The 55622-nt window shown below is 73.4% G+C and carries 58 protein-coding genes and 1 pseudogene (1 of these 59 running past the window's edge); 36 read left to right on the top strand and 23 right to left on the bottom strand.

Features of this window, described 5'->3' with window-relative positions:
* Together H1D33_RS24620 and H1D33_RS24615 are read left to right on the top strand one after the other, a co-directional pair.
* Positions 1-1263 carry the 3' portion of an ABC transporter permease gene (locus tag H1D33_RS24620; RefSeq protein ID WP_181570905.1) on the top strand. 432 nt of this gene lie to the left of the window's left edge, so only the last 1263 of its 1695 coding nucleotides appear in the window; its start codon lies beyond the left edge, outside the window; its stop codon occupies positions 1261-1263.
* Entirely contained in the window at positions 1263-1751 is a 489-nt protein-coding gene (locus tag H1D33_RS24615; protein ID WP_181570906.1) for an SRPBCC family protein, read from the top strand. The genes H1D33_RS24620 and H1D33_RS24615 overlap by 1 nt, the downstream gene beginning before the upstream one ends.
* Here the strand turns inward: H1D33_RS24615 and H1D33_RS24610 are convergent.
* The 5 genes from H1D33_RS24610 to H1D33_RS24590 all read right to left on the bottom strand — a co-directional run bounded on the left by H1D33_RS24610 (position 1748) and on the right by H1D33_RS24590 (position 4123).
* Positions 1748-2230, bottom strand: a complete 483-nt coding sequence (locus H1D33_RS24610) for a GNAT family N-acetyltransferase (RefSeq protein WP_181570907.1) — start codon at positions 2228-2230, stop codon at positions 1748-1750. The two genes, H1D33_RS24615 and H1D33_RS24610, sit on opposite strands and share 4 nt — an antisense overlap.
* Positions 2231-2318: 88 nt before the next feature.
* Positions 2319-2813: a GNAT family N-acetyltransferase gene (locus H1D33_RS24605; RefSeq protein WP_181570908.1), complete on the bottom strand. Its 495-nt coding sequence runs from the start codon at positions 2811-2813 to the stop codon at positions 2319-2321.
* Between the two features lie 63 nt (positions 2814-2876).
* Positions 2877-3134 (bottom strand): hypothetical protein, encoded by a 258-nt coding sequence (locus tag H1D33_RS24600; RefSeq protein ID WP_181570909.1) that lies wholly within the window; start codon positions 3132-3134, stop codon positions 2877-2879.
* 18 nt (positions 3135-3152) lie between these two features.
* A complete protein-coding gene (locus H1D33_RS24595; protein ID WP_181570910.1) occupies positions 3153-3341 on the bottom strand; it encodes a DUF397 domain-containing protein in 189 nt (62 codons plus the stop codon).
* On the bottom strand, positions 3338-4123 hold the full coding sequence (locus H1D33_RS24590) for a helix-turn-helix domain-containing protein (RefSeq protein WP_181570911.1): 786 nt from the start codon (positions 4121-4123) through the stop codon (positions 3338-3340). The genes H1D33_RS24595 and H1D33_RS24590 overlap by 4 nt, the downstream gene beginning before the upstream one ends.
* A gap of 279 nt (positions 4124-4402) precedes the next feature.
* Between H1D33_RS24590 and H1D33_RS24585 the strand changes: the two genes are divergently transcribed.
* From H1D33_RS24585 to H1D33_RS24530, 12 genes are all read left to right on the top strand, one after another.
* Positions 4403-5146: a flavin reductase family protein gene (locus H1D33_RS24585; protein WP_181570912.1), complete on the top strand. Its 744-nt coding sequence runs from the start codon at positions 4403-4405 to the stop codon at positions 5144-5146.
* Positions 5147-5290: 144 nt separating this feature from the next.
* Positions 5291-5659, top strand: coding sequence for a DUF485 domain-containing protein (locus tag H1D33_RS24580; RefSeq protein WP_181570913.1), 369 nt, complete (start codon positions 5291-5293; stop codon positions 5657-5659).
* Complete coding sequence (locus H1D33_RS24575; protein ID WP_181570914.1) at positions 5637-7310, top strand: solute symporter family protein; 1674 nt, start codon at positions 5637-5639, stop codon at positions 7308-7310. Before H1D33_RS24580 ends, H1D33_RS24575 begins: the two co-directional genes overlap by 23 nt.
* Before the next feature lie 81 nt (positions 7311-7391).
* Positions 7392-8372 (top strand): NAD-dependent epimerase/dehydratase family protein, encoded by a 981-nt coding sequence (locus tag H1D33_RS24570; protein WP_181570915.1) that lies wholly within the window; start codon positions 7392-7394, stop codon positions 8370-8372.
* A 74-nt stretch (positions 8373-8446) separates the two neighbouring features.
* Positions 8447-9688, top strand: coding sequence for an LCP family protein (locus H1D33_RS24565; protein ID WP_181570916.1), 1242 nt, complete (start codon positions 8447-8449; stop codon positions 9686-9688).
* A gap of 163 nt (positions 9689-9851) precedes the next feature.
* Positions 9852-11069, top strand: coding sequence for an LCP family protein (locus tag H1D33_RS24560; protein WP_181570917.1), 1218 nt, complete (start codon positions 9852-9854; stop codon positions 11067-11069).
* 163 nt (positions 11070-11232) lie between these two features.
* Positions 11233-12171, top strand: coding sequence for an LCP family protein (locus H1D33_RS24555; protein WP_181570918.1), 939 nt, complete (start codon positions 11233-11235; stop codon positions 12169-12171).
* A gap of 26 nt (positions 12172-12197) precedes the next feature.
* Positions 12198-12533: a rhodanese-like domain-containing protein gene (locus H1D33_RS24550; RefSeq protein WP_181570919.1), complete on the top strand. Its 336-nt coding sequence runs from the start codon at positions 12198-12200 to the stop codon at positions 12531-12533.
* A 14-nt stretch (positions 12534-12547) separates the two neighbouring features.
* Positions 12548-13327 carry a glycerophosphodiester phosphodiesterase gene (locus tag H1D33_RS24545; protein ID WP_181570920.1) on the top strand — a complete coding sequence of 260 codons (780 nt, stop codon included), beginning with the start codon at positions 12548-12550 and terminating at the stop codon, positions 13325-13327.
* A gap of 76 nt (positions 13328-13403) precedes the next feature.
* Positions 13404-14858: a sensor histidine kinase gene (locus tag H1D33_RS24540; protein ID WP_181570921.1), complete on the top strand. Its 1455-nt coding sequence runs from the start codon at positions 13404-13406 to the stop codon at positions 14856-14858.
* A 63-nt stretch (positions 14859-14921) separates the two neighbouring features.
* Positions 14922-15338: an ATP-binding protein gene (locus H1D33_RS24535; RefSeq protein ID WP_181572603.1), complete on the top strand. Its 417-nt coding sequence runs from the start codon at positions 14922-14924 to the stop codon at positions 15336-15338.
* Between the two features lie 61 nt (positions 15339-15399).
* Positions 15400-16281, top strand: a complete 882-nt coding sequence (locus H1D33_RS24530) for a DUF5926 family protein (protein ID WP_181570922.1) — start codon at positions 15400-15402, stop codon at positions 16279-16281.
* Positions 16282-16354: 73 nt separating this feature from the next.
* Here H1D33_RS24530 and H1D33_RS24525 read toward each other — a convergent pair whose 3' ends face one another.
* Entirely contained in the window at positions 16355-17569 is a 1215-nt protein-coding gene (locus H1D33_RS24525; RefSeq protein WP_181570923.1) for an arginine deiminase, read from the bottom strand.
* 162 nt (positions 17570-17731) lie between these two features.
* Between H1D33_RS24525 and H1D33_RS24520 the strand changes: the two genes are divergently transcribed.
* From H1D33_RS24520 to pheA, 4 genes are all read left to right on the top strand, one after another.
* Positions 17732-18466 carry a hypothetical protein gene (locus H1D33_RS24520; RefSeq protein ID WP_181570924.1) on the top strand — a complete coding sequence of 245 codons (735 nt, stop codon included), beginning with the start codon at positions 17732-17734 and terminating at the stop codon, positions 18464-18466.
* Positions 18467-18698: 232 nt separating this feature from the next.
* Positions 18699-19154 (top strand): hypothetical protein, encoded by a 456-nt coding sequence (locus H1D33_RS24515; protein ID WP_181570925.1) that lies wholly within the window; start codon positions 18699-18701, stop codon positions 19152-19154.
* A gap of 110 nt (positions 19155-19264) precedes the next feature.
* Positions 19265-19774 carry a hypothetical protein gene (locus H1D33_RS24510; RefSeq protein ID WP_246412144.1) on the top strand — a complete coding sequence of 170 codons (510 nt, stop codon included), beginning with the start codon at positions 19265-19267 and terminating at the stop codon, positions 19772-19774.
* Between the two features lie 10 nt (positions 19775-19784).
* Entirely contained in the window at positions 19785-20741 is a 957-nt protein-coding gene (gene pheA / locus H1D33_RS24505; protein WP_181570926.1) for a prephenate dehydratase, read from the top strand.
* Between the two features lie 43 nt (positions 20742-20784).
* Here pheA and H1D33_RS24500 read toward each other — a convergent pair whose 3' ends face one another.
* The 3 genes from H1D33_RS24500 to H1D33_RS24490 all read right to left on the bottom strand — a co-directional run bounded on the left by H1D33_RS24500 (position 20785) and on the right by H1D33_RS24490 (position 22464).
* Positions 20785-21507, bottom strand: coding sequence for an AIM24 family protein (locus H1D33_RS24500; protein WP_181570927.1), 723 nt, complete (start codon positions 21505-21507; stop codon positions 20785-20787).
* Positions 21508-21602: 95 nt separating this feature from the next.
* Positions 21603-21947, bottom strand: a complete 345-nt coding sequence (locus H1D33_RS24495; protein ID WP_175441320.1) for a metallopeptidase family protein — start codon at positions 21945-21947, stop codon at positions 21603-21605.
* A gap of 88 nt (positions 21948-22035) precedes the next feature.
* Positions 22036-22464: an OsmC family protein gene (locus H1D33_RS24490; RefSeq protein ID WP_181570928.1), complete on the bottom strand. Its 429-nt coding sequence runs from the start codon at positions 22462-22464 to the stop codon at positions 22036-22038.
* A gap of 120 nt (positions 22465-22584) precedes the next feature.
* On the opposite strand from H1D33_RS24490, the gene H1D33_RS24485 reads away from it, so the two are divergent.
* The 3 genes from H1D33_RS24485 to H1D33_RS24475 all read left to right on the top strand — a co-directional run bounded on the left by H1D33_RS24485 (position 22585) and on the right by H1D33_RS24475 (position 25145).
* The gene (locus H1D33_RS24485) at positions 22585-23331 is read left to right on the top strand and encodes a hypothetical protein (protein WP_181570929.1); all 747 of its coding nucleotides are present in this window, start codon (positions 22585-22587) and stop codon (positions 23329-23331) included.
* Between the two features lie 180 nt (positions 23332-23511).
* Positions 23512-24333, top strand: coding sequence for an HAD family hydrolase (locus tag H1D33_RS24480; protein WP_181570930.1), 822 nt, complete (start codon positions 23512-23514; stop codon positions 24331-24333).
* Positions 24333-25145 carry an HAD family hydrolase gene (locus H1D33_RS24475; protein ID WP_181570931.1) on the top strand — a complete coding sequence of 271 codons (813 nt, stop codon included), beginning with the start codon at positions 24333-24335 and terminating at the stop codon, positions 25143-25145. Before H1D33_RS24480 ends, H1D33_RS24475 begins: the two co-directional genes overlap by 1 nt.
* 34 nt (positions 25146-25179) lie before the next feature.
* On the opposite strand, the gene H1D33_RS24470 is transcribed toward H1D33_RS24475, so the two are convergent.
* Positions 25180-25770, bottom strand: coding sequence for a bacterial proteasome activator family protein (locus tag H1D33_RS24470; protein WP_246411900.1), 591 nt, complete (start codon positions 25768-25770; stop codon positions 25180-25182).
* A gap of 57 nt (positions 25771-25827) precedes the next feature.
* Here H1D33_RS24470 and H1D33_RS24465 point away from each other — a divergent pair, with 57 nt between their 5' ends.
* The gene (locus H1D33_RS24465; RefSeq protein ID WP_181570932.1) at positions 25828-26640 is read left to right on the top strand and encodes an alpha/beta hydrolase family protein; all 813 of its coding nucleotides are present in this window, start codon (positions 25828-25830) and stop codon (positions 26638-26640) included.
* A gap of 49 nt (positions 26641-26689) precedes the next feature.
* Positions 26690-27907, top strand: a complete 1218-nt coding sequence (locus H1D33_RS24460; RefSeq protein WP_181570933.1) for an ABC transporter substrate-binding protein — start codon at positions 26690-26692, stop codon at positions 27905-27907.
* 54 nt (positions 27908-27961) lie between these two features.
* Here the strand turns inward: H1D33_RS24460 and ddaH are convergent, their stop codons facing one another.
* Positions 27962-28795 (bottom strand): dimethylargininase, encoded by an 834-nt coding sequence (gene ddaH / locus H1D33_RS24455; RefSeq protein WP_349255147.1) that lies wholly within the window; start codon positions 28793-28795, stop codon positions 27962-27964.
* Positions 28796-28854: 59 nt separating this feature from the next.
* Here ddaH and H1D33_RS24450 point away from each other — a divergent pair, with 59 nt between their 5' ends.
* The 3 genes and pseudogenes from H1D33_RS24450 (at position 28855) to H1D33_RS24440 (ending at position 31223) form a co-directional block, all read left to right on the top strand.
* Positions 28855-29316, top strand: a complete 462-nt coding sequence (locus H1D33_RS24450; protein ID WP_181570935.1) for an Lrp/AsnC family transcriptional regulator — start codon at positions 28855-28857, stop codon at positions 29314-29316.
* Between the two features lie 58 nt (positions 29317-29374).
* Entirely contained in the window at positions 29375-30331 is a 957-nt protein-coding gene (locus tag H1D33_RS24445) for a zinc-binding dehydrogenase (protein ID WP_181570936.1), read from the top strand.
* 41 nt (positions 30332-30372) lie between these two features.
* Positions 30373-31223: pseudogene (locus tag H1D33_RS24440) on the top strand (IS5 family transposase).
* Between the two features lie 17 nt (positions 31224-31240).
* On the opposite strand, the gene H1D33_RS24435 reads toward H1D33_RS24440, so the two are convergent.
* The 3 genes from H1D33_RS24435 to mobA all read right to left on the bottom strand — a co-directional run bounded on the left by H1D33_RS24435 (position 31241) and on the right by mobA (position 33261).
* On the bottom strand, positions 31241-32341 hold the full coding sequence (locus tag H1D33_RS24435; protein WP_181570937.1) for a T3SS (YopN, CesT) and YbjN peptide-binding chaperone 1: 1101 nt from the start codon (positions 32339-32341) through the stop codon (positions 31241-31243).
* A gap of 69 nt (positions 32342-32410) precedes the next feature.
* Positions 32411-32665, bottom strand: coding sequence for a DUF6457 domain-containing protein (locus H1D33_RS24430; protein ID WP_181570938.1), 255 nt, complete (start codon positions 32663-32665; stop codon positions 32411-32413).
* The gene (mobA, locus tag H1D33_RS24425; RefSeq protein WP_181570939.1) at positions 32662-33261 is read right to left on the bottom strand and encodes a molybdenum cofactor guanylyltransferase; all 600 of its coding nucleotides are present in this window, start codon (positions 33259-33261) and stop codon (positions 32662-32664) included. The genes H1D33_RS24430 and mobA overlap by 4 nt, the downstream gene beginning before the upstream one ends.
* Before the next feature lie 108 nt (positions 33262-33369).
* Between mobA and fdhD the strand changes: the two genes are divergently transcribed.
* On the top strand, positions 33370-34224 hold the full coding sequence (fdhD, locus tag H1D33_RS24420; RefSeq protein ID WP_181570940.1) for a formate dehydrogenase accessory sulfurtransferase FdhD: 855 nt from the start codon (positions 33370-33372) through the stop codon (positions 34222-34224).
* Positions 34225-34297: 73 nt separating this feature from the next.
* On the opposite strand, the gene H1D33_RS24415 is transcribed toward fdhD, so the two are convergent.
* A complete protein-coding gene (locus tag H1D33_RS24415) occupies positions 34298-35353 on the bottom strand; it encodes a DUF4192 domain-containing protein (protein ID WP_181570941.1) in 1056 nt (351 codons plus the stop codon).
* Positions 35354-35514: 161 nt separating this feature from the next.
* On the opposite strand from H1D33_RS24415, the gene H1D33_RS24410 reads away from it, so the two are divergent.
* The 5 genes from H1D33_RS24410 (at position 35515) to H1D33_RS24390 (ending at position 42322) form a co-directional block, all read left to right on the top strand.
* A complete protein-coding gene (locus H1D33_RS24410) occupies positions 35515-36429 on the top strand; it encodes a fructosamine kinase family protein (protein WP_181570942.1) in 915 nt (304 codons plus the stop codon).
* Positions 36426-37442 (top strand): GTP 3',8-cyclase MoaA, encoded by a 1017-nt coding sequence (gene moaA / locus H1D33_RS24405; protein ID WP_181570943.1) that lies wholly within the window; start codon positions 36426-36428, stop codon positions 37440-37442. Before H1D33_RS24410 ends, moaA begins: the two co-directional genes overlap by 4 nt.
* On the top strand, positions 37439-37690 hold the full coding sequence (locus tag H1D33_RS24400; protein WP_181570944.1) for a MoaD/ThiS family protein: 252 nt from the start codon (positions 37439-37441) through the stop codon (positions 37688-37690). Before moaA ends, H1D33_RS24400 begins: the two co-directional genes overlap by 4 nt.
* 11 nt (positions 37691-37701) lie before the next feature.
* Entirely contained in the window at positions 37702-39048 is a 1347-nt protein-coding gene (locus H1D33_RS24395) for a metallophosphoesterase (RefSeq protein WP_181570945.1), read from the top strand.
* Positions 39049-39142: 94 nt separating this feature from the next.
* Complete coding sequence (locus tag H1D33_RS24390; RefSeq protein ID WP_181570946.1) at positions 39143-42322, top strand: UvrD-helicase domain-containing protein; 3180 nt, start codon at positions 39143-39145, stop codon at positions 42320-42322.
* A gap of 59 nt (positions 42323-42381) precedes the next feature.
* Here H1D33_RS24390 and H1D33_RS24385 read toward each other — a convergent pair whose 3' ends face one another.
* Together H1D33_RS24385 and H1D33_RS24380 are read right to left on the bottom strand one after the other, a co-directional pair.
* Positions 42382-43017, bottom strand: coding sequence for a prepilin peptidase (locus H1D33_RS24385; RefSeq protein ID WP_181570947.1), 636 nt, complete (start codon positions 43015-43017; stop codon positions 42382-42384).
* 11 nt (positions 43018-43028) lie between these two features.
* Positions 43029-44039: an EamA family transporter gene (locus tag H1D33_RS24380; RefSeq protein ID WP_181570948.1), complete on the bottom strand. Its 1011-nt coding sequence runs from the start codon at positions 44037-44039 to the stop codon at positions 43029-43031.
* Positions 44040-44124: 85 nt separating this feature from the next.
* Here H1D33_RS24380 and H1D33_RS24375 point away from each other — a divergent pair, with 85 nt between their 5' ends.
* Both H1D33_RS24375 and H1D33_RS24370 read left to right on the top strand, forming a co-directional pair.
* Positions 44125-44955, top strand: a complete 831-nt coding sequence (locus tag H1D33_RS24375; protein WP_181570949.1) for an LppU/SCO3897 family protein — start codon at positions 44125-44127, stop codon at positions 44953-44955.
* A 134-nt stretch (positions 44956-45089) separates the two neighbouring features.
* Entirely contained in the window at positions 45090-46325 is a 1236-nt protein-coding gene (locus H1D33_RS24370; RefSeq protein WP_181570950.1) for an ATP-binding protein, read from the top strand.
* 31 nt (positions 46326-46356) lie between these two features.
* On the opposite strand, the gene H1D33_RS24365 is transcribed toward H1D33_RS24370, so the two are convergent.
* A complete protein-coding gene (locus H1D33_RS24365) occupies positions 46357-46902 on the bottom strand; it encodes a GNAT family N-acetyltransferase (protein ID WP_181570951.1) in 546 nt (181 codons plus the stop codon).
* A 126-nt stretch (positions 46903-47028) separates the two neighbouring features.
* Between H1D33_RS24365 and H1D33_RS24360 the strand changes: the two genes are divergently transcribed.
* Together H1D33_RS24360 and H1D33_RS24355 are read left to right on the top strand one after the other, a co-directional pair.
* Complete coding sequence (locus H1D33_RS24360) at positions 47029-47574, top strand: DoxX family protein (protein WP_181570952.1); 546 nt, start codon at positions 47029-47031, stop codon at positions 47572-47574.
* A 204-nt stretch (positions 47575-47778) separates the two neighbouring features.
* Positions 47779-49215: a glycosyltransferase 87 family protein gene (locus H1D33_RS24355; protein WP_181570953.1), complete on the top strand. Its 1437-nt coding sequence runs from the start codon at positions 47779-47781 to the stop codon at positions 49213-49215.
* A 13-nt stretch (positions 49216-49228) separates the two neighbouring features.
* On the opposite strand, the gene H1D33_RS24350 is transcribed toward H1D33_RS24355, so the two are convergent.
* From H1D33_RS24350 to H1D33_RS24330, 5 genes are all read right to left on the bottom strand, one after another.
* The gene (locus tag H1D33_RS24350; protein WP_181570954.1) at positions 49229-49660 is read right to left on the bottom strand and encodes a molybdenum cofactor biosynthesis protein MoaE; all 432 of its coding nucleotides are present in this window, start codon (positions 49658-49660) and stop codon (positions 49229-49231) included.
* The gene (locus H1D33_RS24345) at positions 49657-50913 is read right to left on the bottom strand and encodes a molybdopterin molybdotransferase MoeA (RefSeq protein ID WP_181570955.1); all 1257 of its coding nucleotides are present in this window, start codon (positions 50911-50913) and stop codon (positions 49657-49659) included. Before H1D33_RS24345 ends, H1D33_RS24350 begins: the two co-directional genes overlap by 4 nt.
* A gap of 37 nt (positions 50914-50950) precedes the next feature.
* Complete coding sequence (locus tag H1D33_RS24340; RefSeq protein WP_181570956.1) at positions 50951-51421, bottom strand: MogA/MoaB family molybdenum cofactor biosynthesis protein; 471 nt, start codon at positions 51419-51421, stop codon at positions 50951-50953.
* Positions 51418-51909, bottom strand: a complete 492-nt coding sequence (moaC, locus tag H1D33_RS24335; protein WP_181570957.1) for a cyclic pyranopterin monophosphate synthase MoaC — start codon at positions 51907-51909, stop codon at positions 51418-51420. Before moaC ends, H1D33_RS24340 begins: the two co-directional genes overlap by 4 nt.
* A gap of 239 nt (positions 51910-52148) precedes the next feature.
* On the bottom strand, positions 52149-55172 hold the full coding sequence (locus tag H1D33_RS24330) for an AfsR/SARP family transcriptional regulator (RefSeq protein ID WP_246411901.1): 3024 nt from the start codon (positions 55170-55172) through the stop codon (positions 52149-52151).
* Positions 55173-55622 lie beyond the last annotated feature (450 nt).

The following is a 55622-nucleotide window of genomic DNA, read 5'->3' as shown; positions in this document are numbered from 1 at the left end:
GCCGCGTTGGGCGGGTGGGTGGCCGCGCTGCTCGGCACGCTCGGGGTGGTCGTCGGGGTGCTGGTCTGCGTGGCCGGGGCCCGCGCGGTGACCAGCGCGTTCGCCACCATGCTGCGGTCCCGACGGGTACGCGACCTGGCCGCCGTCCTGCTCGCGGTGCTGGCCGCCCTGCTCGGGCCGCTGCAACTGCTCGTGCTGGCCGCCGTGCGGAACGCCGACTGGGACCGGCTGGCCGGGGTGGCCCGGGTGGTCGGCTGGACGCCGTTCGGCGCGCCCTGGACGGTCGGCGTGGACGTGGCCGAGGGCCGGGCCGGCGCGGCGGTGGTGAAGCTGCTGATCGGTGTCGCCACGCTCGGCGTACTCCTGCTGTGGTGGTCTCGGTCGCTGGAGTCGGCGATGGTCGGCGCGGTGAGCGCCGGGCCGGCGAAGGCCCCGCGCGGCGCGGTCGGCGGCGCGGTCGCGCAGCTCTTCCCCCGCGCGGTCGGCTGGGCGCGGCGGGACCGGTTCGGCGCGCTGGTGGCCCGGGAGTGCCGCTACTGGTGGCGGGACGCCCGGCGACGGGCCAACCTGATCACCGTCGCGGTGGTCGGGGTGTTCGTGCCGGTGATGGTCAACCTCGGTGGCGCCTCGTTCAGCACCGAAGCCGGGACGTCGTTCGGTGATTCCGCAGCCGATCCGTCCCCGGTGCTGGTCAGCATCTCGATGGTCTTCGTCGGGGTGCTCGCCTCGGTGACGCTGGCCAACCAGTTCGGTTTCGACGGCAGCGCGTACGCCGCGAACGTGGTCGCCGGCGTGCCCGGGCGGGTGGAGCTGCGCGCCCGGATGGCGGCGTTCTCGCTCTACGTGGTGCCGATCCTGCTGGTGGTCGTGGTGGTGCTCGGCACCGTGCTGGGCCGCCCCGAATGGCTCGGCGTGATGGCCGGGGGGCTGTTCGCCGCGTACGGCTGCGGGCTGGCGATCAACAGCTTCATCTCGGTGCTGGGCGCCTATTCGCTGCCCGAGACGAGCAACCCGTTCGCCATGAACACCGGCGCGGGGATCGCGAAGAGCATGTTCACGCTGCTGTCCATGCTGTCCTCGGCGGTGGCGGCGGTGCCGTTCGTGGTGGCCGCCGGCCTGCTCGGCGACGTCTGGCTGTGGCTGGCGCTGCCGGTCGGCCTGGCGTACGGGGCGGGCGCGGCACTGCTCGGCGCGTACCTGGCCGGGGACGCGCTGGACCGCCGGCAGCCGGAGCTGCTGGCCGCGGTCACCCCGAGACGCTGATGCCGGTCGTCGAGGCGGTCGTCACCGTGCCGGTCCCGCCGGAGGTGGCGTTCGCCGTCTCCCAGACCGTCGCGCCGGTGCGCTACCGGTGGGACCCGTTCGTCCGGGAGCAGCACTTCACCGACGGCGCGACCCGGCCGGGCCGGGGCGTGCGCACCTTCACCCGCTCCCGGCACGGCCTGACCATGGTCAGCGAGTACGTCTCCTGGGCGCCCCCGACGAACGTGGGCATGAAGATGGTCCGCGGGCCGTGGTTCTTCGAGCGGTTCGGCGGCGGGTGGCGCTTCGCGCCCGGCCCGGAGCCGGACACCACGGTCGCGACCTGGCGCTACAACTTCCGGTGCCGCCCGGCCTTCCTGCGGCCGGTGGCCGAGCGGGTCGGCGTCTGGCTGCTGGGGCGGGACATCCGCCGCCGCATCGCCGGGTACGCGGCCGGCTGCGCCGACCCGGAGGTGCTGGCCGCCGCCCGCCGCGCACTGTCCGGCTAGGCCGTGTCTCGTGGGTCTCGGGGCAGTGGATCAAGGGTGAGGTTGAGTAGATCCAGGCCTGCGACGGGCGTGAAGCCGATGGCGGTGTAGAGCTTCAGGGCCGGACTGTTGTCCGTCTCGGTCTGAAGTGACACGCGGCGAGCGCCGGCGACACGCGCACCGAGAATGGCGTGGTGCAGGAGGGCGCGCGCGACGCCGGTGCGGCGATGGTCCGCGGCCACGTAGAGGTCGCGGATCGACCATGCGGTGCCCAGCCTGAGCGATGCCGGCATGGTCGCCACGGTGATGAAGCCGCAGACCTGGTCACCTCGGATGGCTGCGGCGGCAGCGAGCCGGTGCTGTGCGAGCTGGTCGCGTAGCCAGGAGGCGGTGCGCGCCGGGGACGACGGCTGACCGTAGTGCACCCGATAGGCGTCGAACAGGCCAGCCACCTGGTCGAACGCCGGGTGGTCCGGAACTACGGGCACGACGGTCGTCACGCCGCCAGTGTGGCCGATGGTCGGGCCGGCCGGTGCCCCTGGGCGAGGTCCCCCTGGGACGCTGGCGCCGATGACGGCGCTGCGGCCGCTAACCCACGCTCTTCCCGAGGGACCGACCGGCGTCGGTGTAGCCGTGCCGGCTGTAGAAGCGGACCGCGTCGACATTGCGGTGGTGGATGCCAGCCGACAGGTACGTGATCCCCCGGTCGCCTGCCCACTGTTCGGCCGCCGTCAGCAACGCGGATCCCACCCCGAGCCCTCTGGCATCGAGCAGTACAACCGTGTGGACCTGGGCCGACGGTTCAGGACGCAGAATCTGATGGTCCGGCGGATCGGAGTGCCGCAGCACTTCGACCATTCCGACCACCTGGCCGTCACGCCCCTCGGCGACGAGGACGCCATCCCGCCCGGCCTCGTCGGCCACCATGGCCGCGAAATGGCGCGTCACGGCGTCACGCGTGGGAACGCGGTAGGTGGCAGCGTCGAGGGCAATGTGGGCCGCAGCGTTGGCTAGGCGCAACTCCACCAGTGAAGCGACATCCGCCAAGCTCGCTGGCCGAACCGTCAGCCGTTTCTCCTGCATCATCCCGATCCTAGGGTCGAGGCAGCTACTCGGGCAGCCCGATCATGATCACCAGGACAGGGCCTAAGCGGTGCGGCGCATCGCGGCGTAGACGTGGTGACCCTCGCCCACGCTCAGCACGTTCACCAGTTCCCAGCCGTAGTTCGACAGGTGCTCGACGGCCTCCATGAGCGGCGGGAAGCCACTGCTGCCCCACTTGTGGCGCGCGATGATCATGAGGTGCCGGTGTGGGTAGGCACGCAGGTCGACCTGGCCGCCGAGGATCGCGTCGGCGGTGATGACGCGCTCCTGGGCGAGCTTCTGCGGGGGTACGAGAGCCATGCCCGCAGGGTAGGCGCGTCAGTCGAGCGGCGCCCGGTGGAGGTGCGCGACCAGGGAGCGCCAGGCGTCGGGGGTGAAGGCGAGGGCCGGGCCGGACGGGTCCTTGCTGTCCCGGACCAGCACCACCCCGGGCAGGTTTCCCGCCACCTCGACACAGTTGCCGGCATTGTCCGACCGCGTCGACTTACGCCACTCGGGCTGGTTCATGACGTCACCTTCATCTTGCGGATGAGATCGATCGAGGCACGCTCCGGCAACGACTCCCCGAGCAGGATCTCCCACTTACGCAACATCACGCGGATCCACTCCGGGTGGTCGGCGATCTGGCCCCGGGCCGGATTATCCAGGCAGAGCATGTGCTCCCCGTTCGGCAATTCGGCGATGGCGAACCCGCCGCCCAGCGACAGGTGCGCGCCCACGTCGAGCGGCAGGACGTGCAGCCGCACCCGCGTTTGTGCTGCTACGTCGAGCAGCCGGTCGAACTGACCGTTCATCACCGCCGGCCCACCGATGGACCGCTGCAACGCGCTCTCATCGACGATGAAGACGCACTCCGGCGGATCAGCCTTGACCAGCACCTGCTGACGTTCCATGCGCAGCGCCAGCAACTCCTCCACCCGCTCCTGCTGGTACAGGCGACCAGCCTCGAAGATGGCTCGGGCGTACTCCTCGGTCTGGAGCAGACCGGGTATCGCACAGGGCTCGACGTTGCGAAGCAGCACCGCCTGCTCCTCGTAGCCCTGCCAGGGCCGGAACCACGACGGCGAGCGGTCGCCGTCGTGCTCGCTGAGCAGGCTTGCCAGGAGGCCGCCGGTGCCGAGGGCCTGGTCGGCGGCGATGGCGAACTCCATGGTGGGCCGGCGGCGGCCGGTCTCGATGGCGGCGACCGTCGACGGACTCCACCGGATCGTGGCGGCCAGCGCCTCCTGGGAGACCTCGGCCCCGGCCCGGGCGGCCTTCAACGCCCGGATCCACACCTCGATGTCCATCCTCACCTCGCCGGTAAGTACGCGACCGCGCTCCGTAGTAACCCCTGGCATCCTCCCCTGTCGACCCGACCGCGTCCAGGGTGAAGGAACGCGGCCCGGCTGGTGGAGGCGACGACCCGGCGGCCGGTCCTGCGACGGGTCGCCCCGGCCGTTCCGCGCCGGGGCGACCCCTCTCCCGAGGAGGCGCGAGTGCGGCGACAGCATGGAGATCTTGGAAAGAAGGTGCCCCCGGAGGGGCCTGGAGCTTCCAAGATCTCGACGGGACGGGCGCACCTGCCGATGCGGCCGGCGTGGCGGTGTCGGGCGTGCGGCGCTCCGTGGCCGTGTCAGCCGGCCCGGCTCGGGCTGCTGCGGGAGTTCCGGGGCGATCGGACGGCGCTGCTGTTCCACCTCGGCGGACTGCTGGCCGAGGCGAACACGCAGCTCAGCGACGCCACGAACCTGCACGGGCGCTTCCTCGGCTGGGTCCGGTCCCCGGGCGGCACAATGTTTCACGTGAATCATGAGCCGGGAGCCGAGATCCACCACACCGATCCGTTCGCGGTGCCGGCCGGGCAGCGCTCGCCGGTACGCCGGCTGCGGGGCCGGCTGGCCGCCCCGGTGACGCTCTGGACCGCGCCCGGACCGGCCGGGCTCACGGTCTCGTCCACGCTGGTCGCCGAGGGGGAGCCGGACCGGCTGCTCGGCCTTCTCGACCCGGAGTCGGAGCTGTGGGCAGCGGTCGAGGACGCCGGGCGGTTCGCGGTGGCGCCGCTCGGCCCGGCTCATCGGCAGCTCGCCGACCGCTTCGCCGGGCTGTTCCCGTCGCCCGGCGGGTTGTTCGCCATCGACGCCTGGACCGAGACGCCGTACGGCCCGGTGCCGGCGGACGCCGGCGGGTGGGCCGGCTGCCGGCTCGACGCGGCCCGGGAGTACGGCTGGGGCCTGCTGGTCGAGGCAACCGTGGAGACGGTCGACCTGACCGAGGACACTCCTCCGCTTCTGCACTACCGCGGGCGCTACCGCGACCTCGGCACCGGTTAGCGGAGTGATCTGGGTCACTGGGCGCAGCGGGAGTGCCGTTCGGCGCAGCCGTCGCCCGGGACCCGGCTGAGCCTTTCGCAGCGCGAAGCGCGCTCTCTAGCGTGCGCGGAAATTCCCCACGCCTGCGAAGGTGGTGATCCACAGATGTCCACGGACACACCCGCGTCCGCACCCTCCGAGTCGACGGCGGAACGGTACCTAGCCGTCCAGCGGTCGGACGAGTTCGCCGGGTTGCGGCGCGCACTGCGCGGCTTCGTCTTCCCGATGACCGTCGCGTTCTTCCTGTGGTACGCGCTCTACGTCATCCTCTCCGCGTACGCGCGGGGATTCATGGGGACGAAGCTGGTCGGCAACATCAACGTCGCCCTGGTCTTCGGCCTGCTCCAGTTCGTCTCGACGTTCGTCATCGCCTGGCTCTACTCGCGGTTCGCCAACCGGCGGATCGACCCGGTGGCCGACCGGATCCGCGCCGAGATGGGGGAGGTGCACCATGAACACGGTCCTCGCGGCTGAGGCGGGCAGCACCACCGCCCGGAACCTCACCATCACGCTGTTCCTGATCTTCGTGGCGATCACGCTGGCGATCACGGTGTGGGCCAGCCGGCAGACCAAGACCGCCACCGACTTCTACGCCGGTGGGCGCTCGTTCTCCGGCTTCCAGAACGGCATGGCGATCGGCGGCGACTACATGTCCGCGGCGTCCTTCCTGGGCATCGCCGGCATCATCGCCCTCTACGGGTACGACGGCTTCCTCTACTCGATCGGGTTCCTGGTCGCCTGGCTGGTGGCGCTGCTGCTCGTCGCCGAACTGCTGCGCAACTCCGGCCGGTACACGATGGCGGACGTGCTGGCCTTCCGGATGCGGCAGCGGCCGGTCCGGACCGCGGCGGCGGTCTCCACCATCACCGTCTCGATCTTCTACCTGCTGGCCCAGATGGTCGGCGCCGGCGCGCTGGTGGCGCTGCTGCTCGGCATCAAGCCCGGCACCACGTTCCTGGGCATGGACGCCGACACCGCCAAGGTCGCCACCATCATCCTGGTCGGCGCTCTGATGATCATCTACGTGACGGTCGGCGGCATGAAGGGCACCACGTACGTCCAGATCGTCAAGGCGTTCCTGCTGATGAGCGGCGCGCTGGTGATGACGCTGCTGGTGCTCGCGAAGTACAAGTTCAACCTGTCCTCGCTGCTCGGTGACGCGGCCGACGCCTCCGGCAAGGGAGCGGCCTTCCTCGAACCCGGGCTGCGCTACGGCGTGGAGACACCCGGGGACGCGCTGAAGACGTTCTACAGCAAGATGGACCTGCTCTCGCTCGGCATCGCGCTGGTGCTCGGCACCGCCGGCCTGCCCCACATCCTGATCCGCTTCTACACCGTGCCGACCGCGCGGGCGGCCCGCAAGAGCGTGCTCTGGGCGATCGGCATCATCGGCGCGTTCTACCTGCTCACCCTGGCCCTGGGCTTCGGCGCGGCGGCGATCGTCGGCGGACAGGCGATCACCGCGCAGGACAAGGCCGGCAACACGGCCGCCCCGCAGCTCGCCGAGGCGCTCGGCGCGGACTTCTTCGGCGGCAACCTGGGCGGCGCGACACTGTTGGCGATCATCGCGGCGGTCGCGTTCGCCACGATCCTCGCGGTGGTCGCCGGGTTGACGTTGGCGTCGTCGTCGAGCCTGGCGCACGACTTCTACGCCAACGTGGTCAAGCGGGGGGAGACGTCGGAACGGCAGGAGGTGAACGTCGCCCGGATCTCCGCGCTGGTGATCGGCGCGGTCTCGATCGTACTGTCGATCTTCGCGCAGAACCTCAACGTGGCGTTCCTGGTCGCGTTGGCGTTCGCGGTCGCGGCCTCCGGCAACCTGCCGGCAATCCTCTACAGCCTGTTCTGGAAGCGGTTCAACACCTCGGGCGCGGTCTGGGCGATCTACGGCGGCCTGCTCGCCGCGGTGCTGCTGGTGTTCTTCTCGCCGGTCGTCTCCGGCGCGCCGACGGCGATGTTCCCGGACCACGACTGGCACTGGTTCCCGCTGTCGAACCCGGGCATCATCTCGATCCCGTTCGGCTTCCTGTGCGGCTGGCTCGGCACGATCCTGTCCAAGGAGCGCGACGACGACAAGTACGCGGAGCTGGAGGTGCGCTCCCTCACCGGTGCGGGCGCGCACTGACAGGTAGTTGTTAAGCGGGGCCCCCGCCTCTACCGGAGGCGTTAAGCGGGGGCCCCGCCTTACCTGTATAGGGTGCTGAGCATGAAGGTCGCTAACCGGTTTGGTGCCGGTCACCGCATTCTCGTCACCGGCGGCGCCGGCTTCGTCCCGTCCCACCTGGTCGACCGGCTCGTCGAGCGCGGCTGCACCGTGGTGGTGCTGGACAACTTCGTCACCGGGTCCAAGGACAACGTGGCCCACCTGCTGGAGAAGCCGACCTTCGCGCTCGTCGAGGCGGACATCTCCGACGGCCTGCCCACCGACCATCCGGCCATGGCCGAGCGGTTCGACGCGATCCTGCACATGGCGTCCCCGGCCAGCCCGACCGACTTCGAGAAGCTTCCGGTGGAGATCCTCCGGGTCGGCTCGGTGGCCACGCTGGCCCTGCTGGAGCGGGCCACCGCCGACGGCGCGCGGTTCCTGATGGCCTCCACCTCCGAGGCGTACGGGGACCCGAAGGAGCACCCGCAGCGGGAGACGTACTGGGGCAACGTCAACCCGATCGGCATCCGGAGCGTCTACGACGAGGCGAAGCGCTTCTCCGAGGCGGCCACCATGGCCTACCACCGCAGCCGGGGCACCGACACCGCGATCGTGCGGATCTTCAACACGTACGGGCCGCGGATGCGCCCGGACGACGGCCGGGCCATCCCGACCTTCATCTCCCAGGCGCTGCGCGGCGAGCCGATCACCGTGCACGGCACCGGCAACCAGACCCGGTCCATCTGCTACGTCGACGATCTGGTGCGGGGCATCCTGCTGCTGCTCGACTCGACGCAAACCGGCCCGATCAACTGCGGCACCGAGCACGAGATGTCGATGCGGCAACTGGCCGAGACGATCGTGTCACTCACCGGAAGCAGCTCCGAGGTGAGCTACATCACCCGGGCCTCGGACGACCCGGAGATGCGCCGCCCCGACCTGACGCTCGCCCGTGAACTGCTGGGATACGAGCCCACCGTGACGCCCGAAGACGGCCTCGGACGCACGATCGCGTACTTCCGCGAGCGGCTAGGGTACTGAGCCCGGCTGTCAGCCGGCTGGTAGCCGCGCGCGCCTGAGGGCGGCGGTGGACCGACCGACCTACCCTCGGTTACATGTCAGCGACCTCGTCTGCCGGCGCACCCCTCCCCCGCCCCCTGAACCGGGGCGCGGGCCGCGCCCAGGTTCCCGGCTCCGGCCGCGGTGCCACCGCGCGCGCCCGGAACACCGAAACCCGCTGGTACCCGTCGTACGACGAGGCGCCCCGCTCGGGCGGACCCGGCGGGCCGGGCGGACCGGGCAGCCCCGGTGGGCCGGGTGGCGGTTCCGGCGGGCCGGGGCGACGCCCCCGTCCCCGCTGGGGGCGGATCGGCCTGGTGGCCGGCGTGACGGTGCTGGTGCTGGCGTTGCTCGGCGGCGTCGGCGCCTGGTTCTACGCCCGCAACCTCAACGACGACCTGGCGCGCACCGACCCGTTCTCGGAGATCACCGGGGGCCGGCCGGCCAAGCAGGTCGACGGCGCGTTCAACATCCTGCTCGTGGGCAGCGACTCGCGGGACCCGGACGCGCCTGTCGACGGCGCCGGCAAGTGGCGGGCGGACACGCTGATCGTCATGCACATCCCGGCCGACCACAAGAGCGCCTACCTGGTCTCCGTCCCGCGTGACCTGTACGTGCCGATCCCGGAGAACGCGGGCGCGTCCTGCGACTCCGGCTCCCGCAACAAGATCAACGCGGCGTTCGCGTTCGGCGGGCTGCCGCTCGCGGTCAAGACCGTGGAGTGCTTCACCGACGTACGGATCGACCACGTCATGGCCATCGACTTCGCCGGCTTCAAGGACGTCACCGACGCGCTGGGCGGGGTCGACCTCAAGGTGGAGCGGACCGTCACCTCGATCCACAAGCCGTACCGGACGTTCACCAAGGGCGTGAACCACATGAACGGCGCCGAGGCGCTGGACTGGGTCCGACAGCGCAAGCAGTTCCCGGACGGCGACTTCGCCCGGATGCGCCACCAGCAGGACTTCCTGAAGGCGCTGATGGACAAGGCGGCGAGCACCGGGACGCTGACCAACCCCAAGAAGCTGAACGACTTCCTCAAGTCGGTGACCGCCGCCGTCACGGTCGACCAGGGATTCTCGTTGACCGACATGGCAGTGCAGTTCCGCAGCCTGCGCGGCGAGAACCTGACGTTCGTCACCAGCCCGAACCTGGGCGGCCAGACCGTCGACGGCCAGTCGGTGGTGGTCTCCGACCGGGAGAAGGCGCTGGCGATGTACCAGGCGATCGTCGGGGACAAGATGGCCGACTGGGTCAAGGCCAACCAGAAGAGTTCGGGCGACAACGCCGGCGGCTGACGGCACCGGGGGCTGCCGCCGAGCGGCGGCCCCGCCCTCGCCCGTTCGGACACATCTCGGGAACATCGGCCGGGATTGACGGGATTACCCGTCTCAGGAGGTCGCGAGAACGGGAACAGGTACGTAGAGTGGTCCCGCCCCCGATCACCGAGCTGGAGCACGAATGTCGGTCCAGACCAGTCGTCGCCCGCACTCACCGGCACCCGGTTCGTCCGGGCGGGTTCCTCCGGTCATCCCCACACAGCCCGGCCCCGGTGGCCGTGGCCCCGGGGGCGGCGGGAAGAAGAAGCGCACCAAGCGCAAGGACCCGCTCTGGGCGAAGCTCACCCTGGTGTTCGGCGCCATGCTGATGGTGACCAGCGGCGTGGCGATCGTCGGCAGCAAAGCCGTGATCGGGCAGGCGACGAGCAACATCGCCCAGCGGAACCTGCTCGGCGACGCGGGCAAGACGGACGCCGAGGGTGGCGCCAGCCTCGAGGGCCCGATCGACATGCTGCTGCTCGGGGTGGACGCGCGGGCCCGCTGGGCCGCCGACGACGTCCGGTCGGACACGATCATCATCCTGCACATTCCGGCCAGCCACGACCAGGCCTACCTGATCTCGATCCCCCGGGATACCGAGGCGCACATCCCGCCGTCCGAGAAGGCCGGCTGGAAGGGCGGCACCGACAAGATCAACGCGGCCTTCCAGGTCGGCGCCCGCAACGGCGGCGGCTGGGAGGGCGGCGCCCAGATGATGGCCAAGACCATCAAGGGGATGACCGGCATCAGCTTCGACGGCGCCGCGATCATCAACTTCGGCGGCTTCAAGAACGTCATCGACGCGATCGGCACGGTGCGGATCTGCGTGACCGAAGAGGTCTCCTCGCTGCACATGTCGATGGTCGACGGCAAGCCGATGTGGAACGCGGACGCCAAGAAGACCGGCAAGGCCATGAAGCCCGTGACCTACAAGAAGGGCTGCCAGGAGATGGAGGGCTGGCAGGCGCTGGACTACTCCCGGCAGCGCAAGACCCTCCGCAACGGTGACTACGACCGGCAGCAGAACCAGCAGCAGCTCATCAAGGCGATGGCGAAGAAGGCGTCCCAGAACGGGACGCTGAGCAACCCGCTCAAGCTGAACGCGCTGATCAAGGCCGCCGGCAAGGCCTTCGTCCTGGACACCGGCGGCACCTCGATCGAGGACTTCATCTTCACCATGAAGGGCGTGACCGGCAACGACCTCGTCGCGCTGCGCACCAACGGCGGCACCTTCAACGGCAACGGGAACAACCGCGAAGCTCTCAACCAGCTCAGCATGGACATGTTCCAGGCGGTCAAGGACGACAAGCTCGCCGAGTTCGTCGTCAACAACCCGAGCGTGCTCTCCACCCGGAAATAGCGGAAGCCGGCACCGGCCGGCCGGTCCCCCCGTAGCCTGACGTGAGCGGGTCTCATGTCGACGCCACGGGGGGATCGTCACGTCCAGGCCAGCACGGAACCGACGCGGGCGCGGTCGACGGGCCCGCTGGCCCCGGTTCCTGCTCGGCGCCGGGCTCGCCCTGGTGCTGCTGGCCACGCTCGGTGTCGCCGGGCTGCACTGGATCACCCACCGGTACGACCGCACGGTGACCAAGGAGCAACTGCTCGACACGGGCGCCCGGAAGAAGCGGACGAACCTGGATCAGCCGCTCAACTACCTGCTGATCGGCTCCGACCACCGCCCCGGCGCGAACCCCGAGGACCAGCGCTCGGACACCATCCTCATCGTGCACGTGCCGGCCGGGATGCGGCAGGCGTACCTGATCTCCGTCCCGCGTGACCTGCTGGTGGCCATCCCGGCGGCGCCCGGCTTCCCCGGTGGTCAGGACAAGGTCAACGCCGCGTACGAGCACGGCGGCGGCGGATCCGGCGGTGCCCGGCTGCTCAGCGCCACGCTCACCCGGCTCACCGGGATCCGTTTCGACGGGGCCGCGCTCGTCGACTTCTCCGGCTTCACCCAGGTGATCGACCAGCTCGGCGGCATCCGGATGTGCGTCGACACGCCGGTCCGCTCGATCCACACGAAGACCCAGTTCGACACCGGCTGCCAGCAGATGGACGGGGCCCGGACGCTCGACTACGTGCGGCAGCGCTACGGCCTGCCGAACGGCGACTACGACCGGCAGCGGCACCAGCAGCAGATGCTGCGGGCGGTGCTGGACCGGGCCGGGGAGACGCACCTGCGCGGCGACCCGGTGAAGCTGGACCGGGTGCTGCGCGCGGTCGGCGGGGCGTTGACCGTCGACACCAACGGCGTACCCCTGGACGAACTGGTCTTCGCGCTGCGCGCGCTGCCGGCGGACGCCCTGCGCGGCGTGCGGCTGCCCTCCTACCCGCAGACCATCGACCAGGTCTCGTACGTGGTGCTGGACACCGGCGGCGACGACCTCTTCACCGCCCTGCGCGACGCCCGGGTGCCGGAGTGGGCCGGCGCCAATCCCCGCTGGGTCAACCGGCTGTGAGCCGGACGGGCGACTAGGCTTTCCCCGTGTTCGGAGCCCAACTTCCCAGCGTGCCCGCGTCGGCCGTGCCCGACGACGTCTACCTGCTCGACGTCCGGGAGGACGACGAGTGGGCCGCCGGCCACGCGCCGGCCGCCCATCACCTGCCGATGACCGAGCTGCCGGCTCGGCTCGCCGAGGTGCCCGACGACCGCGAGGTCGCGGTGATCTGCCGTTCCGGCGGGCGCTCCGGCCAGGTGGTCGGCTACCTGCTGCGCAACGGGTGGGACCAGGTGCGCAACGTCGAGGGCGGGATGGGCGACTGGGCCGCCGCCGGCCGGCCCGTGGTCACCGACGACGGGCAGCCGGGTCGGGTCGTCTGAGGCACCTCCCGGCCATGACCGATCCCCTGGTCTTCGCCCACCGCGGCTCGTCGTACGACCTGCCGGAGCACACCCTCGCCGCCTACCTGCGCGCCCTGGACGAGGGCGCGGACGGGCTGGAGTGCGACGTCCGGCTGACCCGCGACGGGCACCTGGTGTGCGTGCACGACCGCCGGCTGGACCGCACCAGCAACGGTCACGGCCTGGTCAGCGCGCGGACGCTCGCCGAGCTGGAGGCACTCGACTTCGGCTCCTGGCACCCGGTCGCCGGGGCGTCGCGGCTCGACGAGTCGCACACCCGGCTGCTCACGCTGGAACGGCTGCTCGACGCGGTGCTGGCCGCCGGGCGGCCGGTCCGGCTGCTGATCGAGACGAAGCACCCGTCGCGCTACCGGGGCGACGTCGAGCGCCGGCTGGTCGACCTGCTGCGCCGGTACGGCCTCGCCGCGCCCGGTCCGGACGACCCGGTCCGGGTGACCGTGATGTCCTTCTCGCCGCTGGCCGTACGCCGGATCCACGAACTCGCGCCGACGCTGCCCACGGTGCTGCTGCTGGAGGTGCTGCCGCGCTGGCTGAAGCTGGGCCGGCTGCCGTTCGGCTGCCGGATCGCCGGCCCCGGCGTGGACCTGGTCCGGGCCCGCCCACGGCTGGTGCCCGCGCTGCGGGCCGCCGGTCACGCGGTCTACGTCTGGACGGTGAACGAACCCGCGGACATGGAACTCGTGCTGGCCGCTGGGGTGGACGGGGTCATCACGGACCGACCCGCCCGCATGTTGAGCCGGTTGGGCCGGTGAGTCCGGTCGATCCGCCGGGTGGGCGGTCGACCGGCCGGGGGTGTCACCGGGGCGGACGGCGCGGCACACTCGGGACATGCCGGAGCGAACCGACTACCCCACCCTCATCGCCGGCCACACCAGCGTGATCAAAATGATCAACTCGGGCGAGTCCGGCCTCTCCGTGCTCAACCGCCTGCTCCGCGAGGTCGAACCGGCGGTCGGCGCGGCCGGCCTGGTCTTCGTCGAGTTCACCCCGGCCGGCGGGCGGGTGATCGCGGCGACCGGCAGCGCCGAGTTCGTGATCGGCCGGCCGCTGCCCGCCACCGACCCGGCGACCGTCTGCCTGCTGGCCGGCCCGACGGTGCGGGAGGTCCGGGTCGACGCGATCCCGGGCGCGCTCGCCGACGAGGTCGCCGGCCGGGGGCTGCGCCGGATGATCGTGGCGCGCGCCGAGATCGCCGGGCTCACCGTCGGCAGCCTGCACGCCCTCTATCCGACCGGTGAGCCGCTGGACGCCTCGCAGCGCGCCGTCGTCGGGTACGTGGCCGCCTGCATCGCGCACATGTACGGCGACCAGACCGGCCTGCCGGTGCACGGCGACGGCCCGGTCGTGGCGGCGCTCGCCGACGGCCTGGCGGTGGTGGACCGCGACCAGCGGGTCCGGCTCTGGAACCCGGCCGCCGCCCAGGTGACCGGCCGGACGACCGACGAGGCGCTGAGCCGCCCGCTGCCGTTCCCGCTGCCCCCGCCCGGGCAGGTGCTCGACCACCGGCTGCCGGACGGTCGCTGGCTGCGGATCACCTCCGGCGAGCTGCCCGGCCCGACCGCGCTGCGGGTGGTGACCTTCCGCGACATCACCGACCAGCAGCGCCGCGACCACGACCGGGACCTCTTCGTCGCGGTGACCAGCCACGAGCTGCGCACCCCGGTCACCGTCATCAAGGGGTACGCGGACACCCTCACCGACCACTGGGAGTCGCTGAGCGACGGCGACCGGCGACAGGCCGCCCGGATCATCGGGCAGCGCGCCAACGAGCTGGCCCGGCTGGTCGACCGGCTGCTCACCGCCGCCACCGAGAGCCGGCCCGGCGGGGAGCCGGCCGCCCCGTTCGACCTGGTCGACGCGCTGCGCGCGGCCGTGGTCGACCTGCCCGCCGACCTCCGGCACCGGATCGTGCTCGACCTGCCGGCCGACCTGCCCAAGGCGCTCGGCGACCGGCACAGCCTGGCCACCGTGCTGACCGAGCTGGGCACCAACGCCGGGAAATACTCGCTGCCGGACACGCCGATCGAGGTCGGCGCCGACGCGAACGAGCGCACCGTCTCGTTCCGGGTCGCCGACCGGGGCATCGGCATCCGGCCGGAGCACGTGGAACGGGCCTTCGACCGGTTCTGGCAGGGCGAGTCCGGCGACCGCCGGCGCTATCCCGGCGCCGGGTTGGGTCTCTATCTCGTCCGGCAGATCGTTGAACAGCAGAACGGGTGGGTATCCCTCCGACCGAGGACCGGCGGGGGTACGGTCGCGGAGGTGCGGCTGCCCCGGGGGTGAACCGGGTGTCCACGAAGGTGGAGGGACGACGTGTCGACGCGACGGGCCGAACGGTCGTGGTGCGTGGTGGTGCCCCACCACGCGACCGGCGCGCGCCTGGCGCGGCACCGGCTCGCCGACGAGCTGACCGGCGTCGTACCCCCGGCTCTGCTCGCCGACCTGGTGGCGGTCCTCGCCGAGCTGGTCGGCAACGCGGTCCGGCACGCCGAGGCGCTGCCCGGCGGCGTGGTCCGGGTGGCCTGGCGGCTCCGCGCCGGCGACCGGGGGCCGACCGTCCAGCTCCGGGTCACCGACGGCGGCGCCGGCGCCGGCCCGCGGATGCGGGTCGCCTCCCCGGACGCGGTCGACGGGCGCGGGCTGCACATCGTCGCCGGGCTCTCCAGCCGGTGGGGCGTCGAGCGGGACGGCCTGGGCCAGAGCGTCTGGGCGGAGTTCGACCCGGCCCCGTCGCACCGGCCGGACCTGGTCGCGGCCGGCTGACCCGGGCGGGCAGGCGGGTCCTGCCCCCGGCGGCCCCGCCGGGCCTCTAGGCTGTCTCGCCGTGAGCAAGCGTCGAAAGAACCAGCGGGCCGAAGCCACCCCGAAGCGGGAGAAGGTGCGTGACGTCTTCGTGCCCCGACCGTTCGAGGGCCTGGCCGACGAGCCGGAGTGGATCGCCCTGCGCGAGCTGGTGCCGGCCGCGTCCGCGCCGCTGCGGCTGACCCCGGAGCTGGTCGAGGAGTACGGCGACCGGCCGGTCGTCCTGGCCACCGTCCTGCCGATGGCCGCTCCGGCGGTCGCCCAGCCGGACGGGCGGGTCCTGATCGGCCTGCAGCGGCACCAGCAGTCCGGCGACGTCTCCCGGGACCTGGCCGACGCGTTGCTCTGCGCGCTGCGTACCGAGCCGGGCAAGCAGGTGAGCGTGCCGCCGTTGCCCGGCCCCGGCCCCCGCCTCCAGGACATCCTGGTGGACGGTCCGCTGGAGATCACCATGCACGACGGGTTCGAGTTCTGGCTCGAACCGGGCGCCGCCGACGACCCGACCGTGCAGGCGTCCCTGGAACGCGCCAACGCGGCGATCTACCCGACGGTGAAGTTGGACGCGGCGCGGGCGGCGTACTGGTGCCAGGTGCCGGAGAAGGCCCACGTGCGGTGGGTGCTGCCGGACGACGAGGACGCCGCGCTGGACGCCCTGTCCCGGCTGGGCGCGGCCGGGGAGCTGACCCTGGGCGAGGGCACGAAGTTCGCCGGCATGTTCCGGGCGCACGGCCGCCTGACGCCGGTCTGGGACCTGCCGGAGGACACGCCGGCCGCCGAGTGGGAGGGCCCGGTCGCCGAGTTCGCCAAGCGTTACGCCGAGGCGCTGGGTGAGCGGGAGCCGCTGGACGCGGCCGGCCGGCGCGCCCGCCAGGGCCTGCTCGGCCGCCAGCTCACCCTCCGCTGACCGCCTTCGTGTTAGGCGGGGGCCCTTCTTAACGCACGAGTGTTAAAAAGGGCCCCCGCCTCTACCGAAAGCGTTAAGCGGGGCCCCCGCCTTTCTCCCGGACCAGGGGGCAGGACATGCAGCGGGGGCCGCCACGGCCGGAGCCCAGCTCGGAGCCGGCGATGGCGATCACCTCGATGCCGGCCCGCTCCAACTGCGCGTTGGTCTCCACGTTGCGTTCGTAGCCCACGCAGAGACGCGGGGCGAGGGCCAGCGTGTTGTTGCCGTCGTCCCACTGCTCGCGTTCGGCGGTGACCGGGTCCAGGCCGGTGTCGATCACCCGGAGCTGGTCGAGGTCCATCGCGTCGGCGGCGGCCCGCAGGAACGGCGCCGGGCCGTCGACCCGCGGCTCGCCGTCCGCGCCGGCCACGACGGTGTACGCGGACAGCTCGCTGGCGATGTTCGGGTACATCAGCACGGCGTCCACGTCGACCATGGTGCAGACCGTGTCCAGGTGCATGGTGGCGCGTTCCTGGGCGATCGGCACCACCAGGATGGTGTGCGCCAGCCCGGCGGCGAAGACCTGCCGGGCCAGCCGCTCGGCGCCGGCCGGGGTGGTGCGTTCCCCGACGCCGACGGCGAGCACGCCCGGCGCGAGCAGCAGCACGTCGCCGCCCTCCAGGTGCTCCAGCCCGGGGTGGTAGACGAACTCGGTGCCGACGAAGCGCGGGTGGTAGCGGTAGATCGCGTCGGTCAGCGTGGTCTCCCGCCGCCGGGCCGGCATGGCCAGGCTGGTCACGCCGACCCGGTCGCCGATCCACACCGACGAGTCGCGGGTGAAGAGAAGATTGGGTAACGGGTCGATGACGAAGTCGTGCCGGTCCATCAGCGTCCAGACCAGGCCGCCCGGCCGCTCCGCGCCGATCCGCAGCTCCTCGTGCGCGAGCCCGGCCGTGAACACGTCGGCCAGGGCGGCCGGATCGAGGTACGCCAGGTGGTCGGCGACCCGGGCGCGCAGCGTGTCGCCGAGCCGGGGCGAACGCAGCACCTGTTCGGTCAGCTCGCTGCGGGCGTCCGGCACGGCGAGCGTCTCGGCCAGCAGGTCGGCCAGGTAGAGCACCTCCACGCCGCGCGAACGCAGCGCGGCCGCGAACGCGTCGTGCTCCTCCTGCGCCCGTCCCACCCATGGGATAGCGTCGAAGAGGAGGGAGTCGTTGTTGCGTGGGGTGAGGCGGGCGAGTTCCGGCCCCGGGCGGTGCAGCAGCACCGTGCCGAGTCGGGCCACTTCGCTGTCCACGTAGTGCGTCACCCTCGCAGCCTAGGGCAGGCTTCCGCACCATCCGGAAAAGAAGTGTGAATGAATATGGCATTCATCCACACTCATTCCGGCGGTCCAACTTGCTTAGACCCCGGGTGTGCAACGTAGGGTAGTGGAGACATAACTTCGAGAGACCTTTTGCCGGAGGTCGCGATGACTGTCTTTCCCGCTCGTCGAGCCGTACCGAGCCGGGCACTGCCGCCCCGTGCGGTGCCGCCCCGGGTCGAGGCCACGTCGGTGCTCGAACCGGCCCGGCCCACTCCGCTGGAGTGGGCCCGCCGCCGTCGGGCCGAGCGGGGTGCCCGCCGGCTGGAGGCCGCCGGGGCCCGCGCCCTGGGGCAGCTCGACCACCTCGGTCCCGCCTGGCACGTCATCGAGTGGCCCCGGACGGACCCAGCCGACGCGCTGTTCGACCACGGCGACGAAGACCGGGCCGGGTTCCTCGCGATCGGGCCGAGCGGGCTCTTCGCGGTCACCATCGCCGACCACGGCCGGGCCCGGGTGCTCGTCGCGGGCGACGTCGTGCAGATCAACGGCAAGCGCCCGCCCTATGTGGCCGAGGCGCGCCGCGACGCGAAGCGGGCCAGCAAGGCCCTCTCCGACGCGGTCGGGCTGCCGATCCCGGTGACGCCGGTGCTGACCTTCGTCGGCTCCGGCGTCATCAGCGTCTACGGGCTGCCCAAGGACTGCCTCATGGCCACCCACCGGGAGCTGGACCGCCTGCTCGTGGCCGCCGGCAACCGGATCACCCCGGCCACCGCCGAGAAGCTGTCCCGGGTCGCCCAGGCGCCCTCGACGTGGCTGAACGGCACGTACCGTCCATCTGCCGACTACCGGTGGTATGACGAGGGCCGAACGGCCGCTGACAAGCGGGCCGCCCGGCGGTAACGTCTCCGACGACGCCACGCGGTCCGCGGCACCGCCCCCGACCGGTTCGTCGGTCCGCGTCGTCGCTGGCCGCCCGACCCCCGGGGCTACCGCCGCACCGACGCATGTCCCCCGGTCACCGAGCCGCTCGGCCCCTCGGGCGGCGACGGAGACCGGGAAGCGCAGCGCGGCCGGAAGGTCGCCGTGCCGACCGGCTAGCGTGGACGGACCGTCGGTGTACATAGGAGGCGCGGTGGCCCACGTCGAGCTCTCACTCTCGGAAGTGTTCCCGTCCCCGACGACGACACCCACCGAGCAGGAGTCCGACAACTTCGCCCAGTGGTCCGGGACGGTCTCCCGGGCCGCCGAGCCGTGCCTGTTGATCGACGCCGACACCACGGTGGTGGCCATCTCCTCGTCCGGCTGCGACCTGCTCTGCCTCGGCGCCCCGGATGACGTGATCGGCCTGCCGCTGCTGGAGGGTGGGCTGCGCCTGGTCGACTTCACCGCCAGCCCGAGCGAGCTGACCGAGCAGGAAACCGACAAGATCCCCCCGCTGCTGGCGCTCCTCTCCGGCCGGCTCGCCCGCGGGCTGCTGCGGGTCCAGGGGCCGGGCGCCGACGCCGGGACCACCGTGGACGCGATCTCCACCCCGGTGCTCAGCGGCTCCGCGGTGGCCGGCTCGCTCACGTTCTTCTCCGTGCTCTGACCCCGCCGGGCATCGGGTCGAGCACCGGGCTTCACCCCGGCGGGTGAGCCTCCTACGATGGGCTCGGCCCCCGGGCCGTGACGACGCCCGTCGATGTCGAGGACTGCATCGTGCCCCGCACCCCGCCCCTGACGGCGACGCTGCTCGCGCTGCTCGCGCTCACCGCCTGCGGCCGGCCGCCCGAGCTGCGCGAACCGCCCGCCACGACCGGCGCCCCGCGCCCCTCGGCGTCGGCCACGCCCTCGAACGCGACCCCGACCGCACCGGCCACGGCCACCCCGAGCGCGCCCGCCGCGCCGACCGCGCCGGCACCCGACCCGGCCGCCACGCCCTGCCGGGGCACCCCGTCCGGGGACCGGATCGTCGCGCTGCTGCGGGGCTCCGCCGGCGTGCTCCCGCGGAACGTGCGCGTCACGGTGCGGACCGGGCCGCTCTGCGCCGAGGGCTGGCACTACACGGTGCTGGCGGTCGCCGGGCACGAGGAACTCCAGGCGGTCACCCGGGGCCGCGGCAAGCTCACCCTGGTGACCGCCGGGACGGACGTCTGCGGCGTCGAGGTGCGGGCCACCGCGCCACCGGGCATCCGCACCCTGGCCTGCGACGGCGTCCCGGGTGCGTAGGCTGGTCGCCATGCCGGGAACACCGCCCACCCGCTTCGTCTACCTCGGACCCGAGGGCACCTTCGCCGAACAGGCGCTGCGCACCGTGCCCGCGGCCGAACACGGCGACCGCACGCCGGCCCGCAGCGTCGGCGAGGCGCTCGACGCGGTACGGGCCGGGGAGGCCGACGCCGCGCTGGTGCCGCTGGAGAACTCCATCGGCGGCGCGGTCGGGGTGACCCTGGACGAACTGGCCGAGGGCGACCCGCTGGTGATCACGCGGGAGGTGGTCCTGCCGGTGGAGTTCGTGCTCGCCGGCCGGTCCGGCGTCACGCCGGGCGCGGTGCGCAGCGTGGCGGCCCACCCGCAGGCATCCACCCAGTGCCGCGGCTGGCTCCGCGACCACCTGCCCGACGCCACCGTGGTCGACGTGCTCTCCAACGGCGCCGCCGCGGCCGGCGCGGCGAGCGGCGAGTACGACGCCGCCGTCTGCGCCCCGATCGGCGCCACCCGGCACCGGCTGACCGTCTTCGCGGACAAGATCGCCGACCATCCCGACGCGGTGACCCGCTTCGCGCTGGTGTCCCGCCCCGGGCCGCCTCCGCCGTCGACCGGCGACGACCTCACCTCGCTGGCGGTCTACATCGCGCACGACCGGGTGGGCGCGTTGCTGTCCGTGCTCATGGAGCTGGCCGTGCGCGGGGTCAACCTGACCCGGATCGAGTCCCGCCCGACCGGCGAGGCGCTCGGGCGTTACGTGTTCTTCCTGGACTGCACTGGCCACGTCGCCGACGTACGCCTCGGCGAGGCGCTGCGCGGACTGCGCCGGGTCTGCGCCGACGTGCGCTTCCTCGGGTCGTACCCCCGGCACCGCTGGAGCACGGCGGCGGGTGACCGGCCGACGCCCGCGCCGGCCGGCCTCTCCGACGCCGACTGGGCCGACGCGGCGGCCTGGCTGGCCCGGCTGCGCGCCGGCGAGCTGAGCTGACCGGGTCGGGTGCGCCCCCCAGCGGCGCACCCGACCCGGACGGTCACTGGAGCAGGCCGCCGAGCAGGCCGCCCTGCTGCTGCTGAGCGCCGCTGCCGGCCACCGGCGGCTCCTCGGAGGGCTGGACCACGACGAAGCCCTGGCCGGCGAAGCTCATCGTGAACGCCTCACCGGTGCTGCGCCCGAGCAGCGTGCCGAGGCCGAGCTGCTCGGCCCGGTGGTAGCCGGTCTGCAGGTTGGCCGACCAGCAGACCGCCGCCTGCGGGTCGACGTAGGTCGGCGCGTCCACGTTCAGCACCACCGGGGTGCCCTTGGTGGTGACCGCGATCCGGCCGTGCCCGGTGAAGACGCAGTTGAACAGGCCGGCGGAGGACGCCATGCCCATGCCGCTGACCATCTTGATGTCGTACTGGAGGCTGGCGTCGAACGCCAGCACGCTGGAGCCGTTGATGGACAGGGCGTCGCCGGGCTCCAGGTCGATGACGTGCACGTCCTTGGCGGCCTCGGCGAGGAATACGTCGCCGCGCCCGGAGAGCTTCATCAGCGGTACGCCCTCGCCGGTGAGCCGCTGCTTGATGAACTTGCCGATGCCGCCCGAGCCGAGGGCCTGGAACTGCACCTGGCCCTGGTAGGCGACCATCGACCCGACGCGGGCCATCGCCTCGCCGTTCAGCTCGATCTTCAGCATCTTGGAGTTCTGCAGCCGCATGCCCGGCTGCTGGGACTCCTTCTCGAGATTCGCCGCGGAGAACAGCTCGCTGCGCATGGGTTCTTCCTCCTGCATCGGGATGTGCCTGCACCGGAGGTTAGGGGACGCGCGCAAGCGCGGGGATCGGCCGAGCGGAGGCGGGCCGGGACCGGTCAGCCCCAGCCGAGCGCGTGCAGGCGCTCGTCGTCGATGCCGAAGTGGTGGGCGATCTCGTGCACCACGGTCACCGCGACCTCGTCGACGACGTCGTCGTCGGTGTCGCAGATCGCCAGGATCGGGTTCCGGTAGATCAGGATGCGGTCGGGCAGCACGCCGGCGTAGTCCCAGCCGCGCGTGGTGAGCGCGTGCCCCTCGTAGAGCCCGAGCAGGTTCTCGCCGGGCGGCGGGTCGTCCTCCACCAGGATGACCACGTTGCTCATCAGCCCGAGCAGCTCCTCGGGCACCTCGTCGAGGGCCTCGCCGACCAGTTCCTCGAACCGGTCCCGGCTCATCTCCACGGCCACGCCGCCCGGTCACTCCCTCACGATCGGCACGCGGCACGGCGGGGACGCCCGCGCAGGGCGCCCCCGCCGCGTCGCCGTGTGGTCAGGCCAGGCGGGCGGTCAGCGTGATCTGCGCGCCCGGGGAGAGCAGCCGCGAGATCGGGCAGTTCTCCTTGGCCGCCTCGGCCAGCTTGGTGAACCCGGCCTCGTCCAGGCCCGGGGCCTGGCCGACGGTCTCCAGGTCGATGCGGGTCACGGTCATGCCCGCGTCGGTCTTGTCGAAGTGCACCTTGGCGGTCGTCTCCACCGAGGTGCCGGTGGCGCCCGAGTCGGCGAGCTGCTTGGAGAGGGCCATCGAGAAGCAGCTCGCGTGCGCGGCGCCGATCAGCTCCTCGGGGTTCGTGCCCTCACCCTCCTCGAAGCGCGACTTGAAGGAGTAGTTGCCGGACAGGCCGCCCTTGCCGGTGCGGACGGTGCCCGACCCCTCGGCGAGGTCGCCCTGCCAACGAGCGGAAGCGGTACGGATAGGCATGGCACCGACGCTAACCGAAAGCGGGCCGCCCCGCACCGCCCGCCCGGATCGCGCCACCGGTGACCGGGTGCCGGTTGTGCCATGATTCGACGCAGGCCCGCCGACGCCGAAGGGTGGCCGATGTCGCAGGATCTCCCGATTCCCAGGCAGGACAACCGCTCCGACGGCACCACCGTGGTCGAGTGGGGCGACACCGACGCCGAGGCGACCTCGTCCGGCCGGGTGGGCCGGTCTCTGGCCGGCCTGGGGCGCGACCACCGCCTGCCGCCGGTGCTGGCCGGGCTCGGCGCGGTCGCCGTGCTCGCCTCGCTGATCGGCGAGTGGTTGGTGATCACGGTGCCGAACGAGGGTGAGGACGGCAACACCACGTTCCGGCTGCCCAGCGGCGTCGCGGAGGTCGGCGGCTTCGGCGCGGCGTACCTCGTGGGTCTGCTCGGCCTGTCGGTCGCGGTGGCGCTGGCCCTGCGCGGCGCCCCGGCGGTGCGGCAGCATGCCCGGATCGCCGGGCTGGGCCTCGCGGCGACCCTGTCGGGGGTGCTGGTCGCGGCCGCCGCCTCCCTCCAACAGCTCGCCCGGCGCGTGCTGTTCTTCCCGACCGAGCAGCGCCTCCAGGTGGAGCACGGCCGGGGCCTGGTCACCGCGTTCCTCGCGGTCGCGCTGCTGGCGGCCGCGCTGCACCTGAGCGGGCGGGTCGGGGACCGGGTCACCGACCGGGCGGAGACCCCGGCGGCGGACGACGACGGGACGCCCGGGGACCGGCGGGCCCGGCGGTGGGGCCGGGGCCGGGACGACGACGCGCCGCCGGCGCCGGCCGACCTGACGGTGGAACCGACCCGACCGTTCGCCGGCCCCGAACGCCCCCGCTGAGCGGGCCGGCCCGCGCCCGCCCGCCGGCCACCTGATCGCCGCCGGGCATTCGCGACCGATTCGCCGGAATGCCGTGGTCGCCCCCGGTCCCGCGAGATACGGTTGCCTGCCCACCGTCCGGTGGCCGCGGCATCGAGGACCTGGTCGGCCGGCGTGACGGTGGCGGGCGAAGGAGGAACCATGACCCGCCCGGGCCTGCCCAAGCTGATCGCCACCGACCTCGACGGCACGCTCGTCCGCAGCGACGACACCGTCTCCGCGTACACCCACGGGGTGCTGGACCGGGTGCGGGCGGCCGGCATCCCGGTCGTCGGCGCGACCGGGCGCGGGCCGCGACTGGCCGAGCTGAGCCGCAACGACATCCGCGCCGCCGACTTCCTGGTGATGGCCGGCGGCGGCTGGGTGGTCGACCAGAGCGACCCGGCCGGCCCGCTGGTGCTGCGCGACGAACGCCTCCGCGGCGAGGTGCTCGCCCGCCTCCTCGCCGACCTGGAGGCCGCCGTCGGCCCGCTCACCGTGATGGTGGAGGCGTCCGGCGAGCACGACGCGCCGCTCTGGGGCGACTACCACCCGAGCTGGCCCTACCCGGACCGCTTCGAGGCGCGCAGCCGGGCCGAGTGCCTCTCCTGCGACGTGGTCAAGGCGTTCGCCCGGACCGAGGACCACCACGTCGACGAGCTGCTCGCGGCGGCCCGCCGGATCGTGTCGCCGGAGGTGGCCACGCTCACCCAGGCCGGCCTCGGCTTCGTCGAGATCTGCCCGCCGGGGGTCGACAAGGCGACCGGGCTGAGCGTGGTCGCCGAGCGGCTGGGGGTGGACCCGGCGGACGTGCTGGTCTTCGGCGACCAACCCAACGACCTGCCGATGTTCGGCTGGGCGGGCTGGTCCCGGGTGGCGGTGGCGAACGCCCACCCGGAGGTCCGCACCGCCGCCGACGAGATCACCCTGCGCAACGACGACGACGGCGTCGCGGTCTACCTGGACCGACTACTCTCCCGGTGATGGGAGAGCCACCTCGACTCGTCGCGACCGACATCGACGGCACGTTGCTGTCGGACGACCGGGCGCTCAGCGCGCGTACCGCCGGGGTGCTGGCCCGGATCACCGCCGGGGGCACCCCGGTCGTGCTGGTCACCGGCCGTCCGATCCGCTGGCTCCAACTCGTGTACGACCAGCTCGACGCGCCGCTGCCGGCGATCTGTGCCAACGGCGCGGTGGTGTACGACCCGGTGGCCGACGAGGTGCTGCGCGCCGACCCGCTCGCCCCGGAGCTGCTGGCCGAGGTGGCCCGCCGGCTGCGCGCCGAGGTGCCCGGGGTGAGCTTCGCGGTGGAGATCGTGGACAGCCGGCAGATGCGGCACGAGGCGCACTACCCGCTGCGCTGGGACGCCGACGCGGAGGCGATCCGGGCCGTCGAGTCGCCGGAGGAGTTGCTCGCCGCACCGGCGGTGAAACTGCTGGTCCGCGCCGGGGAGCAGGACCCGGACGTGTTCGTGCGGGTGGTGGCCGGCGCACTCGAGGGGCTGGCCGAGGCGACCCACTCGTCGTACAGCGGGTTGATCGAGATCTCGGCCGCCGGTGTGACGAAGGCGGCCGGCCTGGCCTGGTTCGCGGCCCGACTGGGCGTCGACGAGCGGGACGTGCTGGCCTTCGGTGACATGCCGAACGACGTGCCGATGCTGACCTGGGCGGGCCGGGCGGTGGCGGTGGCGAACGCCCACCCGGCGGTGCGGGAGATCGCGGACGAGGTCACCGGCGCGAACACCGAGGACGGCGTCGCCGCCTACCTGGAGAAGGTCTTCGGGCTGGACTGACCGGCCGGGGCGCGTCGCGCCCCGGCCGGCACGCTCACAGGTACTGGCCGGGGGCGTGGCCCTCGCCGCCGCCGGGCATCCCCGGCATGCCCGGGACCATCCCGGCCGGGCCGCTGGGCAGCGCCTGGCGGCCGGAGCGCATCTGCTCCAACTGGACGCGGGCGGCCATCTGCTGGGCGACCAGCGCGGCCTGGATGCCGTGGAACAACCCCTCCAGCCAGCCGACCAACTGGGCGTGCGCGATGCGCAGCTCGCCCTCGCTGGGCGCCTGCTGCTCGGTGAACGGCAGCGAGATCCGCTCCAGCTCCTCGCGCAGCTCGGGGGCGAGGCCCTCCTTCAGCTCGACGATCGAGCGTTCGTGGATCTCGCGCATCCGGTGCCGGCTGGCGTCGTCCAGCGGGGCGGACTTCACCTCCTCCAGCAACTGCTTGATCATGCTGCCGATCCGCATCACCTTGGCCGGCTGTTCGACCAGGCGGGTCGGGTCCTCACCCTTGCCCTCCTCGGTCTGCACCGTGCCGACCGGTCGGCCGTCCGGCCCGACCACCACCACGGTGCCCGGGATGCCGTCGTCGCTCTGTTCGCCGTCGTGTCCGCCGGAGTGTGCTTCGGTCATGGCACCCATCTTTACCCACGCCGGCCGGGCGCACGCGCCCAGGACCGGGCAGGCTACCGTCCCCGCATGCCCCCCGACCCCCGTGACGTGCTGACCCGGCCGGCCCCGCCGCCGGACGCCACCGTCGCCTACGGCGACCACCCGGACCAGTGCGCCGACCTGCGCCGCCCGGCCGGCGACGGGCCCGCCCGGCCGCTGGTCGTGGTGGTGCACGGCGGATTCTGGCGGGCGGAGTACGACCGCACCCACACCGGCCCGATGGCGGCGGCGCTGGCCGCGCTCGGGCATCCGGTGGCGCAGCTCGAATACCGCCGGACCGGCTGGCCGGGCACGCTCACCGACGTGCTCGCCGGGGTCGCCGCGCTGCCCGCGCTGGGCGCCGCCGCGCTGCCCGGCCGGGTGGCGCCCACCCCGCCGGTGCTGGTCGGTCACTCGGCCGGCGGGCACCTGGCGCTGTACGCCGCCGCGCACGCCCCGCACACCGTCGGCGGCGTGCTCGCGCTCGCGCCGGTGGCGGACCTCGCCGAGGCGCACCGGCTGGACCTGGACGGCGGGGCGGTGGCGGCGCTGCTCGGCGGCGGCCCGGCCGACGTGCCGGACCGGTACGCCGTTGCGGATCCATCGTCGTTGGTACCCGTTCCGGTACGCACCGTAGTCGTGCACGGTGCCCGTGACCAGCAGGTTCCGGTGTCGACCAGCCGCTCCTGGGTGGCCGCCGACCGGGCCGCCGGAGGCGACGCCACGCTGGTTGAGCTGCCGGAATGCGAGCACTTCGGGTTGATCGCGCCGGATTCGGCCGCCTGGCCCCGGGTTGTCGAGGCGTTGCGGTCCTTTCACGATGATCTTCCGGGCATTGACGCAGCGTCGCCGACCAGGTAGAACGCCGAAGGGGTGTGCACCATGGCCACCCCGGCGGGAAGGAAGTTCGGTGGCACAGATGAACCGCAGGCGGGCCCTGCAACTGCTGGCCGCGCTCGGCACCACCGGACTCGTGGCCGGCTGCGGCTCCGGGGACGACGCGGACGAGGCGCCGTCCGGCAGCCCGATCAAGATCGGTTTGATCGCGCCCGGCAGCGGCCCGAACAAAGCCATCGGTGACGAGATCACCAACGGCTTCCAGCTCTTCCTCAGCACCCACGGCCAGCAGCTCGGCGGGCACCCGGTGACGGTGGTGCCGGCCGAGGAGGGCGACAGCGCGGCCACCGGCAAGGCCGCCGTCGACCGGCTGCTCAAGGAGGGCGTGCTCGCGCTCACCGGCGTGGTCAGCCCGACCGTCATGACCGGCATCCGGGACTCCGTGGAGCAGGCCCGGGTGCCGCTGATCGGGTCCAACGCCTCGCCCGCCACGCTCCAGGGCGTCGTCTACATCTGGCGCACCTCGTACGTGCTGGACGAGCCGGGCTTCGCGCTCGGCGAATACCTGCGCCAGAACCTGGACCCGTCCAGCCGGATCGCCATCTTCGGCGCCCAGGGGCAGGGCAGCCAGGACGTCGTCGCCGGCCTGCGGCGCGGCTACGAGCAGGGCCGCCGGCTCACCGAGGACCCGATCTACACGCCCGACTACCCCAACCCGGGCAAGAGCGCCTACGCCGGTCCGATCCGCAAGGCGCTGGCCCGCAAGCCGGACGCGGTCTTTTGCCACTACACCGGCGCGCAGGCGGTGCAGTTCGTCAAGCAGCTCTACGACGAGGGCTACCGGGGCCCGATCTACGCGCCCGGGTTCCTCACCGAGGGCACCGTGCTCGAACAGCTCGACGACGGCGAGAAGGGCCGCGACCGGAGGCTGATCGAGCAGAACGGCATCGAGACCGCGCTGAACTACTCGGCCGACCTCAACAACACCCCGAACCGGGTCTTCGCCTCGGCGTACCGCAAGACGTTCAACACCTCGCCGACCACCTACGCGATGGCCTCGTACGACGCCGCGCAGGTGCTGGACAAGGCGATCCGGCTGGTCGGCGGCGAGCCGACCCCGTCACAGGTCAACCTGGCGCTCGGCAAGATCGGCCAGGTCGACAGCCCGCGCGGCTCCTGGCAGTTCAACCAGCCGCGTACCCCGCAGCAGAAGTGGTACCTGCGCAAGGTGCAGCTCGACGGCCGGATGCTCTCCAACGTGGTGATCAACGAGCTGGCCACGCTCGGCTGACGCGACGAGGGGCGGCCTCCCCGCCGGGAGACCGCCCCTCGGACGTGTCGAGCGTCAGCGCCGCAGCTCGGCGATGCAGCACTTCACGCTGCCGCCGCCCTTCTTCAGCTCGGCCAACTCCACCGGCACCGGGTGGTAGCCGGCCGCCTTCAGGGTGCCGGCCAGCCGGGTGGCCTCGCTGTTCAGCACCACGTTGAGGCCGTCGCTGACCAGGTTGAGACCGAAGGTCAGGGCGTCCTCGTCGTCCGCCACCACCGCGTCCGGGAAGAGCTGGTGCAGCACCCGCTGGCTGGCCGCGGAGAACGCCCCCGGGTAGTAGACGACGTTCCCGTCGTCGATCGAGGCGAGCGCCACGTCCAGGTGGTAGAAGCGGGGGTCGACCAGGCGCAGCGAGACCACCGGCCGGCCGAGCGCCTCCTGCGCCTCCCCGTGCGCGGCCAGCTCGGTGCGGAAGCCGTGGCCGGCCAGGATCAGCCCGCCGTGCGCGTCCGGCAGGTACGCGAAGTCGCCCTCACCCTCGTTCGTCTCGCTCGGCGCGATGAAGTGCCAGCCCTGCTCCTCGTAGAACGCCCGGTGCGCGGCGGCCTCGCCGGTCCGCTGCTCGTGCTTGAACCGGGCGCCGTAGACCGTGCCGTCGACCACGAAGGCGCCGTTGGCCGCGAAGACCATGTCCGGCAGGCCCGCCTCGGGGGTGAGCGTGTGCACCTCGTGGCCGAGCCCGAGCAGCGTCTCGCGCAGCCCGTCCCACTGCTTGACCGCCAGGTCGACGTCGACCGCCGTGGTCACGTCCATCCACGGGTTGATCGCGTACTCGACGGCGAAGTGCTCGGGCGAGCACATGAGATATGTCCGCTTTCGCGGGACTCGCTGCTGGTTCACGGTCACCAAGAGTAGGTACGGTAGAACTTTGGTAACAGCCACAACCATTGCTTCCCAGAGGCGGAACGTTGCAGATAGACGCGGTCGACCAGCGAATCATTGCGTTGCTCGTGGCGGACGCTCGCGCCTCCTACGCGGACATCGGCACCCGGGTGTCACTCTCCGCCCCCGCGGTCAAGCGCCGGGTGGACCGGCTGCGCGCGGCCGGGGTGATCCGCGGCTTCACCGCGGTCGTCGACCCGGCCGCCGTCGGCTGGACCACCGAGGCGTTCGTGGAGCTGTTCTGCGCCGGCCGGACCACCCCCGCGCAGATCGGCGTCGCCGCCCGCCGGCACCCCGAGGTGGTCGGCGCGTACACCGTCTCCGGCGAGGCCGACGCGCTGGTACACCTGCGCGCCGCCGACATCGCCCACCTGGAGGAGGCGCTGGAACGGCTGCGCGCCGAACCGTTCGTCACCTCGTCCCGCAGCACCATCGTGCTGTCCCGACTGGTCGAGTCCCCCGGCGTCGGGCCGTCCACGACGGCTTGACCTGAACCCGGCTTCACGTCGTTGACTCGGCAGCGGCGAGGAAATCCGGGGAGGCGTGATGCGTGCGGTGTGGCTGCGGGAGTTCGGCGGACCGGAGGTGCTGGTCCCGGGGGCGGCGCCCGACCCGGAACCCGGGCCGGGCCAAATCCTCGTGGCGGTGGCACACGCCAACATCACGTTCGTCGAGACGATGTTCCGGGCCACCGGCTTCGGCCCGTTCACCGGCGACCCGCCGCTGATCCCCGGCAACGGCGTCGGCGGAACGATCGCGGCGGTCGGCCCCGGCGTCGACCCGGCCCTGGTCGGCCGGCTCGTCGTCACCGCCACCGGCGGCACCGGCGGCTACGCCGAGCGCGTCGTCGTCGACCGGGACGCGCCGGTCCCCGTACCCCAGGGGTTGCCGCTCGATCAGGCGGTGGCGGTGATGGCCGACGGCCGGACCGCGCTGATGCTCGCCCGGGCGGCGGACCCGCGGCCCGGCGACCGGGTCCTGGTGGAGGCCGCGGCCGGCGGCGTCGGCACCCTGCTGACGCAGCTCGTCGCGCGGGCCGGCGCCACCGTGGTGGCCGCCGCCGGCGGCCCCGCCAAGGTCGCCGTGCTCCGCGCCGCGACGCTCGACGTGGTGGTCGACTACCGGGAGCCCGACTGGACCGATCGGGTCCGGGCCGCCGTCGGCGCCGTCGACGTGGTCTTCGACGGCGTCGGCGGCACGATCGCCCGGGAGGCGTTCGACCTGCTCGACCCCGGCGGCCGGATGCTCAGCTTCGGGTTGGCCGGCGGCACCTGGGCGGACGTGCCGGCGGACCTCGCCGCCGCCCGTCGGGTGACCCTGCTGCGGCCCCACCCCCGGCCGGACGAGCTGCGCGCGCTGACCGAGGAGGCCCTCGCCCTGGCCGCGGCCGGACGGCTCCGACCACTGATCGCCCAGCGCTTCCCGCTGGAACGGGCCGCCGACGCGCACGCCGCCATGGCGGCCCGCGCCACCGTCGGCAAGACCCTGCTCGACGTGGCCTAGGCGGTGTCTTCAAAGGATCTTGGTGTCGGATGATGTAGCGCGTGGGTCGTCGCTACGAGTTGTCTGACGTCGAGTGGGAAGCGCTGTCGAGGTATCTGCCGTCGGCGGTGACCGGTGGTCGGCCGCGGGCGGATGACCGGCGGGTGCTCAACGGGATCGTGTGGAAGATCCGGGCTGGAGCAGCGTGGCGGGACGTGCCCGCCCGTTACGGCTCGTGGCAGTCGATCTACACCCGTTTCCGCAGGTGGGCCCTTGATGGCACGTTCGAGCGGATGCTCGCCGGGGTCCAGGCCGACGCGGACGCGGCTGGTGACATCGACTGGCTGGTGTCGGTCGACTCCACGATCGTGCGCGCTCACCAGCACGCAGCCGGCGCTAAAGGGGGCGGCGGGAATCGGACGAACCACAAGATCACGCCCTCGGTCGAAGTCGAGGTGGACTGACCACCAAGATTCACCTCGCCTGCGACGGCTGGGGTCGGACCCTGGCGTTCGTGCTCTCCGGTGGCAACGTCAACGACTGCACCCGCTTCACCCACGTCATGGCCGCCATCCGTGTCCAGCGGGTAGGAACCGGCCGGCCTCGAGTCCGCCCGGACCACGTCATCGCCGACAAGGGCTACAGCTCCAAGGCCATCCGGTCCGACCTGCGCCGACGAGGCATCGGGCACACCATTCCCGAGCGCGCTGACCAGCAGGCCAACCGCCGCCGACGAGGCAGTCGGGGCGGCCGGCCACCAATGTTCGACAAGCAGCTCTACAAACGGCGCAACGTCGTCGAACGCTGCTTCAACCGGCTCAAGCAGTGCCGCAGCGTCGCCACCCGCTACGACAAGACCGCGACGTCGTACCAGGCCACCGTCACCATCGCCGCGCTACTGCAATGGTTGTAACTCTTTGAAGACACGGCCTAGAGGTACATGCCGGTGCGGTGCTCCTGCGCCCGCGACGGCTTGTCCCCCTCGCCGAAGAACCGCTTGCCGCCGAACTCGCCGTGCAGCCGGTCGTCCAGCTCGTCGGCGAGACCGGTCATCACCTGCACGGCCAGCATCAGGTGGGTGGCCTGGAAGTTGCGGCCGAAGACCGGGATCGAGGCCCAGACCGTGTCGTCGGCGCAGTAGAGCCGGCCGATCGGCATCCGGTTGGTCAACTCGGAGAGCTTCACGTAGAGCCGCTCGGTCGGCTCCACCTCCGTCAGCACCGGCGAGAAGACGTCCACGAGCGGCGGATTGTCCCGGACCCGCACGAAGACCATCGCCGAACCGGCCCGGATGTTGATGTCGCCGTCGGAGTCGACCTGCACCTGGTCGGCGTCGGACTTCAACATCGTCGAGACCACCGTGCGCACCCGCTCCTCCAGCGCCAGCACGTCGTTCTCGCCCGCCTGGGCCGCCGCCGCGGCGGCCAACGCCTCGTCCAGGTCGGCCTCCACGTCCCGGTCCGGGCCGAACTCGGCGCGGGCGGTGCCGAGCGGCTCCACCGGCAACGACTCACCGTCGGCGTCGTGCACCAGATAGACCAGGAACGCCGGATGCGGGGCGCCGTAGACGTCCCGCAGCGTCCGGGAGAGCACGGCGGACAGGCGGGTCGCCTCGTCGACGCCGCAGTCCAGACCGAACTGCTCACCGGAGCCCGGCACCACACCCGGCGGCGACCAGCCCAGCGCCACCATGTCGGCCACCGCCGAGCGGTCCAGCCGGTAACCCGTCGGGAGCGTCGCGTTGCCGACCGCCCGGGCCGACAGGCCACCGTCCTCCCCGGCGTCCGCGCTGACCGAGTAGACGGCGTCCCCGGTCCCGGAGGCGGTCGGGTCGAGCGTGACCTCCAGATGCCCACCGGCCGGCAGCCCGCGCAGCCGGTCGGCCAGCGCCCGGGCGAACTCCCGCCAGGCCTCGGTCACCTTGGCCCGCAGATCGGCCGTGGTCGGCTCGTCGAGCAGGATCGACTCGTGCTGCTCCGGCGCGTCGCCGGGGGGCTGGTCGACCGGCGCCGAGGGGTGGTCTGCCGTCATGATCGCCTCCGTCCGTTCCCGCCACCCTACCCACGGGCGCCGCGGACCGGATCCCACCCGACCCGGCTACTACGCCCCGGTCGTCCCGTCCAACTCCACCGGCCACGAGCCCGCCAACGCGCTGAGCCGGGCGGCCGCCGCGGCCGGATCCGCGCCGCGCCCCACGGCCAGACCCAGGAGGTACGCGCTGACCGGCGCACCCGGCCGGACCACCTGGTGCGCCACGTCCCGGGCCACGTCGAGCACCGCCGACACCGGCACCTGCGCCGGGTCCAGATCCAGCTCGGCGCAGGCCGCGGTGACCCAGTCGTCCAGCACCGTCATGTCGTCCACTCCTCGGCCCGGCGTACGTCCTCGTCAGTGTCGCAGTCGAACCAGGGCGGCGCGCCGGCACCGGACCAGGCCACCTCCCGGACCGTGGTGCCGGCCAGCAGGCCGCGTACCGGTGCGCCGTCGACCGTCCCGCCCCGCTGGGCCGCCAGCCGGTCGAGGGCGGCCCGCAGCGCCGGCAGCCGCCACACGCCGCAGAGTTGCTGCCGGCGGCCGTCGCCGTCCACGTAACAGGCCAGCCCGTCGGCCGACCCGTCGAGCGCCCGCCGCAGCACGGCCACCGCCTCGGCGGTGAGCAGGGGCAGATCGGCGGCGAGCAGGGCGACCGTGGGCGCGCCGGAGCGCAGCAGGGCCAGTCCGGCCGCCGTGGCGGCCACCGGGCCACCACCGGGCGGGTCCTCCCGGGTCACCCGCACCCCCGCGGGCACCGGCCCGGACGGACCGACCACCACCCGCTCGTCCGCGTCGGCCACCGCCACCAGCACCCGGTGCAGCATCGGTCGGCCACCGACCGGACGGGCGGGCTTGTCCACCCCACCCATTCGCCGGGCCGCGCCGCCGGCGAGCAGCACCGCCGCGTACCCGGTCACCGCCTCACCCTACCCAGGCCCCCGCCCACCGGACCGCCCCCGCCGGTTCGCCGGTCGGTGAGTGGAGGTGGGAGTGCGGGTGGGGCGGGTGCGGGAGAGGATGACGGCATGGGACGGGCGACAGACCGGCGAAGCGTGCTCCGGATCGACCTGGGGGCGACCGGCGACCGGCGGACCCGGGTCCGCCGGCAGGACACCCTGGCCGTGGAGGAGCCCCTGGAGATCCGGGTCGGACCGGCCGGCCCCGGCCGGCGCCGGCCGCTCGCGGTGACCATGCGGACCCCGGGCGACGACCTGGACCTGGCGATCGGCTTCCTGCTCACCGAGGGACTGATCCGGTCGGCCGAGGACGTGCACACCGCGCAGCTCTGCGCCGGGGCGGACACCCCCAACACCTACAACGTGGTCGACGTGGTGCTCTCCCCCGGCGTGCCGGAGCCGACGACCGACCCGGCCCGGAACTTCTACACCACCAGCTCGTGCGGGGTGTGCGGCAAGGCGAGCATCGAATCGGTGCGCACCCGCTCCCGGTTCGCCGTGCGGGAGGACCCGCTGGAGGTCACCGCCGAACTGCTGGCCGCGCTGCCGGACCGGCTGCGCGCCGCGCAGCGTGCCTTCGACCGCACCGGCGGCCTGCACGCGGCCGGACTGTTCGACGCGGACGGCGAGCTGCTGGTGCTGCGGGAGGACGTCGGCCGGCACAACGCGGTGGACAAGGTGATCGGCTGGGCCGCCCGCGCCGACCGGCTGCCGCTGGCCGGTCACGTGCTGCTGGTCTCCGGCCGGGCCAGTTTCGAACTCACCCAGAAGGCGTGGATGGCCGGGGTGCCGCTGCTGGCCGCCGTCTCCGCGCCCAGCACGCTCGCCGCCGAACTGGCCGAGGAGGCCGGGATGACGCTCGTCGGCTTCCTGCGCGGCCCGACCATGAACGTCTACACCGGCACGCAGCGCGTGCCCGGCTGACCCATCCGCGGCCCGGCGGTGCACGGGCCGGCTCGGCCCGGCGGTGCACGGCCCGGCGGTGCGCGAGCGCTGCTCAGCGGGGCGGGCGACGTCGCCGCCGGCGCAGCACGCTTCCACCGGCGCTCCCGGGCCAGCCGTCCAGCTCGGCCGGGGGCACGCCTCGGCGGAGCGCGTCGTCGAGGAGCACCGCGAGCGGGTATTCCGGATGGGCCGCGAGCACCCGCTCCAGGGCGACGGCGGCCAGCGCGCCGTGCCCGGCCCGCCAGGCGGCGAACGAGAGCAGCGTGCCGGGCGCCGCGGTCAGGTCCGGCTCGGCCCGGCGGAAGACGTCGGTCCAGAGACTGATGTCGACGTCCCGGCCGTCGGTCCGGGACCAGGCGTGGTCTCGGACCGCGACCCGGGTCAGAAGCACGGTCAGCCAGGCCACCTCGTCGTCGTCCAGCCGTTCGCCGCGCCGCTGCCGGCGGAACGCGGCCCGCACCGCAGCGGTGCCGGCCGAACGCACGGTCCGGCCCTCCTCGCCCGGGTGCCCGGACGGGACGGCGTCGGGCGGCGCGCCGGTGAGGGCGGCCAGTCGGTGTCGCGCCCGCCCGGTGGCCCGCCGCATCGCGAGCCGGACCGGGCCGTCGAGCGGCGACACCTGGGCGGCCAGCGCGGCGCGGTCGGGCAGGGCGACCTGACCGGCGAAGACGGCCGCCGCGCTGACCTGGCTGGCCGCCGGGTCGTACGGGGTGCCGTCGGCCGGACAGCACGCCGGCTCGTCGCAGAGGTAGGACCACCAGCGACCGTCGGTCACCCGGAGCGCGTCGAGGACGACCAGCCCGGCCGCGTCCAGCGCGCCGCCGACCGCGTCCACCGCGCCGGTGACCCGGGCGGCCGGCCCGTAGCCGACGACCGTCGCGGCGTCCGCGTCCTGCCGCGCCACCACCTGGGCCAGGTGCCGGGCCGCCGGGCCGGGGTCGGTGCCCGGTTCGGGCAGGTCGCCCCGGGCGGCGAAGACCACGCGCCGACCCCGCACCGCCACCACCACGACACTGTCGGCGGGGTGGAAGCCGAGCAGGTAGGGCACGGCGGCGACGAGGTCGGCCGGCGAGCGGACGGAGAGGCGGGGCGGCTCGGTCGAGTTCATGCCGGGAGCCTGCGGGGCGGCCGGCCGCGCCGGGGGGCCCTGTGGACGACACGCGGTCTGTCCACAAGCACGCAGCGTATCGGTCCAGGTGGGCGACGATCGGCGACGATCGCGGTACGAGCCGGGCCCCGGATGTCCCAGCCACCGACTACCTTGCGGACATGGACCTGGCGTACCTGCGGGCACACCCGGAGCACCTGCCGACCTTCCTGACCCACCAGCGGATCCGGGAGACACCGGTCTCCGGTGGTGACATCTGCACCGCGTCCCGGCTCACCCTGGACGACGGGCACTCCGTCTTCACCAAGAGCTGGCCGGAACGGGCGGCGCGGCCCGCGCCCGACGGCTTCTTCACCACCGAGGCGGCCGGCCTGCGGTGGCTGCGCGACGCCGACGTGGTGCCGGTGCCCGAGGTGCTCGTCGCGCTGCCGGAGCTGCTGGCGCTCGCCTGGGTGGAGCCGGGCGAGCCGGGGCCGGAGGCGGCCGAGGCGTTCGGTCGCGGGCTGGCCGGGCTGCACCGGGCCGGCGCGCAGGCGTTCGGCGCGGAGTGGACCGGGTTCATCGGCGCGCTCCCGCAGGACAACACGCCCGAGGAGGGGCCGTGGTCGAGCTGGTTCGCCAGGCGACGGCTGCTGCCGCACCTGCGGGCGTCGGTCGACCGCGGCGCGCTCACCGGGGCCACCGCGGCGCTGGTCGAGCAGGTGGTCAACCGGGTCGGCGAGTTCGGCGGCGACGAGCCGCCGTCCCGGGTGCACGGCGACCTCTGGTCCGGCAACCTGCTCTGGGGCGCCGACGGCCGGGTCTGGCTGGTCGACCCGGCGGCACACGGCGGCCACCGCGAGACCGACCTGGCCCAGCTCGCGCTCTTCGGCGGCCCGCCGCACCTGGACCGGATCCTCGCCGCCTACCGGGAGGCGTGGCCGTTGGCCGACGGTTGGCGCGAGCGGGTGCCGCTGCACCAACTGCACCTGCTGCTGGTGCACACCGCGCTCTTCGGCGAGGCGTACGCGGAGGCGGTGTCCTCCGCCGCACGGGCCGCGCTCCGGGCCCCCGGACGCGCTACGGTCGAGCAATGACCGCCTCCCGGACGACGGCCGACGGGCCCCTCGCCGACCGCTACGGTCGCGTCGCCCGGGACCTGCGGGTCTCGCTGACCGACAAGTGCAACCTGCGCTGCACCTACTGCATGCCGGCCGAGGGCCTGCCCTGGCTGGCCGGGCCGCAACTGCTCACCGACGACGAGATCGTCCGCCTGGTCGGCGTCGCGGTGCGCCGGCTCGGCATCACCGAGGTGCGTTTCACCGGCGGCGAGCCGCTGATCCGGCCCGGCCTGCCCGGCATCGTGGCGGCCGTGGCCGCGCTGTCGCCCCGGCCGCGCATCTCGCTGACCACCAATGGCATCGGCCTGGCCCGCCTCGCGCCCGCGCTGCGCGCGGCCGGGCTGGACCGGGTGAACGTCTCGCTGGACACGCTCGACCGGGACCGGTTCGCCGCCCTGACCCGGCGGGACCGGCACGACGACGTGCTCGCCGGGTTGGCCGGCGCGGCGTCCGCCGGGCTCACCCCGGTGAAGATCAACGCGGTGCTGATGCGCGGCGTCAACGACGACGAGGCGCCGGAGCTGCTGCGGTTCGCCCTGGCCCACGGCTACGAGCTGCGGTTCATCGAGCAGATGCCGCTGGACGCCCAGCACGGCTGGGACCGGTCGACGATGGTCACCGCCGACGAGATCCTGGCCGCCCTGCGCGCCGAGTTCGCGTTGCGGGCGGACCCGACCGAGCGGGGCGCCGCGCCGGCCGAGACCTGGCTGGTGGACGGCGGGCCGGCCCGGGTCGGGGTGATCGGCAGCGTGACCCGGCCGTTCTGCGGCGACTGCGACCGCACCCGGCTCACCGCCGACGGCCAGGTGCGCAACTGCCTCTTCGCGACCGACGAGTCCGACCTGCGGGCCGCGTTGCGGGCCGGCGCCGACGACGAGGAGCTGGCCCGTCGCTGGCGCGCCGCGATGTGGGGCAAGCGCGCCGGGCACGGCATCGACGACCCGACCTTCCTGCAGCCCGTCCGGCCGATGTCGGCGATCGGAGGATGACGGTGGAGCTGACCGTCCGCTACTTCGCCGGGGCGCGGGCCGCCGCCGGTCGCGCCGAGGAGACCGCATCCGCCGGCCGGTCGCTCGACGAACTCCTGGACGACCTCGCCGCGCGGCACGGGGAGCGACTGGCCGTGGTGCTCAAGGCGGCGAGTTTCCTGGTCGACGGCGTGGCTTGTCATGATCGTCGGACACCGTTGCCGGCCGGGGTGACGGTGGACGTGCTGCCACCCTTCGCGGGCGGCTGAGGGAGGCCGACGTGCTGGCGATGGCGACATTCGTGGGTTTCGTCGTGCTCGTCATCGGCCTGATCCACTTCTACCTGTGGAAGCGGATGGTCCGGGACACCACCCGCCCCGGGCGTCGGCGCCGGGCCGGCGCGGTGGTGGCGGTCCTGCTCGCGTTGCTCGTGCCGGCCACCATGGCCGGCACGCAGAACGGCTTCTACTGGCTGGCCTGGCCGGGCTACCTCTGGCTGGCCCTGATGTTCTACCTGCTGGTGTTGCTGCTGGTGCTGGAGGTGCCGCTCGCGGTGGCCCGGCTGGTGCTGCGCCGGCGGGCCCGGTCGGCCACGACCACCGGGCCGGAGCCCGAACCGGCGCTGGTCGGCGCCGGCACCTCCGCCGGCACCGCGTCCCCGCCGACGGACGCCACCGACCCGCCGTCGACCGGCGACGCGGACGACACCCGACCGGTCGGCGACGCCGCTGACGCGCCCGCGGTGCGCCACACCGCCACCACGCCGCCAGCCGGGCCGACGGACCACGACCCGTCCCGCCGGCTGCTGCTCGCACGCGGCGCGGCGATCTTCGCCGGGCTGACGGCCGCCGGCGTGACCGGCTACGGCGTCCGCACCGCGATGGGGCCGCCCCGGCTGGACCGGGTCCGCATCCCGCTGGCCAAGCTGCCCCGGAGCATGGACGGGCTGCGGATCGCCACCGTCTCCGACATCCACCTCGGGCCGCTGCGCGGCCGGGCGCACACCGAGCGGATCGTCGCGATGATCAATCGGCTGGACGCCGACCTGGTGGCGGTCGTCGGCGACCTGGTGGACGGCTCGGTGGCCGAGTTGGGCGCGGCGGCGGAGCCGCTGCGCGACCTGCGCTCCCGCTACGGCAGCTTCTTCGTCACCGGCAACCACGAATACTATTCCGGCGTCGAGGAGTGGGTCCGCGAGGTGGATCGGCTCGGCCTGCGGGTGCTGCAGAACGAGCGGCAGGAGATCCGGGCCCGGGGCGGGGTGCTCGACCTGGCCGGCGTCAACGACGTGACCGCCGCCGGCACCGGGCTGGCCGGGCCGGCCGACTACGCCGCCGCGCTCGCCGACCGCGACCCGAGCCGCCCGGTGGTGCTGTTGGCCCACCAGCCGGTGGCCGCGCACGAGGCGGCGAAGTTCGGCGTCGACCTCCAACTGTCCGGGCACACCCACGGCGGCCAGATGGTGCCGTTCAACCTGGCGGTGAAGCTCCAGCAGCCGGTGGTCTCCGGTCTGGGCGAGGTGGACGGCACCAAGGTCTACGTCACCAACGGCGCCGGCTTCTGGGGCCCGCCGGTGCGGGTCGGCGCTCCGCCGCAGGTGACGCTGGTGGAGTTGCGCGCCCCATAGCGCGCCAGGGCCGCCGCGTCCAGCACCGCATTGCTCAGGTCACGCGTACGCGTGGCGGCGGGCGGGTAGGCAACCGGACGTGACAGGATGCGGCGTGCCTCCGTTCAGTGCCGCACCCCCCGGTGGCTCCCCGCCCTACGTCGCGGATCTGCACATCCACTCGAAATACTCGCGGGCGTGCAGCCGTGACCTGACCCTGCCGAACCTCGGCTGGTGGGCCCGGCGCAAGGGCATCGGGGTGCTCGGCACCGGCGACTTCACCCACCCCGCCTGGTACGACCACCTGCGCGAGACGCTGCACCCGGCCGAGCCCGGTCTCTACCGGCTGTCACCGGAGGCGGAACGGGACATCGCCCGGCGGCTGCCGCCCCGGCTGGCCAGCGAGGCGGAGGCGGACCCGGTCCGGTTCATGCTCAGCGTGGAGATCTCCACCATCTACAAGCGGGACGACCGGACCCGCAAGGTGCACCACCTGATCTACCTGCCGGACCTGGACGCGGTGGGCCGGTTCAACGCCGCGCTGGGCCGGATCGGCAACCTCGGTTCGGACGGCCGGCCGATCCTCGGGCTGGACTCCCGCGACCTGCTGGAGATCACGCTGCAGGCCAGCGAGGACGGCTACCTGGTGCCGGCGCACATCTGGACGCCCTGGTTCTCCGCGCTCGGCTCGAAGTCCGGCTTCGACGCGATCGCCGACTGCTACGCCGACCTGGCCGAGCACATCTTCGCGGTGGAGACCGGGCTCTCCTCCGACCCGGAGATGAACTGGCGGGTCGGCAGCCTGGACCGCTACCGGTTGGTGTCGAACTCGGACGCCCACTCGCCGCCGGCGCTGGGCCGGGAGGCGACCGTGCTCACCGCGCCGCGCGACTACTTCTCCATCCGCGAGGCGCTGCGCACCGGCGACGGGCTGGCCGGCACCGTCGAGTTCTTCCCGGAGGAGGGCAAGTACCACGCCGACGGGCACCGGCTGTGCGGGGTGAACTGGTCGCCGGAGCGGACCCGCGAGGCGGGCGGTCGCTGCCCGGAGTGCGGCAAGCCGCTGACCGTCGGCGTGCTCAGCCGGGTCGAGGCGCTGGCCGACCGGCCGGCGGGGCACCGTCCGGCGCACGCCCGCGAGGTGGCCCACCTGGTGCCGCTGGCCGAGATCCTGGGTGAGCTGAACCGGGTGGGCGCGCGGTCGAAGAAGGTCGAGGGCAAGCTCAACGAGTTGGTCGCGGCGCTCGGCCCGGAGTTGGAGATCCTGACCCGTACCCCGGTGGAGGAGATCGGTCGCGTCGGCGGCGAACTGCTCGCGGAGGGCATCGGCCGGCTGCGCCGCGGCGAGGTGCGCCGGGTGCCGGGTTACGACGGTGAGTACGGGGTGATCACGCTGTTCGATCCGGCGGAACTGGGCGCCTCGGGTGGCGGTGGGCAGGACGCGCTCTTCGACGTACCCGTGCCGGCGCAGCGGCGGCCCGCGGAGCCGGCGCCGAAGCCGAAGGCCAAGCGCCCGGCGGAGGCGCGGCCGGAGCCGAAGCGGAAGCCGGCCGCGCCCCCGCTCGCGCCGCCGCCCTCCCCGCACGAGCCGTTCGAGCCGATGCTGGCCGGCATGGAGGAGGTCGGCACCGGCCTGCTGGACCGGCTGGACGCGATGCAGCGGGTGGCCGCGTCGGCACCGGGTGGCCCGCTGCTCATCGTGGCCGGCCCGGGCACCGGCAAGACCCGGACGCTGACGCACCGGATCGCCTACCTGTGCGCGGAGCTGAACGTCTTCCCGGACCAGTGCCTGGCGATCACGTTCACCCGGCGGGCGGCCGAGGAGCTGCGGCACCGCCTGGACGGGCTGCTCGGGCCGGTCGCCGAGGACGTCACGGTGGGCACCTTCCACGCGCTCGGCCTGACCGTGCTGCGGGAGAACGCGGCGGCGGCCGGGCTGCCGGCGGACTTCCGGATCGCCGACGACACCGACCGGGCGGCGGCCCGCGCGGAGGCCGGCGACGACGACGAGCGGTACGTGGCGTTGCTGCGCAAGCGGGACCTGGTGGACCTGGACGAGCTGCTCACCCTGCCGGTGGCGCTGTTGAAGGGCGACTGGAAGCTGGTCCGCGACTACCGGGAGCGGTGGAAATGGATCTTCGTCGACGAGTACCAGGACGTCGACGCGGTCCAGTACGACCTGCTGCGACTGCTCAGCCCACCCAACGGCAACCTGTGCGCGATCGGCGACCCGGACCAGGCGATCTACTCGTTCCGGGGCGCCGACGTCGGCTACTTCCTGCGTTTCTCGCAGGACTTCACCGACGCCCGGCTGGTCCGGCTGAACCGCAACTACCGCTCCTCCGCGCCGATCCTGGCCGCCGCCGTGCAGGCGATCGCGCCGTCGTCGCTGGTCCGGGGTCGCCGCCTCGACCCGGCCCGGCTCGACCCGGAGGCCCCGCTGGTCGGCCGGTACGCCGCGACCACCGTCTCCGACGAGGCCGACTTCGTCGCGCGTACCGTCGACGAGCTGGTCGGCGGCCTGTCCCACCGGTCGCTCGACTCGGGCCGGATCGACGGGCGGGCGACCTCGTTGTCCTTCTCCGACATCGCCGTGCTCTACCGCACCGACTCCCAGGCCGCGCCGATCGTGGACGCGCTGGCCCGGGCGAACATCCCGGTGCAGAAGCGGTCGCACGACCGGCTGCGCGACCGGCCGGGCGTCACCGCGATCGCCCGCGAGCTGCGCCACGCCGGCCTCGACGGCTCCCTGACCGCCCGGGTGCGCGAGGCCGGCCGGATCCTGGCGGAACGCTTCGCCGTGCCGACGCTCGACGGCACCGGCGCGGTACGCCCCGAGGACGTCCGCACGGCCGTGGACCTGCTCACGCCGCTGGCCCGGCGCTGCGGCGACGACCTGGGGTCGTTCCTCAACCAGCTCGCCACCGGCGCCGAGGTGGACGCGCTGGACCCGCGCGCCGAGGCGGTCACGCTGCTCACCCTGCACGCGGCCAAGGGCCTGGAGTTCCCGGTGGTGTTCCTGGTCGGGGCCGAGGACGGGCTGTTGCCGCTGCGCTGGCCGGGCAGCGAGCCGGACGACGACGCGGTGGCCGAGGAGCGGCGGCTGTTCTTCGTCGGGTTGACCCGGGCGCAGGACCGGCTCTACGTCAGCCACACCGCCCGGCGCAGCCGGCACGGCTCGGAACGCCAGACCCGCCCGACGCCGTTCCTCGACGTGATCGACCCGGCGTTGTTCGACCGGCTCGGCTTCGCCGAGCCCCGCCGCCCGCGCGATCACCAGCTCCGCTTGATGTGAAAGGCGGGGCCCCTTCTTAACGCCTACGGTAGAGAAGGGGCCCCTTCTCACCGCTACGTTCAGGTGAGCACGGCGGCGAGCCAGGCGCCGGTGAGGATCGCCGGGCCGAACGGCAGCGGGGTGTCCCGGCGGATCCGGCCGGCGACGAGCAGCACGAGCACCAGCGTCCCGGCGAGCACGTGCGGGAGAAGCAGCCCGAGCCGGAGCGTCGGCCAGCCGAGCCAGCCCAGCGGGAGCCCGAGGGCGGCGGCGAGCTTCACGTCACCGAAGCCGAGCCGGGCACCCGGCAGCAGCGCGAGCAGCAGGTATGCGCACAGGGACAGGCCGGCGCCGGTCAGCGCGGTCGCCGCGCGGCCCGGTTCGCCGACGACCAGCGCCGTCCCGGCCAGCCCGAGCCCGCCGAACGCCACCGCGCCCACCAGCGGGTCGGGCAGTCGCAGCGCGATCAGGTCGGTCACCGCGAGCACCAGCCCGGCCGCCGCGATCAGCAGGAGCACCGGCAGCGCGGGGTCGGCGCCGCGCCGGGCGGCCAGGCCGCCGAACACCACCGCCCCGGCGACCGCCACGCCGACAACCGCCCCGCCGTCGGCAGGCCCGCCGGGAGGTACGCCGAGGACGTGGCGGCCGAGCGGCACCGCGAGCCGGCCGACCAGCCCTCCGAGCGCCGCGATCCCCACCACCGACGCCGTCGACACGGGCCGGGACGCTACCGCCCGTCCGGCGTCGGGGCCGCCCCGTCGACGGCTGCCGGCGTCCTCCGGCGCGGACGTTCGGTGCTCACCACCACCGCCACGCCGGCCACGATCACCGCGCCGCCGAGCAGCACCTGCGCGGTGACCGGCTCGGCGACGAGCAGCGCGCCGAGCGCCACCGCGACCGCCGGGTTGACGTACGCGTACGTGGAGACCAGGGAGATCGGCGCGTGGGCGAGCAACCAGACGTACGCGGTGAAGGCGACCAGCGAGCCGGCCACCATCAGGTACGCCAGCGCCACCCAGGACCGGCCGGTCACCTGGGCCGGGTCGAAGTCGCGCAGCTCTCCCCGCACGGCCGCGATCACGGTGAGCGCCACCGCGCCGGCCACCATCTCGTAGACGGTGGCCACGAACGGGTCGGCGGGCATCCGGATCCGGCCGGACAGGTAGGAGCCGACCGACCAGCTCACCGCGCCAGCGACGACGGTCAGCGCGCCGGCCAGCGGCACGCCGTCCACGCCGTCGCGGGGCAGCACGAGCAGGACGAGCCCGGCGAAGCCGAGCGCCACGCCGACGAAGGTCCACGGGCGGGGGCGGTCCCCGCCGACGGTGCGGAGCACCACCACGAGGAGCGGGACGGTGGCGACCAGCAGCGCGGCGACGCCGGAGGGCACCGCGTCGCCGGGCGGGCCCGACTCGGCGAGCACCACCAGCCCGTTGCCGCCAGCCAGCAGCAGCACGCCGACCAGCGCGGCCGAGCCGAGGTGGCGGGGCGGCACGCGCAGCGATCCCGGACCGCGTCGGAGCCGGAGCACCAGCGCGAGCACGACGGCGGCGGCGGCGGCGAACCGCATCGCGGCGGAGGTGAGCGGCGGCAGGGATTCGACGGCGACCCGGATGCCCAGGTAGGTCGATCCCCAGAAGACGTAGACCAGGGCCAGTGCGGTCCAGATCAGGGCGGTCCGGGCCGGCGGCGCCGCGGTTCCGGTGGCGTCCGTCGCAGTCGTGGGGCGTGAGCTCATCGGTGGACCACGCTACGGTGACCACGGCGTCGGCGTCGCCCCTTGGTGGCCGGCCTCTCAGCACTGGCGTACGCAGGAGGCGTTCATGTCGAACTTCGGACCACCGGGCGGCGGCGCACCCGAGCCGTGGGGCGCACGACGCCCCGACGACGGCTACGCCCCCGATCCGCACCGGGGCGGCCCGCAGTACGGCCCGCCCCAGCAGTACGGGCCGGCGCCGGAGTGGACCGGCGCCCCGCCGCACCAGGGCTACCCGGCCGACCCCGGCTACCCGACCGGGCAGCCGGCCTACGACGCCGGACAACCGCCCTACCAGGCCGGGCCGCCGGCCTACGACACCGGGCAGTCGCCCTACCCGGCCGGGCCGGGCCCGTACGCCGGCGGGGGTCAGCCGCCGTACGCGGGCGGCCCGCCGCCGTACCTCGCCGGGCCGGCGCCCTACGACCAGCCGACGCCGCCCAAGCGGGGTCGGGGACCGCTGCTCGTGGTGGTGATCGTGCTGGCGGTGCTGCTGCTGGGCGGCGCCGGGGCGTACTGGCTGCTCGGCCGGGACGAGGAGAGCCCGACGGCCGGGACGACGGCCGCCACCGCGCCGGCCGCGGAGCCGACGGCGGCGGCGCCGAGCGACGCGGCGGAGGTGACGCCCACGGCGGCGGCGCCGGCCTCGTCGACCGATCCGCGTTTCGTCAAGGCGGGTCAGTGCGTGGCCAACGAGGGCGGCAGCGGCCAGCCGAAGCTGGTGATCGCCGACTGCGCCCCGAAGACGTACGAGGTGCTGCGCCGGATCGACGGCGCGACCGGCGGCAAGAAGGACGCCGAGGCGAAGTGCGGGAAGGTGACCGGCTACACCGACTGGTACTTCTTCGACAGTGAGCTGGACACGCTGGACTTCGTGCTCTGCCTGAAGCGGCGGTGAGACGGCGGTAGGCAAAACTAGGGCTGTCTAGCATCCACGCTAGACAGCCCTAGTTTCTTGTCGACGCCGACACGCGGTAGCCGCCTCTACGCACGTCTAGCCTGGCCGCTAGAGAAGCCGATACTCTGCGATCCGTGGATCCCGTCCGCAACCCGTACGCCCCCGGCGCCGGTCAGCGCCCGCCCGAACTCGCCGGGCGGGGGCGGGAGCTGGACGTGTTCGACGTGGTGCTGGAACGCATCGCCCGCGGCCGGCCGGAACGCAGCCTGATGCTCACCGGGCTGCGCGGGGTGGGCAAGACGGTCCTGCTCAACACGCTGCGCTCGGAGGCGATCAACCACCTCTGGGGCACCGGCAAGATCGAGGCCCGGCCGGACCAGTCGTTGCGCCGGCCGGTCGCCGCCGCGCTGCACATGGCGGTCCGGGAGTTGGCCCCGCGCCACCGCGCGCCGGACCGGATCGACGGCTTCCTCGGCGTGCTCAAGGCGTTCGCGCAGCGCTCCGCGCCGACCGGACGGGGTGGCGCCGCGCCGAAGCTGCGCGACCGCTGGCAGCCCGGCATCGACGTGCCGGCCAGCAGCGGCCGGGCCGACTCCGGTGACATCGAGATCGACCTGGTCGAGCTGCTCAGCGACGCGGCGGCGGTCGCCACCGACGTGGGCACCGGCATCGCGATCTTCATCGACGAGATGCAGGACGTCGGCGCCGAGGACGTGTCCGCGCTCTGCGCCGCCTGCCACGAGCTGTCCCAACTCGGCGCGCCGCTGATCGTGGTGGGCGCCGGCCTGCCGCACCTGCCGGCGGTGCTCAGCGCCGCCAAGTCGTACTCCGAACGGCTCTACCGCTACCAGCGGATCGACCGGCTGGACCGGATCGCCGCCGACCAGGCACTCTGCGCGCCGGCCGAGCGGGAGGAGGTCGAGTACGAGCAGAAGGCGCTCGACCTGCTCTACGAGAAGTCCGGCGGCTACCCCTACTTCGTCCAGGCGTACGGGAAGGCGACCTGGGACCACGCGCCCCGCTCGCCGATCACCGCGGCGGACGTCCGGGTCGCCGCGCCGGAGGCGGAGGCGGAACTGGCGGTGGGTTTCTTCGGCTCCCGGTTCGAGCGGGCCACCCCGGCCGAACGCGAATACATGCGGGCCATGGCCACGTTGGCGCTGGTGGACGGCGAGGAGGGCGCGCGCGACGACATGGACGCCGCGGTGCCCACCGCCGAGATCGCGCGGGCGCTCGGCCGCAAGCCGGCCAGCCTCTCCCCGGCCCGGGACGCGCTGATCAAGAAGGGCCTGATCTATTCCGGCGAGCGGGGGACGGTCGCGTTCACCGTGCCGCACTTCGGCCGCTACCTGCGCACCCAGCCGACCTGAGCGACAACCGGCCCGACCGGGACGCCGGGGGTCAGACCCGCGACCAGGGCGGCGGGAAGACCACCTCGCCGGCCGGGGGCGGCGGCTCCTCGCCGGTGGACGGCGGCAGCACCAGCGCCTGCCACGGCTCCCCCAGCCCGGACCACGGGCTGGTCAGCCCCAACCGGTCCGCCGGCCCGAAGCCGAACCGCCGGTAGTACGCCGGGTCGCCGAGCACCACCACCAGCCGCTCGTCCAACTCCGTGGCCGCGTCGAGCGCCGCCTGCACCACGGCGGCGCCGTGCCCGACGCGCTGCCGGTGCGGGGCCACCGCCACCGGCCCGAGCACCAGCGCCGGCCAGCCGCCGCCGTCGGTGCGGACCCGGACCCGGGTGAGCAGCGCGAAGCCCACCACCTCGCCGCCATACTCGGCGACCATGGCCAGCTCCGGGATCCACGCGGCGCTGTGCCGCAACTCCTCGACCAGACCCACCTCGGGCGGGGCGGCCACGTCGGGTCGGGCGAACGCGGCGGCGAGCACCCGGGCCACCGGTGCCTCGTCGGCCGGGTCCTCCGGGCGAAGTCGCAGCGTCGTCACCCGCGCGACCTTACCGAAAACGGCCGGTCCATCCGCGACGGTCGCTGAAATCGATACCGGACGGACGTCGATACCTTTCGTGTGTTGCAGGGGTGATGGGGTCTCCGACGGGGTATGACTGGAAGCATGAAGCCCGTGCGCTCCCTCGCCCGAGTCATGTTGAGCGGCATCTTCGTGGTCAGCGGCGCCCGCAACCTGCGCAACCCGGAACGGCTGGTGCCCGCCGCGAAGCCGGTCACCGACAAGGTCGCCCCGCTGATCCAGAACCTGCACCCGCGCATCCCGACCGACACCGAGACGCTGATCCGGGCCAACGCCGCGACGCAACTGGTCGGCGGCCTGATGCTGGCCACCGGCCGGTTCAGCCGCCCGGCCGCGCTCGTGCTCGCCGGCACCCTGGTGCCGACGACCGCCGCCGGGCATCCCTTCTGGAACAACGACGACCCGGCCGCGCGCAACAACAACCAGATCCACTTCCTGAAGAACCTCGGGCTGCTCGGCGGCCTCCTCCTCGCCGCCGCCGACACCGAGGGCAAGCCGGGGCTGCGCTGGCGCGCCGGCCACCGGATCGACCACTCCCGCCGGTCGGTCAAGCGCGCGGTCCGCACCGCCCGCCGGGAGGCGAAGATCGCCGTACGCTCCGCCGCGACCGCGCGCCGGATGCCCGGCTGACCCAGACCCGTACGGCCACCACCCCCCGCAAGGCCACCAATCACCTGAACCGTCCGAGACCCGTTAACGCGGCGGAAATGTCGCGAACACGTGTGGGATCGGACACGGTCACGTAACGCGGGAGGCAGCATCGTGAGGCGCCGTTCTAGGCTCCGTTCTGGACCTGGACGGGCACGACGACCTTGGTACGGGGGTGGCCACGCCATGCCGACGACAGTCGGTAGACGGACCAACCGCCCCACCCCGGCCCCCCGCGTCGTCCTCGGGGTCGACCAACGGCTCGCGACACGCATCGGCGTCGTGGCCGCCGTGTCGTACGCGGCGTGGCTCGCCATCGGCGCCTTCGGCCGGCCGTACAACTTCTTCGACATGAAGATCTACCACGGTGCGGTGCTGTGGTGGGCGAACGGCAACGAGCTGTACGACTTCGTCGCGCCCTCGACGACCCTCGGCTTCACCTATCCACCCTTCGCCGCCCTGGTCATGCTGCCCATGTCCTGGCTGCCGGTGGACGGCGCCGGGTTCGTCAACGCGCTGGCCAGCATCGCCGCGCTCGCCGTCGTGCTGGCCGCGTTGCTGCGCCCGATCGTGGACCGGCTCGGCTGGCCGCTCTGGTTCACCGTCGGCATCGCCACCCCGCTCGCCGTGGCCATCGAGCCGTCCCGGGAGACCCTCGGCTACGGCCAGGTCAACCTGCTGCTCTTCGCGTTGATCATGGCGGACCTGGTGGGTCTGCGCTGGCGGGCCCGGCGCGGCACCCACCACGAGACCGCCGAGACGCCGCTGGCCCGCTTCGTCTACAGCGGCGCCTGGGCCGGGGTCGGCATCGGGCTCGCCACCGCGGTCAAGCTCACCCCGGCGCTGTTCGTGGGCTACCTGATGCTCACCCGGCAGTGGCGCGCCGCGTGGATCGCGGTCGGCACCGCGGTCGGCGTGACGCTCGCGACGTTCGGCGTGGTCGGCGCGGAGTCCCGCACCTACTTCACCGACGTGCTGTGGCAGACCGAGCGGGTCGGCGCCGCCGACATGACCGCCAACCAGTCCCTCGCCGGCCTGCTGGCGCGGCTGTACGACTCGATCGAGACCCCCGGGCTGCTCTGGCTCGCCTTCTCGGTGCTGGTGCTGGCGCTGGGCCTGTCCCGGGCGATCAACGCCCGCGCGGACGGCGACGAGCTGACCGCGTTCACGCTGGTCGGGCTCACCGCCAACGTGATCAGCCCGATCTCCTGGTCGCACCACCTGGTCTGGGTGATCCCGGCGATCGTGGTGCTGGCCGACGCCGCGGTGCGCCGCCGCGACGCGAGCCGGGGCCTGCCGCTGCGCGGCAGCACGCTGCCCGCCACGAACGGCGTACCCACGTTGCGCCCGCCGATCTGGTATCCCACGCTGACCGGGCTCCGGCACGCGGCCGGCGCGCTCGGGCTCTACCTGCTGTTCCTGATCTCACCGATCTGGCCGTACGAGCACCAGCTCCCCGAGGTGTCCCACTACCAGGACGGCCTGTTCGGCGCGCTGATGGAGAACTCCCTGGCCATCGCGCTGATCGTGCTGGTCGCGGCGCTGCCCTGGCGGCCCGGCGCCGAACCGGCGTTCTATCCCGACCGGCTGGCCCGCACCGCTCCGCTCGCCGCCCGGCGCTGACCGGCGGCCCGACTCAGGGGCAGTTCACCCACTCCTCGGTGCCGTCGTCGAAGACCTGCCGCTTCCAGATCGGCAGCCGCGCCTTGACCTCGTCGACCAGCCGGGCGCAGGCCGCGAACGCCGCCGCCCGGTGCGCGGTGCTGACCGCCGCGACCAGCGCCACGTCCCCGATCTCCAGCGGGCCGATCCGGTGCGACACCGCCACCGCGTGGACCGCCGGGTCGGCGGCGATCTCGGCCGCCACCTCACGCAGCACCGCCTCGGCGGTGGGGTGGCCCTCGTATTCCAGGCTGGTCACCGCCCGCCCGTGGTCGTGGTCGCGGACCACGCCCTGGAAGGACACCACCGCGCCGGCCCGGCGGTCGGCGACCGCCGCCTCGTGCGCGGCCAGGTCGAGCGGCCGGTCGGTGACCGCGCCCAGCAGCACTCGCGTCTCCACGGTCATGAACGCTCTCCCGGGGTCAGGGGCAGGGGCACGAGCGGCACGCGGTCGCCCACCGCGCCGCTGGCGCCGGGGCGGATCACCGCGAAGCCGTCCGCGCCGGCCAGCCCGCGCAGCATCGCCGAACCGACGTGCCGCACCGGGTGGGCGGTGCCGGCGACCCGGTCCCAGCGGACCAGCGCGAGGTGGGTGTGGTCACCGCGCCCGGGGACCGCCTCGGCCAGGGTGACCTGCGGCAGCACCGGCATCGGCCGGCCGGTGAGCCCGGCGAGCAGGGGAACGACGAGGGAGACCAGGGCCACCACCGCGGACTGCGGGTTGCCCGGCAGGCCGGCCACGAAGCGCACCCGCCCGTCGCCGTCGACCAGGCGGGCGAGCAGCATCGGGAAGCCGGGGCGCACCGCCACGGTGTTGACCACGTAGTCGGCGCCGAGCGCCTCCAGCGTCGGATGCAGGTGGTCGACCGGGCCGTGCATGGTGCCGCCGGTGGTGCAGACCAGATCGGCGTTGGCGAGCGCGCCACGCAGCGCCGCGACGTGCGCGGGCAGGGTGTCGGCGACCGGCCCGACCACGTCGCCGCCCCGCACCTGGCAGCCGTAGCGGCGCAGCCACGCCGGCACCGACGGGCCGAGCGCGTCGCGCACCCGGCCGGCACCCGGCGCGCCCGAGGTGAGCAGTTCGTCGCCGAAGACCAGCAGCGCGGCCCGGGGCGCCCGGCGGACCCGCAGCGTGTCGTGACCGCACGAGGCGGCCAGGCCGATCACCGACGGATCCACCGGCGTGCCGGCGGGCAGCAACTCCTCGCCGAGGTGCGCCTCCTCACCCGGCTCGCGCCATTCCGCCTGCGGCCGGGGCGTGCCGGCCACCAGGCCGTCCGCCGCCCGGGTCGACTCCTCGATCCGCAGGATCGCGCTCGTGCCGACGGGGACCATCGCGCCGGTGGCGATCTCCACCGTGGTGCCGTCGTCCGCCAGCGGAGGCGCGGTGTGCCCGGCGAGCACCCGGCCGACCACCTGCCACGGCCCCGGTCCACGCACCGCCCAGCCGTCCACGCTGGAGGTGGGGAACGCCGGCAGGTCGGTGCGCGTGGTCAGCGGCTCGGCCAGCGTCTGCCCGTCGGTGTCGGCCAGCGGGCGGGCGACCGCGGGGAGCGCGGCGGAGAGACCGACCGCGTACACCCGGGCGCGGGCCTCTTCCCAGCCGGCCGGCGGCGGCGCGCCCACCTCGGCCCCGGCGGCTTCGGTTTCCGTGCTCATCCGGCGAGCCTAACGCCGGCGCACGCGACCCGCGGGCTCAGTGGTCGCCGCCGCGGAGCTGGTCGACCGCGTGCCGCAGGATCGGCCCCAGCACGGCCAGGCCGTCCCGGGCCCCGCCGCGCGAGCCGGGCAGGTTGACCACGAGCATCCGGCCGGCCACCCCGGCCAGGCCACGGGACAACGCGGCCGTGGGCACCGCGTCGCGGCTGTGCGCGCGGATCGCCTCGGCGATCCCGGGAATCTCGTAGTCGAGGAGCGCGCGGGTCACGTCGGGGGTGCGATCGGTCGGGGTGATGCCGGTGCCGCCGCTGGTCAGCACCACGTCGACGCCCTCCTCGCGGGCGGTCCGCAGGGCGGCGCCGACCGGGTCGCCGTCGGGCACCACCACCGGCGCGTCGACCGTGCAGCCCAGCTCCCGCAGACCGGCGACGAGCAGCGGGCCGCTGGTGTCCTCGTAGACCCCGGCGGCGGCCCGGTTGGAGGCCACGATCACCCGGGCGCGGATCACGGCCGGTCCTCCGGCCGCACCCACTCGCCGGTCTTGCCGCCGGACTTGTGGAGCACCCGCACGGCGTCCACCGACGCGGCCGGGTCAACGGCCTTCACCATGTCGACCAGGGCCAGCCCGGCGACGGCCACCGCGGTGAGCGCCTCCATCTCCACGCCGGTGCGGTCGGCCGTCCGCGCGGTCGCGGTGATCTCCACGGTGTCGGCGGTGAGACTGAGGTCGACGGCGACGCCGTGCAGGGCGATCGGGTGGCACAGCGGGATCAGGTCGGGGGTGCGCTTGGCCCCCATGATCCCGGCGAGCCGCCCGACCGCGAGCGCGTCGCCCTTGGGCAGGCCGTCGCGGCGCAACAGCTCGATCACCTCAGTGGTGGTGCGGAGCCGGCCGGCGGCGACCGCCAACCGGCCGGAGACCGGCTTGGCGGAGACGTCGACCATGCGGGCCGCGCCGGCGGAATCGACGTGGGTGAGCTGCGCGGGTTCGGTCACCGCCCGACCCTATCCGCCGGGTACGACGGGAGCGGCCCGCACCGTCGATGGGGAAGGGCGCCGTGCCGGGTGCCGATGATCGGCATGACGCCCCTCCCACACCGTCCCACCGTCGAGCCGCTGGGGAGACTCGACGTGTGGGGGCCTCTCCGGCCTGGTCCACCACGTGTGGCGGACCATCCCCGTTGGCCGACGACGGGACGTTAGCGGGCACCGCGATAAGAAATCGATAAACCGGTTCAGGGATCAGGGTGGAACTGATGGCGCTCGGGGGCACCCATCCGCTCGAAGATCGCCTGGGCCCGCTGCCGGAACCGCTCAGCCTGCTCGCTGCCGGCTCCGCCGAGGTGGCCGGCGAGTGCGATCAGCGCTCGGGCCTGCTCGTAGGGGTGAGCGATACGGGTGGCGAGGGCGAGTGCACGCTGGTGCGCCGGCGCCGCCTCGTCGGTCCGACCGGCGGCAGTCAGGGTCAGTCCGAGGTCGTTGAGCACCGCCGCCTGGACGTGTCGCTCGCCCGAGTCCCTCGACAGGTCGAGCGCGAGGTCGTGCTGCCCGAGTGCGTCGCCGAACCGGCTCAGATGTCGGTACGCGATGCCGAGATCGTTGCGCACCTCCGCCTCGCCGAACCGGTGCCCGGTGCGGTCCCGGAGCCGGATCGAGGCCCGGAGCAGGCGGATCGCCTTCGCATGGTGCCCGAGGCGGTTCTCCACCGACGCGATGTGTCCCAGTGCGTTCGACATGTGATAGTCGCTGCCCTGGCATCTCGCGAGGAAGAGGTGCTGGCGATGGGCTTCCAACGCCTCGGCGTACCGCCCAACTGCGGTCAGCGCGTAACCGAGGTTCGGCAGGGACGGGATGGGGTCGACATCGCCCCGCGAGTCCTCGCGGAGCAGTTGCCGACCAAGGGCGACCGATCTCTCCGGATCCCCGGTCAGCCAGTGCACCACCACGAGATTCGCCCGATAGCGATGCTCGTTGCCCCGGTCGTCGAGCTTCCGGGAGATGGAGACGGCTGTCTCGAGGTGCCGCAGCGAGTCCAGGTAGCTGCCCGTACGGGTGTACGCGGAGGCGAGATAGTTGTGCATGACCCCCTGGGCGACCAGATCACCGCCCAACTCCGCCGCGCTCAGGCCGGCACGGTGGATGACGATGATGTCGTCGAAGTACCCCCGCATGTAGCAGAACCGCCACATGGCTCGCGCGAGCCGCCAGGCGTAGCCGGAGTGCCCTTCCCGCGCGGCGAATCCGATCAGGGCGACCAGATTGGCCCGTTCCCGCTCCAACCACTCGACGTCCGACGCGTCGGCCTCATCGGTCAGGTCGGGTCGGCGAGGCGGATCGAGGCGCAGGTGGGCGTGCAGCACCCGCTGGTCCAGTTCGCTGGCTCGGACCACCACCTGGTGGAGCACATGGTCGAGCAGACGGGCGCCCGGCTCCCGGCGTTCCACCAGGTCCGCCGACTCGTGGAAGAGTTCGGCGGCGTACTGGCGCATGAGGTCGTGCAACCGGTATCGCCCCGGGGCCGTCTCCTCGAGCAGGTGCTGGTCGAGGAGATCGTCCAACATCCGTTCGGTGTGCTCCGCCGGTAGGTCGACCAGGGCGGCGATCATCCGCGCGTCGAGAGAATCCCCCGGGTGGAGGCTGACGAGCCGGAACAGTCTCCGCACCGGCTCGGCCAACTGCTCGTACGAGGCGGAGAAGGCTCCGGCGACGGTCTGCTGGTCCACCGCGAGCCGTCGGAGCACGGTGCCCCCGGCGCCCAACCGCCGGGCGAGGTCGGCGACCCGCCAGGTGGACCGGTGGGCCAGCCAGCCGCCGGCCAGCCGGACGGCCAGGGGTAAGTGGCCGCATCGGCGCACCACCTCCACCGCCGCGTCCGGTTCGGCGCGGATCCGGTCCTCGCCGGCGGTTGAGGACAGGAGTTCCACCGCCTCGCCGGAGGTCAGCACGGGAAGCGACACGGCCGGTCCGATGTCGCCGACGGACAACCGGCGACGGCTGGTCACCAGGAACACCGTTCCCCCACCGGTCGGCAGGAGCGGACGGATCTGGGGCCCGCTCGCCGCGTTGTCCAACACCACGACCACGCGGTGACGCCGCAGCTCGTGCTGCCACAGCTCGGCGCGCTCGTCATGATCAGTCGGGATCCGGCCGGCCGGTACGCCCATCTGCCGAAGCAGCACGGTCGTCGCGTCGGCCGGGTCGACTGGATCACTCTCGTCGTGCCCGCGGAGGTCGATGAAGAGCTGTCCGTCCCGGTGCCGGTCGGCCAGCCTGCGCGCCAGGTGGAGCGCGAAGGCGGTCTTCCCGCTTCCCGCCATGCCGTTGACGACCCTGACCGCCGATGTGCCGGCGACGGTGAGCGCGATCTCGGTGAGCGTCCGTTCGACGAGCTCACGGCGACCGACGAAGGCGACGACCGCCCGCGGAAGGTGACGGCGGTCCCCTCGTGCGCCTGGTCCGAGAGATCTCGAACGGTCGGGTTCGGGCGTGCCCGGACGTGCGACGGACGACGTCTGCGCCGGGATGCCGTCGCGCAATGACTGCCGCAGGCGAAGCAGTTCGGCGCCGGGCTGGATGCCGAGTTGCTCAGCGAGCACCGCCTCTGTCCGACGGATGACGGCGAGCGCGCCGGCCTGGTCTCCGTCGGACCACAGGGCATTGGCGGGCAGGGCCTGCGCATGCTCCCGATACGGGTTGCGCTCGGCATGGGCGGTGAGCAGCGCGATCGCGGATCTGGTGCGGCCCAGCTCGAGATCCAGCCCGGCACGAAGTTCGACCGCGGCCAGCCGCTGCTCGTCCAGGGACGCCCTGCGCGCCGACAGCACCGGTCCCACCCGTAGACCGGCCGCCAGGGATCCCCGCCAGAGCGACTCACCCTCCTTCAGCAGGACGTCGGCCTCCTGCGTGTTTCCCTCGGACCAGGCGGACCTGGCCGCTTGGGTCAGGCGCTCGAAGCGGTGTACGTCGACGTGCTCGCCGCCCACGTCCAGTCGGTAACCCCCCGGCAGGCGAACGAGGTCCGGTCCGCTGTTGCGGACGAACATCCGTCGGAGGTTGCCCACATAGGTCCGCACGTTCGCTATCGCGGACGGCGGTGGATCGTCCGGCCAGAGTTCATCCACGAGCAGGTCGACGGTTACCAGGCGGCCACCGTGCAATACCAGCACGACCAACGCGACCTGCTGCTTGGGTGTGCCCAGAGACAGCGGGACGGATCCTCGCCGCACCTCCGGCGAGCCGAGCAGCCGGATCTCCGCCAATTGCTCCCCCGCCCCGTACGCATTCGAATGGCGCGCCGCATTCCATATGCCGGCGCCACATTGCGGGCATATGGAAGATTGCGCCCGATCCGTCATGGCCGCTCGAATCACATCAGAGAGCGACGACGCATTTTCTGTAAGTTGACGTGCCGCATGTTACGGACGCGGAAACCGAACGACTACAGACATCGGCGAGAGGCGGCTCGATAATCCCATAGAACGACCAGTTGAATATGCGTTCAGTTTCCAGGCAAAGACGGTGCGTGACAAGCGTCTGCCTCATTGGCGCAATATGCGCATATGGACATCTAATATCACCAACGCGGCCTAAACGCCATAAGATGTCGTTCATCCAAGGAGCTGTTGATCAGGCTCCGCAGATCGAACGAAAGGCGAGGCAGATGCGCGGCAACGACTGGCTGTGAAGCGAACTACCCGGGCGCCCGAGCG

Origin of the sequence: Micromonospora ferruginea, from assembly GCF_013694245.2 — a bacterium.
Lineage (GTDB): Bacteria > Actinomycetota > Actinomycetes > Mycobacteriales > Micromonosporaceae > Micromonospora > Micromonospora robiginosa.
This window is presented reverse-complemented; position numbering and strand designations above follow the sequence as displayed.

Excerpts from the sequence above, each read along its gene's own strand:
- H1D33_RS24415 (WP_181570941.1), bottom strand. The coding sequence starts at position 35,353 with ATGAACTCGACCGAGCCGCCCCGCCTCTCCGTCCGCTCGCCGGCCGAC.
- H1D33_RS24585 (WP_181570912.1), top strand. The coding sequence starts at position 4,403 with ATGCGGCCGGCGTGGCGGTGTCGGGCGTGCGGCGCTCCGTGGCCGTGT.
- H1D33_RS24545 (WP_181570920.1), top strand. The coding sequence starts at position 12,548 with ATGACCGATCCCCTGGTCTTCGCCCACCGCGGCTCGTCGTACGACCTG.
- H1D33_RS24570 (WP_181570915.1), top strand. The coding sequence starts at position 7,392 with ATGAAGGTCGCTAACCGGTTTGGTGCCGGTCACCGCATTCTCGTCACC.
- H1D33_RS24500 (WP_181570927.1), bottom strand. The coding sequence starts at position 21,507 with ATGCGCAGCGAGCTGTTCTCCGCGGCGAATCTCGAGAAGGAGTCCCAG.
- H1D33_RS24400 (WP_181570944.1), top strand. The coding sequence starts at position 37,439 with ATGACGGTGGAGCTGACCGTCCGCTACTTCGCCGGGGCGCGGGCCGCC.
- H1D33_RS24465 (WP_181570932.1), top strand. The coding sequence starts at position 25,828 with ATGCCCCCCGACCCCCGTGACGTGCTGACCCGGCCGGCCCCGCCGCCG.
- moaA (WP_181570943.1), top strand. The coding sequence starts at position 36,426 with ATGACCGCCTCCCGGACGACGGCCGACGGGCCCCTCGCCGACCGCTAC.
- H1D33_RS24580 (WP_181570913.1), top strand. The coding sequence starts at position 5,291 with ATGTCCACGGACACACCCGCGTCCGCACCCTCCGAGTCGACGGCGGAA.
- H1D33_RS24520 (WP_181570924.1), top strand. The coding sequence starts at position 17,732 with ATGACTGTCTTTCCCGCTCGTCGAGCCGTACCGAGCCGGGCACTGCCG.
- H1D33_RS24590 (WP_181570911.1), bottom strand. The coding sequence starts at position 4,123 with ATGGACATCGAGGTGTGGATCCGGGCGTTGAAGGCCGCCCGGGCCGGG.
- H1D33_RS24345 (WP_181570955.1), bottom strand. The coding sequence starts at position 50,913 with ATGAGCACGGAAACCGAAGCCGCCGGGGCCGAGGTGGGCGCGCCGCCG.
- H1D33_RS24470 (WP_246411900.1), bottom strand. The coding sequence starts at position 25,770 with ATGGGTGCCATGACCGAAGCACACTCCGGCGGACACGACGGCGAACAG.
- H1D33_RS24475 (WP_181570931.1), top strand. The coding sequence starts at position 24,333 with ATGGGAGAGCCACCTCGACTCGTCGCGACCGACATCGACGGCACGTTG.
- H1D33_RS24595 (WP_181570910.1), bottom strand. The coding sequence starts at position 3,341 with ATGAACCAGCCCGAGTGGCGTAAGTCGACGCGGTCGGACAATGCCGGC.
- pheA (WP_181570926.1), top strand. The coding sequence starts at position 19,785 with ATGCCGGGAACACCGCCCACCCGCTTCGTCTACCTCGGACCCGAGGGC.
- H1D33_RS24355 (WP_181570953.1), top strand. The coding sequence starts at position 47,779 with ATGCCGACGACAGTCGGTAGACGGACCAACCGCCCCACCCCGGCCCCC.
- H1D33_RS24565 (WP_181570916.1), top strand. The coding sequence starts at position 8,447 with ATGTCAGCGACCTCGTCTGCCGGCGCACCCCTCCCCCGCCCCCTGAAC.
- H1D33_RS24350 (WP_181570954.1), bottom strand. The coding sequence starts at position 49,660 with ATGACCGTGGAGACGCGAGTGCTGCTGGGCGCGGTCACCGACCGGCCG.
- H1D33_RS24490 (WP_181570928.1), bottom strand. The coding sequence starts at position 22,464 with ATGCCTATCCGTACCGCTTCCGCTCGTTGGCAGGGCGACCTCGCCGAG.
- H1D33_RS24560 (WP_181570917.1), top strand. The coding sequence starts at position 9,852 with ATGTCGGTCCAGACCAGTCGTCGCCCGCACTCACCGGCACCCGGTTCG.
- H1D33_RS24605 (WP_181570908.1), bottom strand. The coding sequence starts at position 2,813 with ATGCAGGAGAAACGGCTGACGGTTCGGCCAGCGAGCTTGGCGGATGTC.
- H1D33_RS24540 (WP_181570921.1), top strand. The coding sequence starts at position 13,404 with ATGCCGGAGCGAACCGACTACCCCACCCTCATCGCCGGCCACACCAGC.
- H1D33_RS24480 (WP_181570930.1), top strand. The coding sequence starts at position 23,512 with ATGACCCGCCCGGGCCTGCCCAAGCTGATCGCCACCGACCTCGACGGC.
- H1D33_RS24360 (WP_181570952.1), top strand. The coding sequence starts at position 47,029 with ATGAAGCCCGTGCGCTCCCTCGCCCGAGTCATGTTGAGCGGCATCTTC.
- H1D33_RS24380 (WP_181570948.1), bottom strand. The coding sequence starts at position 44,039 with ATGAGCTCACGCCCCACGACTGCGACGGACGCCACCGGAACCGCGGCG.
- H1D33_RS24410 (WP_181570942.1), top strand. The coding sequence starts at position 35,515 with ATGGACCTGGCGTACCTGCGGGCACACCCGGAGCACCTGCCGACCTTC.
- H1D33_RS24600 (WP_181570909.1), bottom strand. The coding sequence starts at position 3,134 with ATGGCTCTCGTACCCCCGCAGAAGCTCGCCCAGGAGCGCGTCATCACC.
- H1D33_RS24485 (WP_181570929.1), top strand. The coding sequence starts at position 22,585 with ATGTCGCAGGATCTCCCGATTCCCAGGCAGGACAACCGCTCCGACGGC.
- H1D33_RS24375 (WP_181570949.1), top strand. The coding sequence starts at position 44,125 with ATGTCGAACTTCGGACCACCGGGCGGCGGCGCACCCGAGCCGTGGGGC.
- H1D33_RS24435 (WP_181570937.1), bottom strand. The coding sequence starts at position 32,341 with ATGACGGCAGACCACCCCTCGGCGCCGGTCGACCAGCCCCCCGGCGAC.
- H1D33_RS24575 (WP_181570914.1), top strand. The coding sequence starts at position 5,637 with ATGAACACGGTCCTCGCGGCTGAGGCGGGCAGCACCACCGCCCGGAAC.
- H1D33_RS24430 (WP_181570938.1), bottom strand. The coding sequence starts at position 32,665 with ATGACGGTGCTGGACGACTGGGTCACCGCGGCCTGCGCCGAGCTGGAT.
- H1D33_RS24615 (WP_181570906.1), top strand. The coding sequence starts at position 1,263 with ATGCCGGTCGTCGAGGCGGTCGTCACCGTGCCGGTCCCGCCGGAGGTG.
- fdhD (WP_181570940.1), top strand. The coding sequence starts at position 33,370 with ATGGGACGGGCGACAGACCGGCGAAGCGTGCTCCGGATCGACCTGGGG.
- H1D33_RS24445 (WP_181570936.1), top strand. The coding sequence starts at position 29,375 with ATGCGTGCGGTGTGGCTGCGGGAGTTCGGCGGACCGGAGGTGCTGGTC.